46 protein-coding genes (1 of these 46 running past the window's edge) are annotated in these 57,671 nt (G+C 62.4%); 11 read left to right on the top strand and 35 right to left on the bottom strand.

Annotated elements, in window-relative coordinates; genetic code table 11:
• Window positions 1-841, top strand: the 3' portion of a protein-coding gene (locus F3H35_RS13615) for an efflux RND transporter periplasmic adaptor subunit (protein ID WP_149780112.1). 404 nt of this gene lie to the left of the window's left edge; only the last 841 of its 1,245 coding nucleotides appear in the window; its start codon lies beyond the left edge, outside the window; the stop codon is at window positions 839-841.
• Window positions 838-4,629 (top strand): efflux RND transporter permease subunit, encoded by a 3,792-nt coding sequence (locus tag F3H35_RS13610; RefSeq protein WP_149780111.1) that lies wholly within the window; start codon window positions 838-840, stop codon window positions 4,627-4,629. Before F3H35_RS13615 ends, F3H35_RS13610 begins: the two co-directional genes overlap by 4 nt.
• 3 nt (window positions 4,630-4,632) lie before the next feature.
• Here F3H35_RS13610 and F3H35_RS13605 read toward each other — a convergent pair whose 3' ends face one another.
• The 3 genes from F3H35_RS13605 to F3H35_RS13595 all read right to left on the bottom strand — a co-directional run bounded on the left by F3H35_RS13605 (window position 4,633) and on the right by F3H35_RS13595 (window position 8,430).
• Window positions 4,633-4,989, bottom strand: a complete 357-nt coding sequence (locus tag F3H35_RS13605; protein WP_149780110.1) for a hypothetical protein — start codon at window positions 4,987-4,989, stop codon at window positions 4,633-4,635.
• Window positions 4,986-6,797: an ABCB family ABC transporter ATP-binding protein/permease gene (locus F3H35_RS13600; protein ID WP_149780109.1), complete on the bottom strand. Its 1,812-nt coding sequence runs from the start codon at window positions 6,795-6,797 to the stop codon at window positions 4,986-4,988. The genes F3H35_RS13605 and F3H35_RS13600 overlap by 4 nt, the downstream gene beginning before the upstream one ends.
• A gap of 121 nt (window positions 6,798-6,918) precedes the next feature.
• Window positions 6,919-8,430, bottom strand: a complete 1,512-nt coding sequence (locus F3H35_RS13595) for a LysM peptidoglycan-binding domain-containing protein (protein ID WP_223228418.1) — start codon at window positions 8,428-8,430, stop codon at window positions 6,919-6,921.
• A gap of 102 nt (window positions 8,431-8,532) precedes the next feature.
• Between F3H35_RS13595 and F3H35_RS13590 the strand changes: the two genes are divergently transcribed.
• Window positions 8,533-9,084: an LOG family protein gene (locus tag F3H35_RS13590; RefSeq protein ID WP_149780108.1), complete on the top strand. Its 552-nt coding sequence runs from the start codon at window positions 8,533-8,535 to the stop codon at window positions 9,082-9,084.
• Here F3H35_RS13590 and rarD read toward each other — a convergent pair.
• The 7 genes from rarD to F3H35_RS13555 all read right to left on the bottom strand — a co-directional run bounded on the left by rarD (window position 9,045) and on the right by F3H35_RS13555 (window position 16,561).
• Window positions 9,045-9,941: an EamA family transporter RarD gene (rarD, locus tag F3H35_RS13585; protein ID WP_149780107.1), complete on the bottom strand. Its 897-nt coding sequence runs from the start codon at window positions 9,939-9,941 to the stop codon at window positions 9,045-9,047. The genes F3H35_RS13590 and rarD overlap by 40 nt on opposite strands.
• An 87-nt stretch (window positions 9,942-10,028) precedes the next feature.
• Complete coding sequence (locus F3H35_RS13580) at window positions 10,029-10,484, bottom strand: baeRF12 domain-containing protein (RefSeq protein ID WP_149780106.1); 456 nt, start codon at window positions 10,482-10,484, stop codon at window positions 10,029-10,031.
• Between the two features lie 145 nt (window positions 10,485-10,629).
• Window positions 10,630-11,229, bottom strand: a complete 600-nt coding sequence (locus F3H35_RS13575) for a superoxide dismutase (protein ID WP_149780105.1) — start codon at window positions 11,227-11,229, stop codon at window positions 10,630-10,632.
• A 99-nt stretch (window positions 11,230-11,328) separates the two neighbouring features.
• Window positions 11,329-11,901 (bottom strand): sarcosine oxidase subunit gamma, encoded by a 573-nt coding sequence (locus F3H35_RS13570; RefSeq protein WP_149780104.1) that lies wholly within the window; start codon window positions 11,899-11,901, stop codon window positions 11,329-11,331.
• Window positions 11,894-14,905 (bottom strand): sarcosine oxidase subunit alpha family protein, encoded by a 3,012-nt coding sequence (locus F3H35_RS13565; RefSeq protein WP_149780103.1) that lies wholly within the window; start codon window positions 14,903-14,905, stop codon window positions 11,894-11,896. The genes F3H35_RS13570 and F3H35_RS13565 overlap by 8 nt, the downstream gene beginning before the upstream one ends.
• Window positions 14,902-15,231, bottom strand: coding sequence for a sarcosine oxidase subunit delta (locus tag F3H35_RS13560; RefSeq protein ID WP_007813687.1), 330 nt, complete (start codon window positions 15,229-15,231; stop codon window positions 14,902-14,904). The genes F3H35_RS13565 and F3H35_RS13560 overlap by 4 nt, the downstream gene beginning before the upstream one ends.
• Before the next feature lie 85 nt (window positions 15,232-15,316).
• The gene (locus F3H35_RS13555) at window positions 15,317-16,561 is read right to left on the bottom strand and encodes a sarcosine oxidase subunit beta family protein (protein ID WP_149780102.1); all 1,245 of its coding nucleotides are present in this window, start codon (window positions 16,559-16,561) and stop codon (window positions 15,317-15,319) included.
• A 217-nt stretch (window positions 16,562-16,778) separates the two neighbouring features.
• Between F3H35_RS13555 and ccmI the strand changes: the two genes are divergently transcribed.
• From ccmI to F3H35_RS13540, 3 genes are read left to right on the top strand one after another with little or no spacing between them, the layout of a single operon-like run.
• Window positions 16,779-18,011 (top strand): c-type cytochrome biogenesis protein CcmI, encoded by a 1,233-nt coding sequence (gene ccmI / locus F3H35_RS13550; protein ID WP_149780101.1) that lies wholly within the window; start codon window positions 16,779-16,781, stop codon window positions 18,009-18,011.
• Window positions 18,008-18,484, top strand: coding sequence for a Holliday junction resolvase RuvX (gene ruvX, locus F3H35_RS13545; protein WP_149780100.1), 477 nt, complete (start codon window positions 18,008-18,010; stop codon window positions 18,482-18,484). Before ccmI ends, ruvX begins: the two co-directional genes overlap by 4 nt.
• Window positions 18,481-18,723, top strand: coding sequence for a DUF1289 domain-containing protein (locus F3H35_RS13540; RefSeq protein ID WP_149780099.1), 243 nt, complete (start codon window positions 18,481-18,483; stop codon window positions 18,721-18,723). Before ruvX ends, F3H35_RS13540 begins: the two co-directional genes overlap by 4 nt.
• 30 nt (window positions 18,724-18,753) lie before the next feature.
• Here F3H35_RS13540 and F3H35_RS13535 read toward each other — a convergent pair whose 3' ends face one another.
• The 3 genes from F3H35_RS13535 to dusA form a co-directional block, all read right to left on the bottom strand.
• Window positions 18,754-19,542, bottom strand: coding sequence for a hypothetical protein (locus tag F3H35_RS13535; RefSeq protein WP_149780098.1), 789 nt, complete (start codon window positions 19,540-19,542; stop codon window positions 18,754-18,756).
• On the bottom strand, window positions 19,536-20,360 hold the full coding sequence (locus F3H35_RS13530) for a sulfite exporter TauE/SafE family protein (protein WP_149780097.1): 825 nt from the start codon (window positions 20,358-20,360) through the stop codon (window positions 19,536-19,538). Before F3H35_RS13530 ends, F3H35_RS13535 begins: the two co-directional genes overlap by 7 nt.
• Window positions 20,361-20,482: 122 nt before the next feature.
• Window positions 20,483-21,508, bottom strand: coding sequence for a tRNA dihydrouridine(20/20a) synthase DusA (gene dusA, locus F3H35_RS13525; RefSeq protein WP_149780096.1), 1,026 nt, complete (start codon window positions 21,506-21,508; stop codon window positions 20,483-20,485).
• Between the two features lie 108 nt (window positions 21,509-21,616).
• Between dusA and F3H35_RS13520 the strand changes: the two genes are divergently transcribed.
• Window positions 21,617-22,801 carry a site-specific integrase gene (locus tag F3H35_RS13520; RefSeq protein ID WP_223228417.1) on the top strand — a complete coding sequence of 395 codons (1,185 nt, stop codon included), beginning with the start codon at window positions 21,617-21,619 and terminating at the stop codon, window positions 22,799-22,801.
• A gap of 28 nt (window positions 22,802-22,829) precedes the next feature.
• Here F3H35_RS13520 and F3H35_RS13515 read toward each other — a convergent pair whose 3' ends face one another.
• Window positions 22,830-24,194 carry a FliH/SctL family protein gene (locus F3H35_RS13515; RefSeq protein ID WP_149780095.1) on the bottom strand — a complete coding sequence of 455 codons (1,365 nt, stop codon included), beginning with the start codon at window positions 24,192-24,194 and terminating at the stop codon, window positions 22,830-22,832.
• 462 nt (window positions 24,195-24,656) lie between these two features.
• Here F3H35_RS13515 and F3H35_RS13500 point away from each other — a divergent pair, with 462 nt between their 5' ends.
• Window positions 24,657-27,167 (top strand): AAA family ATPase, encoded by a 2,511-nt coding sequence (locus tag F3H35_RS13500; RefSeq protein WP_223228416.1) that lies wholly within the window; start codon window positions 24,657-24,659, stop codon window positions 27,165-27,167.
• Window positions 27,164-28,468, top strand: a complete 1,305-nt coding sequence (locus tag F3H35_RS13495) for an McrC family protein (protein WP_149780093.1) — start codon at window positions 27,164-27,166, stop codon at window positions 28,466-28,468. The genes F3H35_RS13500 and F3H35_RS13495 overlap by 4 nt, the downstream gene beginning before the upstream one ends.
• A gap of 131 nt (window positions 28,469-28,599) precedes the next feature.
• Here F3H35_RS13495 and F3H35_RS13490 read toward each other — a convergent pair whose 3' ends face one another.
• The 13 genes from F3H35_RS13490 to trbB form a co-directional block, all read right to left on the bottom strand.
• A complete protein-coding gene (locus F3H35_RS13490) occupies window positions 28,600-29,907 on the bottom strand; it encodes a type II toxin-antitoxin system HipA family toxin (protein ID WP_149780092.1) in 1,308 nt (435 codons plus the stop codon).
• Window positions 29,904-30,188, bottom strand: a complete 285-nt coding sequence (locus tag F3H35_RS13485) for a helix-turn-helix domain-containing protein (protein ID WP_223228415.1) — start codon at window positions 30,186-30,188, stop codon at window positions 29,904-29,906. The genes F3H35_RS13490 and F3H35_RS13485 overlap by 4 nt, the downstream gene beginning before the upstream one ends.
• Before the next feature lie 148 nt (window positions 30,189-30,336).
• On the bottom strand, window positions 30,337-30,594 hold the full coding sequence (locus F3H35_RS13480; RefSeq protein ID WP_149780090.1) for a DUF2274 domain-containing protein: 258 nt from the start codon (window positions 30,592-30,594) through the stop codon (window positions 30,337-30,339).
• 1 nt (window position 30,595) lies between these two features.
• Entirely contained in the window at window positions 30,596-31,732 is a 1,137-nt protein-coding gene (locus tag F3H35_RS13475; protein WP_149780089.1) for a TrbI/VirB10 family protein, read from the bottom strand.
• A complete protein-coding gene (gene trbG, locus F3H35_RS13470) occupies window positions 31,729-32,703 on the bottom strand; it encodes a P-type conjugative transfer protein TrbG (protein WP_149780088.1) in 975 nt (324 codons plus the stop codon). Before trbG ends, F3H35_RS13475 begins: the two co-directional genes overlap by 4 nt.
• Window positions 32,700-33,389: a conjugal transfer protein TrbF gene (gene trbF, locus F3H35_RS13465; protein WP_149780087.1), complete on the bottom strand. Its 690-nt coding sequence runs from the start codon at window positions 33,387-33,389 to the stop codon at window positions 32,700-32,702. Before trbF ends, trbG begins: the two co-directional genes overlap by 4 nt.
• Window positions 33,386-34,735 (bottom strand): P-type conjugative transfer protein TrbL, encoded by a 1,350-nt coding sequence (gene trbL / locus F3H35_RS13460; RefSeq protein ID WP_149780086.1) that lies wholly within the window; start codon window positions 34,733-34,735, stop codon window positions 33,386-33,388. Before trbL ends, trbF begins: the two co-directional genes overlap by 4 nt.
• A 3-nt stretch (window positions 34,736-34,738) precedes the next feature.
• Entirely contained in the window at window positions 34,739-35,005 is a 267-nt protein-coding gene (trbK-alt, locus tag F3H35_RS13455) for a putative entry exclusion protein TrbK-alt (RefSeq protein ID WP_149780085.1), read from the bottom strand.
• 13 nt (window positions 35,006-35,018) lie between these two features.
• On the bottom strand, window positions 35,019-35,807 hold the full coding sequence (gene trbJ / locus F3H35_RS13450) for a P-type conjugative transfer protein TrbJ (protein WP_149780084.1): 789 nt from the start codon (window positions 35,805-35,807) through the stop codon (window positions 35,019-35,021).
• Complete coding sequence (trbE, locus tag F3H35_RS13445) at window positions 35,804-38,299, bottom strand: conjugal transfer protein TrbE (RefSeq protein WP_149780083.1); 2,496 nt, start codon at window positions 38,297-38,299, stop codon at window positions 35,804-35,806. Before trbE ends, trbJ begins: the two co-directional genes overlap by 4 nt.
• 9 nt (window positions 38,300-38,308) lie before the next feature.
• Window positions 38,309-38,590, bottom strand: coding sequence for a VirB3 family type IV secretion system protein (locus F3H35_RS13440; RefSeq protein ID WP_149780082.1), 282 nt, complete (start codon window positions 38,588-38,590; stop codon window positions 38,309-38,311).
• The gene (locus F3H35_RS13435) at window positions 38,590-38,922 is read right to left on the bottom strand and encodes a TrbC/VirB2 family protein (protein WP_149780081.1); all 333 of its coding nucleotides are present in this window, start codon (window positions 38,920-38,922) and stop codon (window positions 38,590-38,592) included. Before F3H35_RS13435 ends, F3H35_RS13440 begins: the two co-directional genes overlap by 1 nt.
• Window positions 38,919-39,869, bottom strand: coding sequence for a P-type conjugative transfer ATPase TrbB (gene trbB, locus F3H35_RS13430; RefSeq protein WP_449619071.1), 951 nt, complete (start codon window positions 39,867-39,869; stop codon window positions 38,919-38,921). Before trbB ends, F3H35_RS13435 begins: the two co-directional genes overlap by 4 nt.
• A gap of 262 nt (window positions 39,870-40,131) precedes the next feature.
• Between trbB and F3H35_RS13425 the strand changes: the two genes are divergently transcribed.
• Together F3H35_RS13425 and F3H35_RS13420 are read left to right on the top strand one after the other, a co-directional pair.
• The gene (locus F3H35_RS13425; RefSeq protein WP_149780079.1) at window positions 40,132-40,545 is read left to right on the top strand and encodes an MbcA/ParS/Xre antitoxin family protein; all 414 of its coding nucleotides are present in this window, start codon (window positions 40,132-40,134) and stop codon (window positions 40,543-40,545) included.
• Between the two features lie 17 nt (window positions 40,546-40,562).
• Window positions 40,563-41,231 carry an RES family NAD+ phosphorylase gene (locus F3H35_RS13420; RefSeq protein WP_394852316.1) on the top strand — a complete coding sequence of 223 codons (669 nt, stop codon included), beginning with the start codon at window positions 40,563-40,565 and terminating at the stop codon, window positions 41,229-41,231.
• 152 nt (window positions 41,232-41,383) lie between these two features.
• On the opposite strand, the gene F3H35_RS13415 is transcribed toward F3H35_RS13420, so the two are convergent.
• From F3H35_RS13415 to F3H35_RS13380, 8 genes are all read right to left on the bottom strand, one after another.
• Window positions 41,384-42,145, bottom strand: coding sequence for an HNH endonuclease (locus tag F3H35_RS13415; RefSeq protein ID WP_149780077.1), 762 nt, complete (start codon window positions 42,143-42,145; stop codon window positions 41,384-41,386).
• On the bottom strand, window positions 42,142-43,302 hold the full coding sequence (locus tag F3H35_RS13410) for an ImmA/IrrE family metallo-endopeptidase (RefSeq protein ID WP_149780076.1): 1,161 nt from the start codon (window positions 43,300-43,302) through the stop codon (window positions 42,142-42,144). Before F3H35_RS13410 ends, F3H35_RS13415 begins: the two co-directional genes overlap by 4 nt.
• Window positions 43,303-43,305: 3 nt before the next feature.
• Complete coding sequence (locus F3H35_RS13405; RefSeq protein ID WP_149780075.1) at window positions 43,306-47,286, bottom strand: Eco57I restriction-modification methylase domain-containing protein; 3,981 nt, start codon at window positions 47,284-47,286, stop codon at window positions 43,306-43,308.
• 2 nt (window positions 47,287-47,288) lie between these two features.
• The gene (locus F3H35_RS13400) at window positions 47,289-50,054 is read right to left on the bottom strand and encodes a DEAD/DEAH box helicase (RefSeq protein WP_149780074.1); all 2,766 of its coding nucleotides are present in this window, start codon (window positions 50,052-50,054) and stop codon (window positions 47,289-47,291) included.
• A gap of 3 nt (window positions 50,055-50,057) precedes the next feature.
• On the bottom strand, window positions 50,058-55,238 hold the full coding sequence (locus F3H35_RS13395; protein ID WP_149780073.1) for a DEAD/DEAH box helicase: 5,181 nt from the start codon (window positions 55,236-55,238) through the stop codon (window positions 50,058-50,060).
• An 8-nt stretch (window positions 55,239-55,246) separates the two neighbouring features.
• Window positions 55,247-56,122 (bottom strand): WYL domain-containing protein, encoded by an 876-nt coding sequence (locus tag F3H35_RS13390; protein WP_149780072.1) that lies wholly within the window; start codon window positions 56,120-56,122, stop codon window positions 55,247-55,249.
• A gap of 173 nt (window positions 56,123-56,295) precedes the next feature.
• Window positions 56,296-56,715, bottom strand: coding sequence for a ribbon-helix-helix protein, CopG family (locus F3H35_RS13385; RefSeq protein ID WP_149780071.1), 420 nt, complete (start codon window positions 56,713-56,715; stop codon window positions 56,296-56,298).
• A 10-nt stretch (window positions 56,716-56,725) separates the two neighbouring features.
• A partial coding sequence (locus F3H35_RS13380; protein ID WP_149780070.1) for a type IV secretory system conjugative DNA transfer family protein occupies window positions 56,726-57,671 on the bottom strand: 946 nt, incomplete at its 5' end.

Genomic DNA, 57,671 nt, shown 5'->3' with positions numbered 1-57,671 from the left:
GGCGGCGCGCGCCCGTGTGCCCGAAACGCAGGCCCGCGTGGCCGAGGCGCGATCGCGGCTGGATGAGGCGCGGATCAACGACAATGCCGCGCGGCAATTGCAGATCGAGGGCTTTGCCTCGCAGAGCCGGGCGGCCTCGACCAATGCGGCGCTGAGATCGGCGGAGGCGGCTGTCGAGTCGGCCACCAGCGGGCTGGAAACCGCCCGCGCCGAGATCGAATCGGCTCAAGCGGCGGTGGCGGCGGCGCAGAAGGAAATCGAGCGCCTGACGATCAGCGCGCCATTTGCGGGGTTGCTGGAAAGCGATACCGCCGAATTGGGCAGCCTGCTGCAGCCCGGTGCGCTGTGTGCGACGGTGATCCAGCTCGATCCGATCATGCTGGTGGGTTTCGTGCCCGAAACGGATGTCGAGCGTGTGCAGCCGGGGGCGCTGGCGGTGGCGAAGATGGCCTCGGGCGGGCAAGTTCAGGGCGAGGTGACGTTCCTGTCGCGGCGGGCCGATGAGACGACCCGTACCTTTCGCGTCGAGATACGGGTGGACAACCCGGACCTGACGTTGCGCGATGGCCAGACCGCCGAGATCGTGATTTCGGCCGATGGCAAGACGGCGCATCTTCTGCCGCAATCGGCACTGACCCTGAATGACGAGGGTACCTTGGGCGTGCGTCTGGTCACCGCCGAGAACACGGCCGAATTTGCCCCGGTCAGCCTGCTGCGCGACACGACGACCGGCGTCTGGCTGGCCGGATTGCCCGAGACTGCCAACGTCATCGTGATCGGACAGGAATATGTCACAGACGGCGTTCCGGTGGCCCCCAGCTATCAGGAGCTTGGTCAATGACCGGCATCGTCGACTGGGCCGCAGCACGGGCGCGGATGGTTCTGACATTCATCGTCGTGTCCATTCTTGCGGGGGCGGTGGCCTATGTCGGCCTGCCCAAGGAGGGCGAGCCGGATATCGAGATCCCGGCGCTCTTCGTATCGGTGGCGTTCCCGGGCATTTCCGCCGAAGACAGCGAAAAGCTGCTGGTCAAGGTCATGGAAACCGAGCTGAGCGATCTGGACGGGCTCAAGACGATGACCGGCACCGCCGCCGAGAATTACGCCGGCGTGGCGCTGGAGTTCGAATTCGGCTGGGACAAGACCAAGATCATGGCCGATGTGCGCGACGCGATGAGCGCCGCCGAGGCCAAATTTCCCGATGGCGCCGAGAAATACTCGATCAACGAGATCAATTTCAGCGAATTCCCCATCATCATCGTCAACCTGACGGGCGATGTACCCGAACGCATGATGGCGCAGCTGGCCAAGGACCTGCAGGACCGGCTGGAGTCGCTGGAGCCTATTCTGGAGGCGGGGATCGCGGGCAATCGCGACGAGATGGTGGAGGTGGTTCTCGATCCGCTGCGGCTTGAGGCCTATAACGTCACGGCTGGCGAGTTGATCAATGTGGTGCGCAACAACAACCTGCTGATCGCCGCAGGCGAGGTGGAAACCGCCAGCGGCACCTTCTCGGTCAAGATACCGTCTTCGTTCGATGAAACGCGCGACATCTATGATCTGCCGGTCAAGACAAACGGCGACCGGGTCATCACGCTTGGCGATCTGGCCGAGATCAACCTGACCTTCGAGGACCGGATCGGCACCGCGCGGTTCAACGGAGAGAAGACCGTCGCTTTGCAGGTCATCAAGCGCAAGGGCTACAACATCATCGAGACATCGGACCTTGTGCGCCAGACCGTCGCCGAGGCCGAGGCCGAATGGCCCGACCAGCTGCGGGCGGTTGTCGAAGTCGGCACCTCGAACGATCAGTCGAGCACGGTGGAATCGATGGTCAAGCAGCTGGAAGGCTCGGTTCTGACGGCCATCGCGCTGGTGATGATCGTGACGCTGGCCGCCCTAGGCATCCGCCCTGCCCTGCTGGTGGGATTTGCCATTCCCACATCCTTCCTGCTGTGTTTCGCGCTGCTGGCGATGATGGGGGTCGCGATTTCGAATATCGTGATGTTCGGTCTGATCCTCGCGGTGGGGATGCTGGTGGACGGCGCGATCGTGGTTGTGGAATACGCCGACAAGCGCATCGCTGAAGGCGAAGGGCCGATGCATGCCTATGTCGCCTCGGCAAAGCGGATGTTCTGGCCCGTGGTCAGTTCCACAGCGACAACGCTCTGCGCCTTTCTGCCGATGCTGTTCTGGCCGGGCGTGCCGGGGCAGTTCATGGGCATGTTGCCTGTCACACTGATTTTCGTGCTGTCGGCATCGCTGCTGGTTGCGCTGGTCTATCTGCCGGTGATGGGCGGTGTCACGGGGCGGACGGAACGCTGGTTCGACCAGCGTATCGCGCAGATTGCGGGAGGTTACTGGCTTTGGCACCTGCTGCTTTTCCCGGCGGCCCTTGCCGGGCTGGCTCTGGCGGGCTGGTTGGCGCCGGTGCTGCTGAACGATGTCAGCGCGCAATTCGCCATGATGGACTCGAGCCGCATCTTCGCCTCGGTCATTCCGGTTCTGGCCTCGGTCTTTGTGCTGTGCCTGGGCGTGGTTGTTCTGGCGGCGGTCGGCATCACGGGGATCATCGCCGCGATGCTTGGCGCCATGGCGATCATCCGGCGCCTCCGCAACGGCACCGGACGCCTGAAATCGCGGCTCTGGCTGCAGCGCGACAAGCCGATCAAGGCGGGATATCACAGATCGCCCTTTGGCCGGGTGATCCATTTCATCGCCGGCAACCCGATCATGCCGATCGTCAGTTTCGGGATGGTCTTCGTGCTCGTCGGCTCGGTGCTGATCTTTTATGTCAACAACAACAAGGGCACGGAATTCTTCGTCGAATCCGAGCCTGAACAGGCCATCGTCTATGTGCGGGCGCGCGGCAACCTGTCGATCGAGCAGAAAGATGAGCTGGTCGCGACTGTCGAGGACATCGTGCTGCAGCATCCCGGTGTGCAGACCGCCTTTGCCTTTGCCGGCGAAGGGGGGCTGAACAACAATACCGGCGGGGCCGAGGCGCCTTTGGACACGATCGGTCAGGTCCAGCTTGAGACGATCCCCTGGGACGAGCGGCCGCAAACCCGCGAGACGTGGTTCACCATTCCGCTGCTGGACATCGACGTGCACCGGTCGGTGAGTGCCGAGGCGTTCGACGGTGACACGATCATCGACGAGCTCACGGTCCAGTTGCAGCAGCTTCCCGGCATCCAGATCGAGATATTGGCGCAGGCGCGAGGGCCTGCGTCGGCCAAGCCGGTGCAGCTTCGTCTCAAGGGGGACAATTGGACCGACCTGCAGGAGGCGACGCGCCTCGCGCGGCAGAAATTCGAAGAGACCCAGGGCCTTCAGCAGATCGAGGATACGCTGCCGCTGCCGGGGATCGACTGGCAGATCGACGTCGATGTGGAAAAGGCGGGCCGTTATGGCGCGGATGTGGCCACGGTGGGTGCGATGGTGCAGCTGGTCACACGGGGTATCCTGCTGGATACGATGCGCGTGCCGTCGTCGGACGAGGAGATCGACATTCGTGTGCGGCTGCCCGAACAGGACCGGGTGCTGAGCACGCTCGACACGCTGAAAGTGCGCACCGAGGATGGGCTGGTGCCGCTGTCGAATTTCATCACGCGCAAGCCGGTGCAGAAACTGGCGCAGATCGACCGGGTCGATCAGACGCGGTATTTCGACATCAAGGCCGGTGTCGCAGATGGCCTCACCCGCACCGTGCGGGGTGAAGATGGCCGCGAAACCGTCGTTCCGATCACCGCCAACGAGCGGATCGCGGTGCTGACCGAGTGGCTGGACAGCGGCGTTCTGCCGAACAGCGTGGCGTATGAATGGACCGGCGATCAGGAGGATCAGGCTGAATCCGGTGCCTTCCTGCAAAAGGCCTTTGCGGGGGCGCTCGCGCTGATGTTCATCATCCTGCTGGCGCAGTTCAACAGCGTCTATAACGCCATTCTGGTGCTGCTGGCGGTGGTTCTGTCGACGACGGGCGTGCTGATCGGCATGCTGGTGATGAACCAGCCGTTTTCGATCATCATGACTGGCACCGGGATCGTCGCCTTGGCGGGGATCGTGGTGAACAACAATATCGTGCTGATCGACACCTATCAGGAATACAGCCGCTACATGCCCCGGATCGAGGCGATCACCCGCACCGCCGAGGCGCGCATCCGGCCCGTGCTGCTGACGACGATCACGACCATGGCGGGGCTTGCGCCGATGATGTTCGGGCTTAGCCTTGATTTCGTGAATGGCGGCTATGCGTTCAACTCGCCGACCGCGCTGTGGTGGAAACAGCTGGCCACGGCGGTGGTCTTCGGTCTGGGGATCGCGACGGTGCTGACACTGATCTTCACCCCCTCGATGCTGGCGCTGCGGATCTGGGCGGGCACCTATGTCAATTGGGGCGCACAGGGGCTGGCGGCGCTGTCATTGGGCCGCGCCAGCCGCGCGGCTAAGGATTGGGCGCTCGAGGCCAGCGCAGGGCAAGTGCGGGCGCCCGAGCTTCTTTGGCCCGAAGAGCATCCGGGCGATAAGGGCTATGTCGACGAGGACGCCGCACGCCCGGTGGTCGAGGATATCAAGCGGGTGATCGAGGCGCGGGACGCCGAGGGAAATCCGCTGCGGGCGGCGGAATAAGCCTCAGTTGCTGCGCGGATCATGCTCACCGCGCGCACGGGCCGCGGCATCGAGCGAGGCCCACCAATCTCGATAGCGGCTGTTGACGGGGTGCTGGCCGCTCTCGTCGGGGGCGCCATCGTCCCACCAGACGGGGCCGGCTTCGCCCAAACGGCATTTGGCCGCTTCGATCGCATCTCGCGCGGCGCGGCGTTCCGCGTCATCCTCGGCCCGCCGTTCGGCAAGGCGGGCCTGCATGAGCGCCTTGATCGCCGCCCGGCGGGTCGTGTCGCAGAGAGAGGGATCACCCTTGCGCCAGAGACGTCCGCGCGCCACGAAATAGCGCCCATCGGGTGTTTCGGGACCCGCCTTGCGGCTCATGCGGCCTCTTCGGATTGCTGGCGCTGCCACAGGCTGGCATAGCGGCCCTGCCGCGCCAGAAGCTCGGTATGGGTGCCCTCTTCGACGATCTGACCGTCTTCCAGCACCACGATCCGGTCGGCATCAGCCACGGTGGACAGACGATGCGCGATGGTGATGACCGTGCGCCCCTGCCCTGCCCGTTGCAACGCGCCCTGAATGTCGCGCTCGGTTTCGGTGTCGAGCGCGCTTGTCGCCTCATCGAGCAGAAGAATCGGCGGGTTCTTGAGCAAGGTGCGCGCGATGCCGACCCGCTGCTTTTCACCGCCCGAAAGTTTCAGACCGCGTTCGCCCACCTGCGTGTCATACCCATCAGGCAGGCTCATGATGAAATCGTGGATCTGCGCGGCCCGGGCGGCCTCTTCGATCTCGTCACGGGTGGCGCCATCGCGCCCATAGGCGATGTTGTAGCCCACCGTGTCGTTGAACAGCACCGTGTCCTGCGGCACGACGCCGATCGCCGCATGAAGGCTTTCCAGCGTCAGATCGCGCAGGTCCTGTCCGTCGATCCTCACCGCGCCCTTCTGCACGTCATAGAAGCGAAAGAGCAGCCGCCCGATCGTGGATTTGCCCGAGCCGGAGGGGCCGACAACGGCCAGAGTCTGACCGGGCTGCACATGCAGGCTGACGCCCTTGAGGATCGGTCGTGCCGGGTCGTAGCCGAAGAAAACCGCGTCGAAGGACACTTCGCCGCCTTGCACATTCAGAACCTTTGCGTTTGTTTTTTCGGTAATATCCGGCGCCTGCTCCAACAATCCGAACATTTCGCCCATGTCCACGAGGGACTGCCTGATCTCGCGATAGACGGTGCCGAGAAAGTTCAAAGGCATGGTGATCTGGATCATGTAGGCGTTGACCATCACGAAATCACCCACCGTCATGGCGCCGTTCTGCACGCCGATCGCGGCCATCACCATGACCGCCACCAACCCGCCCGTGATCAGCAGCGACTGCCCGAAATTCAGGAAGGCCAATGAATAGGAAGTCTGCAGCGCGGCCTTTTCATAGCCGGCCATCGCCGCGTCGTAGCGGGCCGCCTCGCGGCGTTCGGCGCCGAAATACTTGACCGTCTCGAAATTCAACAGGCTGTCGATCGCCTTCTGGTTGGCGTCGGTGTCCTGATCGTTCATTTCCTTGCGCAGCTTCACCCGCCATTCGGTGACCTTGAAGGTGAAGGCGACATAGGCCGCGATGACCCCAACCACCACGACGAGATACCAGAAATCGAAAAGCGTCCAGAGCACCAGCCCGATCATCACAAGTTCCAGCACCAGCGGCCCAATGGAGAACAGCAGGAAGCGGAGCAGGAATTCGACGCCCTTGACCCCGCGTTCGATGATCCGGCTCAGGCCACCTGTCTTGCGGGTGATGTGATAGCGCAGCGACATCTGGTGGATATGGGTGAAGGTCTCAAGCGCAAGCTGGCGCAGGGCGCGCTGTGCGACACGTGCGAAGATCACGTCGCGCAGCTGTTGAAAGCCCACATTCATCAGCCGTGCCATGCCATAGGCCACGGTCAGGCCCACCGCGCCGTACCCCAGCATCCAGGCGGCATTGTCGCTTTCGCCCGCCAGCGCATCGACCGCCGCCTTGTAGAAGAACGGCGTACCCACCGCGACCAGCTTGGCCACGAAGAGCGCGATCAGCGCAAAGACGACCCGGCGTTTGACCCATCCCTGCCCCTCGGGCCAGAGATAAGGCGCGACACGGCGGATCGTGGACCAGCCGTCGGCAGGAATCTCGGTTGAGGTGTGGGTGGAGTGGCGCATCTGGCAAGCAGTCCTTTGTTCTGTCCGGCAAACTAGAGCGACGCGCAACCGAAGGCCAGCCGCTGTTGCACGGCGGCAGGAAAAACGAGATGGGAGGCTCGGGACGCGGCTGCCTGTCGCGTCACTGGTCCACAGGCACGGTGAAGACCTGTCCGGGATAGATCAGATCGGGGTCGCGGATGCGGTCACGGTTGGCTTCGAAGATGCGAACATACATCGTGCCCTCGCCGTAATTGCTTCGCGAGATCGCCCATAGCGTATTGCCGGGCTGCACCGTTACGGCGCGCACGGTGGGGCGATCATTCTCGGGTTCGGCGACCAATTGCCGTTCTTCACGCTGGAACGGGGTTTCGAGCCGCGAGGTGACGTTTCCTTCGGCGTCGGTTTCGTCGATCCGCAGCGTGTAGACGCCGCTTGCCACCCGAGGCAATCCGGTGCGCCAAGTGCCATCCGAGGCGATGCGAGACGATGTCACCGGCTGGTTGTCGATATAGATCCTCACAAAGCCATCCATGCGGCCACGACCGGACAGCGACACCTCGCCCGCATCGGAATAGGTGATCGCATCCAGCGCCACGCTGGACATGACCTCGGGCGCGGTGCTGGCGGGTTCTGGAGGCTGCAGGACACGCACGCCGCTTTCGTCTGACAGGAGCACGGCCTGAGGTGTGGGCGCGTCTTGGGTCGTCTGGTCGGCTTGGGTCGAGGCGGTTTGCGGCGCAACAGGCTCGGGTGCCGGGGCTTCCGGGAGGGGCGTTTCGGATGCACCGGTCGTGTCGGATGCGCTGGTCGTGTCGGCAGCGGCGGTCGGGTCGCTGGAAGCTTCAGGCGTGTTGGCAGAAACTTCCGGCGTGTTGGCAGAGGCTTCTGGCGTGTCAACAGAGGCGCCGGGCGTGTCGGCAGAGGCGATCGCGGTCTCGGCAAGGGCCTGGACCGTCGTCTCGGGTGCGGCCTCCGGAGCTGGCGTCGGTTCGGCAACCGGGGCGGTCGCGGTCGTCTCGGGTTCGGCACGCTCGGAAAGGGGCTGATCCTGCGGCGCGGTTTGGTTTTCGGCCAGCGCTTCGGGTTGCGGCTCGGGGCGCTGCATCGGCGCGATGATGATTTCATCGCGCGAGGCGATCTGATCGCCGGTTTCGGGCGAGCGCATGGCCAGCGACAGAACGCGGGGCTGGTCACTGCTTTCGACCGACAGGAATTCGACGAAATCTCCACGGCCTTCGGGGCGCAGAACGCGCAGCGGCTCTCCATCCAGCAGGATAGACGTCTCCCAGCCCGGCTCCGCGCGGCCTGCGACGAGCATTGTGCCATCGGGCTCGAGCCGGAAGGTGCTGATGCGCGGCGGGTCCGGTGTGACAGCGGGTGTGTCGGGCTGCTGATCTTCGGTGGCGGTGACGGTTTCTGCCGTCGTTTCAGGGGCTTGCGCCGGCTCGGGCGGTGTCTGTACCTCGGGCGCCTGAGCGGTGTCCTCGGCTGCGGGGGCCGGGGTGGCGGGCTGCGGAGCCTGGGCCACAGGCTGCGGCGCCTCTTCGGGGGTATCGGCATCGGACAGGACGAGCGCGACACCGGCAATCACCACGGCCACGACCGCACCGGCGATGAAGGACGTCTTCGTTGTCCCCAGTGAACTGCTCATGCCATCTCCTTTTGGCGGAACACCGCCTTGAGGCGGTTGTGGGACAATAGCAACACCGGTATCACTGGTCAAAGCAACCCTTTGATGAGCGGGGATAAAGTGATGTCGGCAAGATCCGTGTGTGTCTTTTGCGGCTCACGCAAGGGCGCGCGCCCGGCCTATGAGGCGGCAGCGACGGAATTGGGGCAGGCCCTGGCCGAGGGCGGGTGGCGGCTGGTCTATGGGGCGGGCGATGTGGGGCTGATGGGCGCCACGGCGCGCGCCGCCCAAGCCGCAGGCGGCGACACCTTCGGCGTGATCCCGGTGCATCTGATGCAGCTTGAGGTCGGCAAGACCGATCTCACGCGCTTTGTGGTGACCGAGACCATGCATGAGCGCAAGAAGGTGATGTTCATGAATTGCGACGCGATCGTCGTGCTGCCGGGCGGGGCGGGATCGCTGGACGAGTTCTTCGAGGTGCTGACATGGCGTCAGCTCGGTCTGCATGGCAAGCCGATTTACCTTTTGAACACCGAAGGCTACTGGGATCCGCTGACCGGGCTGATCGAACATGTGATCGCCGAGGGTTTCGCCGATGCCAGCCTGCGCGGCTTCATCGAGGTCGTGGCCGATGTTCAGGAGCTTTCGAGCGCCCTGCGGGCGGCCCTGTCCTGACGCCACGCGGCAGTGGTATAGAGTGCAAGCGCCGTCCAGATCATTGCGAAGGCGATGGCATGCCAGAAGCTGAACGCCTCGCGGAAAACAAACGTAGCGACAAGGAATTGCAGTGTCGGGTTGAGATACTGCACCAGACCCACCGTGGCATAGGTGATGCGGCGCGTGGCGTAGCTGAAAAGGATCAGTGGCGTCGCGGTCAGCGGGCCTGAAAAGGCCAGAAGCGCAGAGTCACGCCAGTTCACGCCGAACGCCCCCTGCCCGGCTGAATGCACCACCCAGAGCACCACCAGAGCGATCGGCGACAGGATCAGCACCTCGGTCGTCACTGAGACCACAGGGCCGACGCTGAGACCTTTCTTGGCCAATCCGTAAAGACCGAACGAGCTTGCAAGGACCAAGGCGATCCACGGCGCCACGCCAAGCCCCACGGTCAGGGTGATCACCGCCGCAGCCGCCAGAGCGACCGCAAGCTGCTGCGCCCGCACAAGGCGTTCGCGAAACACGATGCCCCCCAGAAGAACCGCGACCAGAGGAAAGGTGTAATAGCCAAGCGAGGCCTCCATCGCCTTTTCGATCTGGATCGAGGTGATGAAAACGAACCAGTTGAGCGATATCATGAAAGCCGCAAAGACGATGACCGACGCGGAACGGCGATTGCCGAGGGCTTGACCGACGAGCGCAATCCGTCCCTGAAGCAACAGCACTGCCGCGAAGAAGATCAGTGACCAAACTGTGCGGTGCGCAAGGATTTCGATGGGCGGGATATGCGACAAGAGCTTGTAGTAAATGCCCGACAGCCCCCAGACCGTACAGACGGCCACCATTGCCGCCACGCCCTTCACTGCCTCGCTCATGCCTGCCTCTTCCTGCTGGTTTGGGCACAAGTGCTGGCGCAGCCTGCGCGGGAAGGCAAGCAGGAAATCCCGCGCGCCGGGCAGGCATCAAGCCTTGGCCAGTTCGGCCTTGAGCAGGGTTTCGATCCGGTCGACGGGATGGTTGGTCATGTCCTTGGGCACCTCGGCCACGACGCGCGCCGCGACCTGCTTGTGTAACTTGTCACGCAATGTGCCAAGCGTGCGCGGGGGCGCCACCAGAACGATCTGTTCGAACGCGTTGCGATGAGCCAGCCGATAGAGAATGTCGGACATGTCCGAGGCGAAGCGCTCCTTGGCGATCATATGCCAGTCCACCTCTTCCATCGCCGAGCGTTGCCCCACACTGTCGTCCGGCATCCGACCGGGCCTGTCGCTGACCTGTTGGCCATGCGGCGGGTTGTCCTGACTTTCGATGCGAACGACCTTGAGAAAAGGGTCCTGCCCATCTGTCACGTTTTCCAAAAAAAGGGCTTTTTCACCATCGGCCACCAAGACCCAAGCGCCATGTGCCAGTTCCGTCATTCTGCAACTCCTTTTCTTATGGTCCATCCCGGACCTAAGCATGACCTCTGCCATGGAAAAGGCGATGACCGGCATCAATCAGCGCAAAGGAAAACCCCGCGCCGGAGACCGGCACGGGGTTGAAGCGGTTCGGGGTCGGCGCGATTTACATGCGCGACGCGACGTTTTCCCAGTTCACCAGATTGTCGAGGAAGTTCTGCAGATAGGCAGGACGCTTGTTGCGGAAGTCGATGTAGTAGGAATGTTCCCAGACATCGCAACCCAGCAAGGCGGTCTGTCCGAAGCACAGCGGGTTCACGCCGTTTTCGGTCTTGGTGACCTTGAGGCTGCCATCGGTATCCTTGACCAGCCACGCCCAGCCCGAGCCGAACTGACCTGCACCCGCGGCGGCGAACTGTTCTTTGAACGTGTCGACCGAGCCGAAGCTTTCGACCAATGCCTTTTCCAGCTCACCCGGCATGCCCGTGCCGCCCGGCGCCATCATTTCCCAAAACTGGTTGTGGTTCCAGAACTGAGAGGCGTTGTTGAAGATGCCGTTCTGGGCAACGGCCTTGGGGTCGTAGGTGCCCTTGATGATCTCTTCGACGGATTTGCCTTCCCACTCGGTGCCGGCAACAGCCTTGTTGCCGTTGTCGACATAGGCCTTGTGGTGGATGTCGTGGTGGTATTCCAGCGTTTCGCGCGACATGCCATGATCGGCCAGCGCGTCATGCGAATAGGGAAGATCGGGAAGTTCAAAAGCCATTTCGGGCCCCCTGTTCGTTATCAGAAGTCATACGGCACTACATGGTAACCTCTGCGCCGCGAGGTCAAGGGGCAGGAGGGCTTTTTCCCGGCAAAACGCTCAGGAAAAGAGGCCCACCTCACTGCCAGGCGTTGCGGCGTTTTTCAGCAGATCGAACGCATATTGCGCCACCGAGCGGAAACAGACGATCTGCATCACCCCCTCTTCGGGCATCCAGATCGCCGCCGGAATTTGCGCCAGCCGAGTGCGCCGGAACTGACCGGGACCGAATGCGGAGGCGGTCATGTCGACCGGACAGAGCTTGGCGATCACCTCGCGGACAGCGTCACCGCCCGAGAGGCGGAACACGGCCCGGGCATCCGAGACATTGACCGCAAGGGCGTGTTCGCCCGCCAGCGCCTGATCGAGCTGGGCACAAAGCTCATCGGCCTGCGCATAAGGCACCATCAGCAGAAATTCGTCCGGCGACATCCACGCGACCGCGGTGTGATCCGCCATGGCGACATGCCCACGGGCCGGCGGCTCGACCCCGCACAGCGCCTTGACGGCCTTCTTGAGCTTGGCCGCGCCAAGATCGCCGCGCAGCGTGATCATTCCGGTCAGGCCGCATTCCGCGATCCGCACGAAGCCTTCATCGGTTGCGCCATTGAGCGCGCTGACTGCTTCAGACATTCTGCTTTTCCCCGTCCTTGTCATAGAAGATGGGATCGACGATCTTCGCCTTGATCACCGTGCCGTCCACCTTTGGAAAATCCAGCACATCGCCCATCCGAGCCGGTCCGTTCAGGACCAGCCCCATTGCGATGCCCCGGCCAAGCGTGGGCGAATGATAGCTCGAGGTGACGCGCCCCTGCACATTGCGCTGGCCATTGGCATTGGTGCCATCGGCCGTGGCATATGCCCCGTCCGGCAGCGTGCTGCCATCCAGCGTCTGCAAGCCGACCAGCTTCCAACGGGTGGGATCGGTCATGTGGCTGCGCTCTTGGGCGCGCTTGCCCAGGTAATCCTCTTTCTTCTTCGAGATCGCCCAGTCGAGACCCAGATCTTGCGGGATCACCGTCCCGTCGGTCTCGTCCCCGATCATGATGAAGCCTTTTTCGGCGCGCATGATGTGCAACGCCTCGGTTCCATAGGGGGTCACGCCGAACTCTTTTCCTGCGGCCAGCAGCGCATCCCAAAGGGCGCGCCCCTGACTGGCGGGCACCGCGACTTCGTAGCTCAACTCACCCGAGAACGAAATGCGATAGGCTCGCGCCGTGATGCCAGCAAGGGTGATATCCTTCCACCCCATGAAACTGAGCGCATCGGCACTGACATCGTCATCGGTCAGCTTTTCGAGAACCTTGCGCGCCTTGGGGCCGACCACGGCGATCTGGGCATATTGCTCGGTCACATTGGCGGTATAGACCTTCCAGTCCCACCATTCGGTCTGCAGCCATTCTTCCATATGGGCATGGATCGAGTCCGCGCCGCCGGTCGTGGTGTGACACAGGAATGTATCGTCATCCAGACGCGCAACGACACCGTCATCCATCAGGAAGCCGTTTTCATTGCACATCAGACCGTAGCGGCAGCGCCCGGGCTTCAGATTGGACATCATGTTGGTGTAGAGCATGTCCAGAAAACGCCCGGCATCCGGCCCCTTGACGATGATCTTGCCAAGGGTGGAGGCGTCCAGAAGCCCAAGACTGTCACGGGTGGCCTTTACCTCGCGCTGGACGGCATCGGTGATGGATTCGCCCGCTTTTTGGAAACAATAGGGTCTTCGCCAGGCGCCCACCGGCTCGAAATAAGCGCCGTTGGCCTCGTGCCAGCCATGCATCGGCGTCCGGCGCAAAGGCTGGAACGTCGCGTCCCGTGCAGGGCCCGCAATCGACGCAAGCGAGATCGGCGTATAGGGCGGGCGGAACGTGGTGGTGCCGGTCTGCGGGATCGCCTGACCAAGCGTGTCCGACAGGATCGCAAGCCCGTTGATGTTGCTCAACTTGCCCTGATCGGTCGCCATGCCGAGCGTGGTGTAGCGTTTGGCATGCTCCACCGATTCGAAGCCTTCACGCGCGGCAAGCTGCACATCGCTGACCTTGACGTCATTCTGGTAATCCAGCCACGCCTTCATGCGCAGCTTGATGCCGGCACCCTGGGGCATCATCCAGACCGGGGTGATGGGCGCCTCGTCCTGCGTCTCACCGACGGGCAACGTGCCGGGTTTGGACGCATGGCCCGCCGCCTGTGCCGCCGCACGTCCCGCGGCATTGGCATTTTCCAGAACGCGGGGCAGATGCATCTCGCCATCGGCCGCACCCGCGGGCAGCACGAAGCGTGCCCCATCGGCGCCTGTCGGCGGGTTGTCCACATCCGGACGGAACATCGCTTTTTCGTCGTCCCACAACAGCTTACCGCCACAATGCGACCACAGATGAACCACCGGTGACCAGCCGCCCGACATAGCGATCGCGTCACATTTGACTTCTTCCAGAACGGCACCTTCACCGGCCTGCAGACAGATCGCGACACCTTCGACACGCTTGCCGCCCTTGACCTTGGCGATCGCCTTGCCGTTTTCGATCCGAATGCCAAGCGCGCGCGCCTCGTCAGCCAGCGCCCCACCGCCCGACGCGCGGGCATCGAGGATCACCGGCACTTCCAGACCCTGTTTTTTCAGGGTGATCGCCGTCCGGTAAGCATCGTCGTTATTGGTGACGATCACGGTGCGGTCGCCGATGGACACGCCGTAATTCACCACGTAATCGCGCACCGCCGAGGCCAGCATGACACCGGGGATGTCGTTTCCGGCAAAGCTCAGCGGGCGTTCGATCGCGCCCGTGGCGGTCACGATCTGGGCCGCGCGGATGCGCCACAGACGGTGACGCGGACCGGCCGCATCGGGCCGATGATCGTTGAGACGCTCATAACCCAGCATGTAGCCGTGATCATAGACGCCTGCGCCCATCATCCGGGTCCGCAGCGTGACATTGGCCATTGTTTCAAGTTCGGAAACAATTTCATCCACGAACTTGTCCACAGGCTGACCATCGACCGTGCCGCCATCGACAGGGGCGCGCCCCCCCCAATGCGGCGTCTGCTCCATCAGGAGCACCTTGGCGCCAGCGGCCCCCGCCGCGCGGGCAGCCTGCAGCCCGGCCACGCCACCGCCGATCACGACCACATCATAGAAGGCGTAGAAATGCTCGTAGCTGTCCTGATCGCGGTCGCGCGGCGCCTTGCCGAGGCCAGCCGACTGGCGGATGATCGGCTCATAGATGTGTTTCCAGAACGGGCGCGGATGGATGAACATCTTGTAGTAGAAGCCCGCCGGCAGGAAGCGCGACAGCTTGGCGTTGACCGCGCCGACGTCGAATTCCAGGCTGGGCCAGTGGTTCTGGCTTGCACAGGTGAGACCATCGAAAAGCTCAGTGGTGGTGACCCGCTGGTTCGGCTCGAACCGGCCGTTTTCGCCCAGACCGACCAGCGCATTCGGCTCTTCCCCGCCCGAAGCGACGATACCGCGCGGACGGTGATACTTGAAGGACCGGCCCACCAGCATCTGATCATTGGCCAGCAGCGCCGAGGCGAGCGTGTCGCCCTCGACCCCGCGCAGATGTTTGCCATTGAAAGTGAACTCGAGCGGCTTGCCCCGATTGAGAAGGCGGCCGCCATTGGCCAGACGTGTGCTCATGCGAACTCTCTCCAGCTCCAGCCCGGCCGCTTGGCCGAGATCTTGTCCTTGATGTCTTGCGGCGGCTCGGTGGTCTGCGCGGAATATGTCCCGAACACCTCGAGGGTCACGGTGCAGCGCGCCGCGTTGAACCACTTGCCGCAGCCATTGGCATGGCGCCAGCGTTCGAAATGCACGCCCTTCGGGTTCACCTTTTCGAACAGATAGCTGTGAAACTCGTCATCGTTCGATCCGGGGCCGAAGCGCTTCACATGGGCTTCGCCACCTGGGTGGAACTCGGTTTCCTCGGCGGTCACGCCGCAGCAGGGGCAGGTCAGGATCAGCATGTCGTGCCTCCGGTGATCTGGGTGCCAAGGCTTTTCGAAAAGCCTTGGCGAAATTCGTCGAAGAATTTTGCGCGTGGGGCCGTCATTAGTGCGCCACCCCCGCGGCCACGCTTTCGTCGATGAAGCGGCCCTCGCGGAACCGGTTCAGGCTGAACTCATCGCAGAGCGGCGCATGGCCCTTGGCCATCAGCTCGGCAAAGCCCCAGCCCGATCCGGGAATCGCCTTGAAGCCCCCTGTTCCCCAGCCACAATTGATGAACACGCCTTCGACCGGGGTGCGCGACAGGATCGGCGAGCGGTCGCCGGTCATGTCCACGATCCCGCCCCATTGGCGCAGCATCTTGAGGCGGGAGATCATCGGGAAGGTCTCGATCAGGGCGCGCACGGTTTCCTCGATGTGATGGAAACTGCCGCGCTGCGTGAAGTTGTTGTAGCCATCCGCGCCGCCGCCGATCACCATCTCGCCCTTGTCGGACTGGCTCATGTAGCCATGCACGGTATTGGCCATCACGACCACATCCATGCAGGGCTTAATCGGTTCGCTGACCAGCGCCTGAAGGGCCACAGATTCCACCGGCAGGCGGAAGCCCGCCATGTCGGCCAGATGCCCCGAATGGCCCGCAACCACGATGCCCAGCTTGTCACAGGCGATATCGCCGCGATTTGTGGTTACGCCGGTCACCTTGCCACCCTCGCGGCTGATGCCGGTCACTTCGCATTTCTGGATGATGTGCATCCCCATGGCACTGCAGGCCCGCGCATAACCCCAGGCCACCGCGTCATGACGTGCCGTGCCTGCACGCGGCTGCCAGAGCGCCCCGAGAACAGGATAGCGCGGCCCGTCGATATTGATGATCGGCACCAGTTCCTTCACGCGCGAGGGCGAGATGAACTCGGTCGAGACACCCTGCAGCGCATTGGCATGTGCAGTGCGCTCGTAGCCACGGATCTCGTGCTGGGTCTGGGCCAGCATCATCACCCCACGGGGGCTGTACATGACGTTGTAGTTCAGATCCTGACTCAGCGTCTCGTAGAGGCTGCGCGACTTTTCATAGATCGCCGCCGACGGATCCTGGAGATAGTTCGAGCGGATGATCGTGGTGTTGCGGCCCGTATTGCCGCCGCCGAGCCAGCCCTTCTCGAGAACGGCCACATTGGTGATTCCGAAATTCCGGCCCAGGTAATAGGCCGTGGCCAGACCATGCCCGCCTGCACCAACGATGATGACATCGTATTTCTTCTTCGGCTCGGGCGAGGCCCAGGCCCGTTCCCAGCCCATATGGTAGCGCAGGGCTTCGCGGGCGACGGCAAAGGCGGAATAACGTTTCATGCGCGCTCTCTGAACAAGGTTGGAATCGCAGGCGAATTACCCTGTCAGGGTAATGCGCCACAAGCGTCGCTTAAAGGATACTCCGCGCGGCATAAAACACCCGAATAGCGACATTGCGACATCAACGCGCAAGGCGCGGGTCGCCCTGCGCCTCTTTGCCCCTTTTTTCCGCGGGCCGGCGTCGTTAACTAGGGCGCAGATTTACCGGAGAGGACGCATGGTTTTCTGGATCGTCAGTGGCGCGCTTGCGCTCGTGGTCAGTGTCATAATCGGCCTGACCCTGATGCGTGGACGCGTGGGCGACAAGCCTCCGGCCGCATATGACTTGCAGGTCTATCGCGACCAGCTCAAGGAAGTGGATCGTGATCTGGCCCGCGGCGTGATCGGCACCGAGGATGCCGAGCGGATGCGCGCTGAAATCTCGCGACGCGTGCTGGCGGCGGATGCGCAATTGCAGGACGGCGGCGAGACCGGGGGACAGCCGGGCCGTGGCGGGCTCATCGTGGCGGTGGCGCTTGGCGCGGTACTCGCGGCGGGATCGGTCTGGGTCTATACCGAGATCGGCGCGCCGGGCTATCGCGATCTGCCGCTGAAGACACGAATCGCGGAATCCGACGCGGCGCGGGCCAACCGCCTGAGCCAGTCCGAGGCGGAAAGCCGGGTCCCCCCTGCCCCCATGAACCCCAACGCCACGGAAGAATTCCTGACCTTGATGGCGCAATTGCGCGAGACCGTGAAGAACCGCCCCGACGATCTGCGCGGCCTGACGCTTCTGGCGCGCAACGAGGCCGGTCTTGGCGACTACATCGCGGCCTATAACGCACAGAGCCGCATCATAGAGGTCAAGGGCGACGAGGCGAGCGCCTCGGATTACGCCTATCTGGCGGAATTGATGATTTCCGCCACCGGCGGCTATGTCTCGAGCGAAGCCGAATCGGCGCTGCGCTCAGCGCTTGAGCGTGATCCGCGCAACCCGCCCGCGCGCTATTACCTGGGTCTCTACCTCATGCAGGTGGACCGGCCGGATGCCGCCTTCCGCACATGGGATGCCTTGCTGCGCGAGAGCAGACCCGATGCGCCTTGGGTGGCGCCGATCCGCGAGCGGATCGAGGAAGTGGCCTGGCGCGCAGGCGAAACGGAATACACCCTGCCGCCGCTGGAAGGCACCGCCCCCGGCCCGACCGCCGAGGAGATGGCCGCAGCCCAGGACATGTCCCCCGAGGAGCGTCAGCAGATGATCCGCGGCATGGTCACGGGCCTGTCCGAACGGCTGGCGACCGAAGGCGGCACCGCCGAGGAATGGGCGCGGCTGATCCGGGCGCTTGGGGTTCTGGGCGATACCGATCAGGCGCGCGCCATCTGGTCCGAGGCCCAGACCCTGTTCTCCGAAACGCCGGAAGATATGGCGATCGTGCAGGAAGCCGCCGAAGCCGCAGGTGTCGCGCAATGATCTGTGAGACGATCGATGCCTTCGCCACGACCCTGCCCAAAGGCCATCCGATCATGGGGCTAGATCTGGGCACCAAGACCATTGGCGTGGCGATATCCGACAGGCTATTGTCGGTGGCCACTCCGACCGAGACGATCAAGCGCAAGAAATTCTCCGTCGATGCCGCCCGCCTGCTGGAGATCGCGACACAGCGCGAGGTTGCCGGACTCGTTCTGGGCCTGCCGCGCAACATGGACGGATCGGAAGGCCCCCGCTGTCAGTCGACACGGGCCTTTGCCCGCAATCTCGAGCCATTGACGGAATTGCCGATCACCTTCTGGGACGAGCGTTTGTCGACGGTCGCGGCGGAACGCGCTCTGCTTGAGGCGGATACGTCACGAAAGCGTCGCGCCGAAATCATCGACAATGTCGCCGCGTCCTATATCCTGCAAGGCGTGTTGGATCGGTTGACGCATATGAGGGCCGCGCAGTGAAAGACGACAAGATCTGGACCCGGAACGAGATCGAAAGCCCTTGCGTCCGCATCTGCGTGGTGCATCCCGAGGCGCGGATATGCACCGGTTGCTATCGCACCATGGATGAAATCGCCCGCTGGTCCCGAATGGAGAGTGCCGAACGGCGCGAGATCATGGCCGCCCTGCCCGACCGCGCCCCAAGCCTGGCCAAGCGGCGTGGCGGCCGCGCCGCCCGCGTGAAACCTACGCAACACTGACGGCAACGGCCTGTCGCAGTCGCAGCTCGTCTATGGAAGTTCGAGCCAGTCGCGATTTCCAGAGGGCAGTTCCGGCCTGAAATAGGCGATCATCCGGCCTTCCGGCGGTGCGCTGGCCCCTTCGGCCCATGGCGCCACGCCATGCAGCGCGAAACGGTGCACCAGATAGGCTTCGCCCGGAGACGCGACGATTTCCACGCGCGTGCAGGTCTCGAACACCTGGCGGCGGCAGGCCTGATAGATCTCCGTCAGGTCAATGTCGGCCCAATCGGTCTCGGGCCGCTCGGCAAGTGCTTTGGTGAACATGTCGCGCATGATGTGATGGCTGCCCTCCCAGACCACCATCGGGCTTGCGCCGGGGCCGGTTTCGGTCAGCGGCAGGCCAAGGATATAGGCGTGGCGCTCTTTCAGCATCCGGCGGCGCTCAGCGCCCACGGCCAAAAGCCCGTCCACATGCGCGGCATCGCGATTGCGCCTGTAGCGAAACGCCGCCTCACTTTCGTCCGGTGATGGGCGCGGATAGCCGGGATAGGTGACCGAAACCTGCCCGCGATGCAGCGCCAGATCCCCATAGAGACCACGCGCCGCTTCCAGCGCGCGGCCCTGCACCGGCCCACTTTGCGCGACTGCGCCATCCGGGCCATTCGGCAAAGTGTCGACACCGACGAACCATGTCCCGCCACAGCGCAGCCAACGGGCCTGCTCGGCGGGGTCGCGCATCGCGTCTTGGGCGATGACACGGGCTGCGGCGGCCCATTGGGCAACCGCCCGTTCGGCTGGAAACCGGCTCCAGCCATTCTGCAACAGCGCCTCTACCATCCCAGGGATTTACGCAGCATGTTTAGCGCCACAAGCGTCAGGAATACCGCAAAAATGCGTTTAAGGGGTTTGGCATCCATCGCATGTGCCAGGCGCACCCCCCAAGGGGTCGTGATCAGCGTCATCGCGATCACCGTGACGAACGCCACCAGATTGACAGCGCCGAAGGTCAATGGGGGGCGGTTCTCGGGAGCGATGTCCAGAAACAGGAAGGCCGCGACCGAGGGAACTGCAATGGTGATCCCGAACCCCGCAGCCGTGGCCACCGCGCGGTGTATCGCAACACCATAAAGGCTCATGATCGGCACCCCGAAACTGCCCCCGCCGATGCCCATAAGGACCGACAGGAAACCGAGCACAGGCGACATGAGCGCCCTTGTGAGGCCGGAGGGCATCTGGGCGCCCAAACGCCAATGGGCACGGCCCAGACCCAGGTAAAGGCCCACAATGATCCCCAGAACGCCGAAAACCCCCTGCAGCGTGGTGGATTTGAGGCTGGCTGCCACCAGCACTCCGACAACCGCACCAATCGCGATCCCGGGCGCCCAGGTCTTGAGAATATCCCAATCCACGGCGCCTTTCTTGTGATGGCTCAGGACCGAGCGCAGCGATGTCACGATGATCGTCGCCAGAGAGGTGGCGAGACAGATCTGCATCAATTGCGGACCACCATAACCAAGTGTCTGAAACGCATAGAAAAAAGACGGGACAAGAACGATACCGCCGCCCACGCCCAGAAGCCCGGCCAGCACTCCGGCGAAAGCCCCGATTACCATCAGCATGACAAGCATCTGTATCAACAGCATTGTATCGGGCATGAACTGTGGCCTTTTTGATTATGGTCAGCCCCGCCTTACACCTCTGCGCCGGGCAGGAAAAGCCGGATACGAGCGATGCCGGGCGAACTTAGCCTGCGCACTCGCGGCGATCTCAGAGCATGTCAGCCCATGGCTTCGGCAGGCGGCGATTGCGACACCTCGGCCAACGCATCGAGAACCAGATCCGGCCCGGCATCGGGTCTTGTCGCACCCTCGGACAGAATACGACGCCACGCCCGCGCCCCTGGACGCCCGGCAAAAAGGCCAAGCATATGGCGGGTGATCTGATGCAGTCGTCCGCCTTGCGCCAGATGCGCCTCGATATATGGCAGCATCTTCAGAACGGCGTCATCTGGCGTCGTATCCGGCCCTTCCTCGCCAAAGATCAGGCGGTCGGCCGCGCACAGGATATCGGCTGGCTGGTGATAGGCCGCGCGCCCTACCATGACGCCATCAAGACCCGCCTCCAGAAAATCGCTCACTTGATCAAGGGTGGTGATCCCACCATTGATCGACAGGTGAAGCCCCGGGAAAAGCGCCTTCATCCGCAGAACCAGGTCATATTCCAGCGGCGGGATGTCCCTGTTCTGCTTCGGAGAAAGCCCCTGCAGCCACGCCTTGCGCGCATGGATGGTAAAGCGCTGCACGCCGGCTGCACCGACGCGGGCCAGAAATTCCGGAAGCACCGTTTCGGGGTCTTGGTCGTCTACGCCGATCCGACACTTGACCGTCACCTCGACAGGGCTTACCTCGATCATCGCGGCACAGCATTCCGCAACCAGCCCCGGATCCTTCATCAGGACGGCACCGAACGTGCCCGATTGCACCCGGTCGCTCGGGCAACCTACATTGAGGTTGATCTCATCATAGCCCGCCTCGCCCCCCATCCGGGCGGCCTGCGCCAACTCTTGCGGATCGGATCCCCCGAGTTGCAGCGCCACAGGATGCTCTTGCGGCGAATAGTCCAGCAGCTGCAATGCACCGCCCCGCACCAGAGCCGGTGCCGTGACCATTTCAGTATATAGCAAGGCCCTACGGGACAAAAGCCGATGCAGATATCGGCAATGACGGTCTGTCCAATCCATCATCGGCGCGACAGCAAAGATCGGCATATTGAAATTATTGGAATTTTTATTTTTATCAGCCATTTATCGCTCAGCCTCGAAGCCTGTTCTTGTCTCATTTGTTGTAAATCGCGCCCATTTCGGGTAGGATTTACAACAAATGTTGTAACTTGGGTCAAATGTTGTAACCCCATGGGTACCATCATCAAGCGAAAACGCAAAGACGGCACTGCCTCCTGGCTTGCCCAGATCGCCGTTCGGCGGGCCGGAAAAACTGTCTGGCGTGAAAACCGGACCTTCGAGCTGCGCTCGACCGCCGCGGCCTGGATCGAGAAGCGCGAGAAGGACCTCGCCAAGCCCGGCGCCCTCGAAAACTTGCCCATCGGAGAGACACGCCGCCGCGAAGTGACCCTAGGCGACGCAATCGACAAATATGTCGAAGACAGCGCGAAGGCAATCGGGCGGACCAAGGCGCAGGTGCTGAAAAGCATCAAGGAGTTCGACATCGCGAACAAGCTTTGCGCCCAGATCGACAGCGCCGACATCGTGGCGTTCGCGAAGGAGAAGCTGAATACCGGTGTCTCGCCGCAAACCGTGTCGAATTACCTCTCTCATCTCAGCGCGGTCTTCACGGTGGCCGGTCCGGCCTGGAACTATCCGCTGGACGAGCGCGCGATGCGCAATGCGATGATCGTCGCGAAAAAGCTAGGGCTGACCCAGAAGAGCCGCCACCGAGACCGGCGGCCAACGCTGGACGAGCTCGATAAGTTGATGGCGCATTTCCTCGATCGCTCGATCCGCCGCCCCTCCTCTGTCCCCATGCATCGCGTCATCGCCTTTGCGATCTTCTCGACGCGACGGCAGGAGGAGATCACCCGGATCAAATGGGCGGACCTCGACAAGGAGGGCAAACGCGTCCTTGTGCGCGACATGAAGAACCCCGGCGAGAAGATTGGCAACGACGTCTGGTGCGACCTGCCCGATCCGGCGCTGGCAATCATCGAGGCGATGCCCAAACACGCGAGCCAGATCTTCCCCTACTCCACCGATGCAATCAGCGCTGCGTTCACTCGGGCAACGCAATTTCTGGGGATCGAGGATCTGCGCTTCCATGACCTGAGGCACGAGGGCGTCTCGCGCCTGTTCGAGATCGGCTACAACGTTCCGCACGCGGCCGCTGTTTCCGGCCACCGATCCTGGACGTCGCTCAAGCGCTACACCCACCTGCGCCAAACCGGCGACAAGTTCGAGGATTGGAGCTGGATCGCGGAAGTCACGACGCGGGATCCAAGGCAGCGCAAGAGAAGTTCAGTGCGGCGAGAAGATGCCGCCAAGCTTCGGAGAAAACAGGTTCGGAACCATAGTGAAGAAACATGAGAAACACCCTTCAAGTATCTGATATAAATTAATCTTGATCGTCTTGATAGAGACGCGTGTAACGCTCATCCGGTGCCACCCACTGTTCCAGAAACTCCAGCGGATCGAGCGTTCCCATCATGGACCGCGCAAGATCAAGTCGAGAGGACAAGGCCTGGCGCCTGTCGGCCTCAACGCCGGCAAGTCGCTCTTCCGCCTCGCGGAAAAAGCTTTCGATCGACATCGCGGCGGACCATTTCCGGATCACTTCGGAAAGCTGTTCGCGGCTTTGGGCAAGGGCCTTGTCCGCGTTGCGTCGATCCTCTTCGCGCTTCCAGCGTTCCTGCTGTTCCTCCCATTCGCGTTGCTTTCGGATCGCCGCCGCCTCTGCCTCGGCAGTCTTGGACTTGAGGTCTGGCACGACGGCTTCCAGCTCTTTCACGATCCTCGGGAACATGGACGACAAGCCGTGCTTTGGAGTTTCTTGCCATATCGCCGACCACTCCACGTCCCGGCGCGGTGCGTAGGCGACAAGCCGGAAGCGCCCGGACGGCACATCGTTCTCGGTCGTCCAGGAATGGACCAGCTGGTGCGGCCTGGCGGCCTTCACGACCGGACTGTCGTCCCGCACATACTTGCCCTTGAAGTATCTGAGCGCGACCCGTTCGGACATTTCGACGAGCGCGAGGCCGATGGGAACCTCGCCGATATAAGTTACGGTCGGGCGATGGGGCTCCCAGATCTTCCCACAGGAATAGCGCCCGTACTTGCGATCCTTCCCCGGCACTTCGCGCTCGTCGATCTGCGCCCGAAACAGTGATTGATCAGGCGGCGCGAAGGTCACGCGATACCCTTTTCGCTCGAACGCATCGTAGAGTACATTGGCGAGGTCCAATGCACGCGGCAGCTGCGTCTCGGACGTTACGATGTCCGGCAGGAGGAGCTTGTAGGGGCGGAGAAACTCATACTCGTCGATCTCGCGCGTCTTGCGGTAATGCGGCTCGACGCCGCGAAGGATCGGATGCCGGGCATCCTTGCGTTGCCTGCCACGACCAGGTGACGACACCGAATATCTGGCGGCGGGCGTCACGGGACGCGCGAGCGGCGTATCCGCCGACCAGACAAGCTGATCGCCCGGCTTTGCAGGGAGAAGTATAGGTCTTGGAGAGGCCTTTCCGACCGCCTTCTTTTGCCAGTAGCCGGCGGGAGGCCGGGGCACAGCCAGAGACGTACAGACCCGCGCGAGATAAGAGCCAGAGACACCGTACTCGGCCGCCAGGTGGCTGATCGGTATCGACCAGACCTTCTCGTAAAGCTCTTCTCTCGTGACATGTCTGGAGCGGGACACATTGGTGGTGGTGTCGTCGGGCAACTCTTTGTTCTCGTAATTTCGACCCAATGGGATGTTCGCCAATCAGCCCCATGCGGTGCCGCCAACTCAGGTTACATCTGTCTGAAATACCGTGTATAATTCCGATATCCGAAGCTCAAGACGCGAAACCAAATGATCACGATCGCAGATAAAATCATGAAGCGCATCCGCGCACAGGGTCGTGGCAAATTGGTGCGCACTGCCCGGGACTTCCCTGATCTTGGCGGCCGGGCTGCGGTCGATCAGGCAATCTCGCGCCGCGCCGAGGCTGCAGGCCTGCGACGTGCCTTGCGAGATGGGATCAGGAAGGATCTTGCCCGCAACAGTGCAAGCTTACTTGGCTTAGCCGTTCCCACAGCCCGTAGCCTTGCGGATCGCGGAGAGGTGGCACGGTCATGACTGGGAGCTTCGAATGTTTTTTTCAGCCCCTGAATCTTGAGAATTTTGCCGACCAGCACAGCCCCGTAGGAGGCTGCACACAGATGGACAGTGAAGGGCTCTAATTTGAAGGATGAGAACGAATTCAAGGCGTGGCTGGAACAAGGCGGCGCACAAACCGAAGCGGGGCGAAACTCGAGGACCTATGCCGTTCGAACGATAGAGCGAAATCTTGCTGCACTTGGCATGCCCTATCAGAATCTCGCGGAGGCTTGGGAGGCCGATCAATTCGCGGGGCTCAGAGACCGTCTCAAAGCCATACGTGACGATGCTCGTTCAGGGGGCGAGGACTATCGAATCCTGATGCCGGATTCCGAGAAGCCGTATAATCGGCTGTCGAGTTGGAGCAGTTGGTTGGCGCAATACGGTCGGTTCATAGCGGGAGAACCGCCGGGCGCAGCGAAGGATGCAGATCGTATTCGCCAGCACGTGCTGGAACAGTATATCGAGCCAGCCCGTGAAGAAGGTGCATCCCATGTCGACGTGCTCGTTCGTGACGTGAATACGGCACTCAATCTGAATGAAGCCTGGCCGAACATTTGTCAGGCTTTAGCGGGCAAGATTTTCCAGGATCTCGCACAGGTCAGCGCTCCGGAACGGATTGGCGCTGACCAAAGCTCGGCCACTGTATTTCGCTTTGGACTCGACGAGCCGATGGCGTCACAGAACGAACGACCATTCACGCTATTTGATAGCGCTGGAAATCCTTACCAACCAGTGAAGAATTTCAATCGGTCCAACGGAGTTTCAGCCTATCGGATCAAGCCCAAGGGTGCGGGCAACAAAGCTGACGAAGCGATCGAAACCAAAGACATGGTCGACGTCGCGCGGGCAATGCTCGTGGACGGGCTTGCTTCGAGAGTCAAAGCCATTGCTGGCGGCACGGTCAACTATTTGACCTACGGTGGAGAAAAGCTCGTTCGATACCAACTTGATGCCGACATTGCGAAGAAAATTGGTGTGCCTGCCAGTGGCAGCGTTCAAGAACCGACAAAGCAGGTAGAGAATACTATGGCCATTGCCCAACAGGATGAGCGTCCCACAGCTACCAGTCTTATTCTCTATGGTCCGCCAGGCACAGGGAAGACGTTCAGCACAGCGGCTGAGGCCGTCAAATTGTGTGGGGAGCCTGTGCCAGAAGATCGCGACGAGCTGATGGCAGCCTATCAGGGACTGCTCGCCGCGGGGCGGATCGAGTTCGTCACTTTTCATCAGTCGATGGCTTATGAAGAGTTCGTCGAGGGACGACAGCCGATGACAGGCGCGGACGATGGCGAGGACACATCTTCGGGTGGCTTCCGGCTGGAAACCGTGCCGGGCATTTTCCGCCGCATCGCACGGCGTGCGGAGGTTAGCCGAGGAACGGTCAGTGCTGAAACAAAGCTTTCGCTCGAAGGTCGACGTGTTTTCAAAATGTCGATAGGCGCAAAGTATCTGCCCGAAGACGCACCTCTTTTTGAGGAAGCTATTGAGAAGAACTGCGCGATCTTTGGGTTCTACGAGTTTGATCTCTCCGATCCCCGCTTTGGCACCCGAGAGGCAATCCACGCGGCTGCGGAGGCCCGGCGTAAGGAAGACCCAGAGGCCTTTGTTTCTCAGCCGGCCTCAATGATGACCAACCTTTTTCGGAACAGCCTGAAAGTCGGCGACGTACTAATCGTGACCAAGGGAAATCTGCTTGTCCGCGCAATCGGTATCGTCGAAGGAGACTACGAGTTTAGTCCGATAGAGGGGCGTGCTGGGGACTATGCCCATCGCCGCGCCGTGAATTGGCTGTGGGTTGATCGGGATGGCATAGAAGCGAGCGATATTGCCAAAGTAGGCCTCGTTCAGCGAACGATCTATGAAATCGACAAGTCCTCGCTCAACGTGCCAGCCCTTGAGCGCTACATGAACAGCCAGCAGAACGAGGGGCCATCCGAACCCGAACCTTTCGTTCTGATCATCGACGAGATCAACCGCGCCAATATTTCCAAAGTGTTCGGCGAATTGATCACTCTCTTGGAACCGGACAAACGGCTCGGCCAACCGAACCAACTGAAGGTACGCCTTCCATATTCCGGGGACGAGTTCGGTGTTCCGTCGAACCTGCATATTGTCGGGACGATGAACACGGCAGACCGCTCCATCGCTCTGCTCGACACGGCGCTGCGGCGGCGGTTCACATTCCGCGAAATCATGCCCAATCCGGCCGTTCTGAAAGAGGCTGCGGCCCGCACGGGGATCGATCTGCCGACCCTTTTGACGATCTTCAATGAACGGATCGAGTATCTCTATGACCGTGACCACCAGATCGGTCATGCCTATTTCACCGGCTGCGACACCCGAGCGGATGTGGACCAGGTCATGCGGCACAAGGTGATCCCGCTACTCGCCGAGTACTTCTTCGAAGACTGGGGCAAGATCGCCGCGGTGCTGGGCGATTTGGATACGCATGACGGGCCGATAGAGGGCGGCTTTCTGAACAGGTCCGTCCTGAAGGCACCGCCGGGGCTCGACAATGGTGAGGCGATGCAGCGGTTTCGGTGGGACGTGCGCGACGACGGCTTCGATTACGCGCGGCTGCTCGGCTCATGATCCGCCGCACGCTCCGCGAATGGCAGCGCATCGGCTACGGCGATGACGACACGACCATCCCGCCCGCCGAGGCTGATCGGATTGCCGCCGTTGCGGAGCGCTCGAGCTTCGCGGGGCGTGGCGGTGAAGGTGTTCTTGAACATGGCCGCAAAGGGTTGCGGGCGCGCGGCGTGGTCGGTGTGATTGCAGCGCCGGGCTGTCAGCTGGAGATCCTCCCGAAGATCGAGGGCCTGGGAGAACACGAGACCACGGACGAAGCCCTTCGCCGCCGCCTGATCCACATGCTGGCAGTTGTCCACGATCTGCGGATTGATGCAGGATCGCTGGCGCAGCTGGGATGGCAGAAGGACACCATTCTGGAATTGTTGATCCGGCTGTTTTGTGCGCGCCTGATGGAAGCTGTACGCATGGGACTGCCGCGCCGGTATGTGGATCACGCAGACGACCTCCCTGCCCTGCGCGGCAGCCTCGACGTCACCCGGCAGTTTTCACGCCATGCGGTGGCGCCACAAAAGCTGGCCTGTCGGTACGACGATCTGTCCTCTGACATCGCGCTCAACCAGGTGATGCGCGCCGCCGTCACCCGTTTGCAGCGTGTGGCTCAGGCCCCTGACAATCAGCGTATCCTGCGCGAGTTGGGCTTCGCCTATGCGGACGTGACCGAGGTTCCCGTCCCTGCGCTGCGATGGGACCAAATCATACTGGATCGGACCAATCAGCGGTGGCGCGAGCTTCTTTCCTTCGCGCGGCTCCTGCTTGGGGATCGGCATCAGCAGACCAGTGCCGGGGCTACAGATGGTCATGCGCTCTTGTTCGAGATGAATGCCTTGTTCGAGCAATACGTCGCCAGACTGGTCACCCGTGCTCTGGCGGGAAGCGGTTACCGTGTTGCAGCGCAAGGCGGGCACCGTGACTGCCTGTTCGAAGCGGGTACGGGACGGTTTCGGACCAAACCGGACCTCATCATCCGGCAGGGGGATCGAACCGTCCTCGTCATCGACACCAAATGGAAACGGATGGCGCCGCGCATCGACGACCCGAAGCAGGGTGTCAGTCAGGCCGATGTGTATCAATTGATGGCCTATAGCCAGCTCTACCGCTGCCCGGAGGTCATGCTGCTCTATCCACACCATGGTGATCTGCCGCCCGAGCCGATTTCGACCCGCTACGCGATCGGCAGCGACGGCGCCGAAGAGACCCTCCAAGTCGCGACTCTGGATGTCACCGGCCCAGCACATGCGCATATCGAAGCCCTGAAACGCCTGTTGACGCAGACCTTGCCTGCGGCGGTCGCCGCCTGAGCTCTTCTGAGGCAAGATACTCGCGCGGCGGCGACGTCTGGTGTGACCCGTCCGTTCCGAGAAAAACAAGAGCGCCGCTCGGAAGACACCGGTCCGTCAGAAAAACTTATCGTCAATGGTGAGCCCGCACCCTAAAGGCGCCCGGCGATCCGGAGCGCATTGGCCTCGACAAGCTCTGCAGTCTGCGCGACATATCCGGCCGTTGCACCCGGCAAGGCTGCGACCTCTTCGGTGAGCTCGACGCGGTTGGCCACCAGACGATCGACAAGCTCCTGCACACGGTTCCGGACATCGGTCGGGCGATAGCCGATCTCGGTGGCGATCGCCTCCCAATGCCGGCCCGCGATGCCATCGGCCGTACGCTTCTTGCCCGCGATGTTCTGGGCGAAGGCCTGCACCACATGGGGCCAGGCCAGCACCGAGGAGACATCGTAGAGGGGCGCGAGACGGGGTGGCTCGGCAAGCGGCAGCATCAGCGAATAGTTCTTCGCGTGCGCGTCGGTGTTCGCGACGAGGATGTTGAAGATGACCTGATCGAGCAAGGCCAGCGCATCGCGCGCGCTGACATGCCGCCCGGTCTCGAGAAGAGATTTCAGATCGAGCCCGGGCAGCGTACCGCGCTCGTATTTCCGGCCCGGGGGGAGGCCGTTCGCTTGCGCGAAATCCTCCTGGTGGAGGCGTACCAGCTGGCCCTGGCGACCGAGCTTTCGGTCATAGCGCAGGACAGCGATCGCGCTGCGACCTTCGGCTTGCAGGATGGTCGCCTGCGCGGCCTCCAGCCCCAGGGCCGCGGCCATCCGAAGGCACCAGACCTCATTCTCGGTGATGCCGGGCAGGTTGGGGTTGTCCGGCTTCACGATCAGGGTCGAGGGCGCGCCGTGCAGGGGGACGGCCAGGACATCGCCCGGTTCGGGCAGGCGCAGCACCGGCCTGCCATCGGAATCGAGCACCGCCAGCGCAGATTTCTTCTGGCCGCCGGCCAGCGATTGCCGGACGCCCTCCTCCCCGACAAGGAACGGGCGGCTGCCGAGATCCTCGAAATGGCGATCGAGTGCCACGGCGGGGGTGTCGATGCCGTAGAGATCGGTGAGCGGGCGATAGGCCCAACGGCTGCGGTCGGAGGCCAGCCCGAAGGAAAGCGCGCCGGCCGTATCGCCGCCGATCCGTTCGAGCATGGCCAGCGCATCCGCCTGATCGAGGCCAAGGGAGCGGGTGAGGCTGCGGAGTTGTTCCTCTTCCGGCAAGAGGTTCGCGAGCCAGGGCGAGATGATTTCAGACGTGTACGGGGCCGCGCGCAGAGGCATCGTGACCGACAGCGGAAACGCGCCCCTCGTCTGCCGCCAGCGGTCCGCGTAGCGCAGCGAGAGCGCGCCATCTGAGGCGACCTCGACATCGGCCACGTGCAGCGCATCAAACCAGACCGGCACGGATCGCGTCACAGGTAGTCCCCGAGATCGTAGCCTTCCGCGGGGACGTCGCCACCGGTGCTGGCGGCATCTGCGGGATCCTCCAGCAAGGTCCTGATCGGCACCCGAAGCGCCGCCGCGATCTTCGCCAGCGTCGTCAGCCGGGCATCGCGCTTGCCCGTCTCGATCAGCGACAACGCGGGCGCGCTGATCCCGGTGAGGCGGGCAAGCTGCTCGAGCGTGAGGTCCTGATCCGCACGCAGCGCCCGGAGGCGTCGCCCGACATCGGTGAGCAGGTTCGGTTCGATCTCCATGGTCATCGCGATATGGCTTACCCTTTACAGTAAATATACCGGTGGATGTCCGGGATTTCAAGTCATCTTATCTTTATCGGTAAAATGTCGTCAGTCTTGCCAAAAACAGATGGGTTATTACCGATTTCGATAAGAAAGATGGTGCCATTCAGGCCTCCCCACGGCCCAATGGCGCCTTCGTCGTCCCGCGCGGTGCGCGCCGCGCCTTCGCAAATCCGCGATCCGTTGCGATGAAGCGCTCGAGCATCGGAACCACCAGCTTCTTCGGTTCGATCGGCCCCTGCCCCGCCTCCTGGCCGAGGATCTCACCATAGGCGATCAGGTCGCGATGCAGCTCGGCCGGCACTTCCACGGTCAGTTTCACAGGCTTGTTATCCAGGATCGGTCCGAGTTTCAGCTTGGTCATCTCAGCCTCCAGGTGGCGCGAAGACGAGATCGCGCGTGACGATCACCCGGACGGGGAAGCCCGGGCGAATGGTGAGGGTCGCCGGGACCTCCAGCTGGCGTTGAACGATGCGCTGGCCGGCCTCGTTGATCGTATCCAAGGCCCCGTCGCGGAGGGCCCGGGCGAGGCGGTCCTCCTCGTCGAGGGAAGTCTCCGCGCCGACAGCCAGCAAGGTCGAAAGCCCCGCGGCGCGCAGGACGCTGGCCCAGTGATTGTCGACGCGGTCCTCGAGACCCGCATAGCCCGCGGCATCGGCACCGGGCTGGCGTTCGAGCACCAGGGATCGTCCATCGGGGAAGATCAGCCTGGTCCAGACCAGGAGCACGCGGCGCTGGCCGACGGTTACGCTGTCGTCATAGGCGCCGATCAGGCGGGTGCCCTGTGGGATCAGAAGAAGGCTGCCGGTCGGGCTGTCATAGACGTTCTGGGTGACTTGCGCGGTGATCTGGCCCGGCAGGTCGGAACGGATACCGGTGATCAGCGCGGCCGGGATGATGGAGCCGGCCTGCAGGAGGTAAGGAGACGCTGGCGGCTGCACGCGGTCGGGAGCGACCGTGCGGCGATCAGTGGGCCCGGTCAGGAAGGCCTGTCGGGGATCGGTTTCTTGGGTGGCCACCATCCCGCCCCCGGGTGCCGTCGGCGGAATCTGGAACCCCGGGGACGCGGGCGCCCCGAGCCGTGTCTGGAAGAACAGGTCGCTGACACGGGCGGCCTCCAGTTCCGCGAGGCGCTGCTGTTCCGCAGGGTCCATTGTCGGCGGCGCGAGGCTTGGAGCCGCGATGGGCTGGCCACGTTGCTGCGCGTCGAGGATGCCACCACCGAGATCGCCCGGCAGGGGCGGCCCGAGCCGGGGAATGGCGTCGTAGCTGCCCGGCAGATCGCGGAGGCCATCGGCAGGCTGGCGGCGGTCGGTGGTGATCAGCTCTTCCGGGGCCGCGGTCCGGTCCGGGCGTTGCAGGCCATAGATCAGCGCGGCACCGATGCCGAGGCCCGCAACGACGCCGAGCCCGACAATCACCTTGCGGGAAATCCGCGTGACGCGCGGTGGATCGGCGCGCAGGCGCATGGCGGCAGCGGTGTCGGTCGATGTCTTGCTCATGTCCCCTGCCCCGCGTCCTGCCGCACCACGCCCGCTTCGGTCTGGGCTGCGATCCGTAGAATCCGGACCACCTCCTGCCGGGGACCGCGGCCGAGGCGCAGTTCTGCCGCACCGAAGAGCCGGTCAACGATGAGCACGTTGCCGTGGATCCGGGAGTTGACGATCTCCAACTCGCCATCGGAGCCCAGCACGAAGAGCGGCGGCATCTCACCCTGGGCGATACCGCGCGGGAAGACGACATAGACCCTGCGCCCGTCATCGAAGACCGAGACCGGCCGCCAGGGCGGGCTGTCTCCCTGCAGTCCGTAGCGGTGATTGCGGGCATGCACCGGTGGGATGCGCGGCGTGGCCGGCGCGACGCGTGGAGCGTCGGACGCGCGCGGATAGGCCCAGGAAATGGCAGGCATCCAGGTCTCTTCGCTGGCGTTGAGCTCGATCAGGTAGGTCCGCCGGTCGGTCGAGATCACCAGGTTCGTTCTGATATCGGGCCGCGTGGGTTTCACGAGAACGAGGACGCGAGTGTCCCGGCCCGCGCCGCTTTCGGTGTCGCCGATGATCCAGCGCGCCGTATCGCCCGCCGCGATTGGACCGGTCCCGGCCAGGCGTTCGCCGGGTTCGAGCGCGATGGTCGTGATCTGGCCCGGGGCGGCGTAGACCTGATAGAGCGCGCCCTCGGACCAGGGGTAAATCTGGATCGCGTTGAAATACCCGGCCTGACGCGGTTCGACGCGCGCGGCGGCGTTGGCATTGCCGACCTGGGCGACGGGGGTGGTGGCGGCCTCCCCGCCCCGGCTCGGGGTCCAGGCGGGCGGGACATGGAGCGGGCGCGGAGGGTCATCGGGTGCGATCACGGGAGGTGACGGCAAGGGCGGAACCGCGTCGTCATAGGCGAAGTCGGGCGGACGGTCGCTGGCGCAGCCGGCCAGAAGTGTGGTCGACAAAAGGACGGCGGGCAGGATCGGTCGGGTCATTGGCTTATCTCCCGCGACCAGTTGATCGCGTTCACATAGATTCCGAGGGGATTGGCGCGCAGGCGCTCGGCAGTGCGCGGCGGGTCGATCACGATGGTCAGGATCGCAGTCCAGCGTTCGGTACGAGCCAACTGACCGTTCTCGTAGTGCCGCTCGGACCAGGCCACCCGGAAACTGTCCGGCGACGCGCGGATGACGCTCGAGACCTCGACCGAGACCTGGTCCTCGCCCACCCGCGTGAAGGGATCGTTGGCGCGGGCATGGTCGTTCAGCGCCAACGCGCCGCGGTCGGTGGTGAACTCGTAGGCGCGGAGCCAGTTCTGTCGGACGACAATGGGATCGGCGGGCAGGCCCCGGACCTCTTCGATGAACCGCGCGAGGTGCCAGGCGATTTGCGGATCGCTTGGGCGGTACCCGGCGCTGGCCGCCTCGACGGCGCGCGCCTCGCCGTGGCGGTCGATTTCGACGACGTACGGCACGACGGTGCCGCGCGCCGATTGCCAGACCAGAGCAGTCGCGAAGCCGCCGGCGAGGATCAGGCAGCCGAAGGCCATGAGGCGCCAGTTCTTCGCCTGCACCCGGGCGGAACCGATACGCTCGTCCCAGACCTGGGCGGCCTTCTGGTAGGGGGTCTCTGGGGTTGGGGTCTTGCCGTAATGCGCGGCGGCGCGTTTGAAGAGGCTCATGGGCGGTCACTTTCGGAGAGGGGAACGGAGGCACCGGAGCCGGGGCTGTCCCCGGCCCGCAGCGCATGGGTGGCGGCGGAAACGCCATGGCTCATGGCCTGGCTGCGGCGCATCGAGCGCGCCCAGGCCGGCGGGCTACCCGCGGGGGCGGACATGGCGGTCGACGCACCAGCCATGCTGCCAAGCGAGGAGGCGCCGCCGGTGGCGGCAAATCCAGCGCGTGCGCCGCCAGCATGGCTTGCCTTGACCGCTTCGGAAACCGAGGCAGCGGCCCGCCGCAGGGGCGACGCAGCGGCGGATCCCGCGGCCTTTGCTACTCCGCCGAGACCGGAAGCGACTCCAGAAGCTCCGGTCTGGCCCATCGATCCGAGACTGTAGGCGGTGGACGCGGCCCCCTTGGCGGCAGCGGCTCCGCGCGTGGCGGCGGCCCCGCCCGAGGCGAGCGCGCCTGTACCGCGGGCGACGAGCATGGCCCCGCCACCGGCCGCGACGGTGGCGCCGCCCACGGCAAGCCCGGTGCCGACGGCCGCGCCCGCGCCCAGTTGCGGCCCACCGGAGACGAGGCCCGTCGCGATGCCGGGGCCGAAGATGCCGAGACCGAGAAGCGAGAGCGCGGCGAGAACGATCGCCATGGCCTCGTCGATGGTGGGCGTCACGCCCCCGAACCCGGCGGTGAACTGGCCGAAGAGCGTCGAGCCGATACCGATGATCACGGCAAGCACCAGCACCTTGATGCCGGAGGAGACGACATTGCCCAGCACCCGCTCGGCCATGAAGGCGGTCTTGCCGAAAAGGCCGAAGGGGATCAGCACGAAGCCCGCAAGCGTCGTCAGCTTGAACTCGATCAGCGTCACGAAGAGCTGCACGGCGAGCAGGAAGAAGGCCAAGAGCACCAGCGCCCAGGCGAAGAGCAGGCAGGCGATCTGGATGAAGTTCTCGAAGAAGGCGACGAAGCCCATGAGATCGGAGGTCGACTCCAGAAGCGGCCGTCCGGCATCGAGCCCGGTCTGCGCCACGCGTCCGGGACGCAGGAGATCGGCGGCCGAAAACCCGGTGCCGGAGGCCAAGAGACCCAACCCCGCGAAACTGTCGAAGACGATGGCGGCGAGGCTGTTCCAGTTGGAGATGAGCCAGGCGAACACGCCGACGAAGAGGGTCTTTTTCACGAGGCGGGCGATGATGTCGTCATCGGCACCCCAGGCCCAGAAGAGTGCTGCCAGCGTCACGTCAATCACGATCAGCGTGCTGGCGATGAAGGCGACCTCGCCGCCCAGAAGCCCGAAACCGCTGTCGATATAGGAGGTGAAGACCCCGAGGAAGGTGTCGATGACGCCGGTGCCGCCCATGGCTCACTCGCCCCCGGTCCGGTCACGCCCGAGGAAGCGGTCGCGGGTTTCGGCCCAGACGGCGAGGCAGTCCGGATCGGAGGCCGCGGCCTCACCCAGTTCCTGGCAGCGCCGTTGTTCGGCCCGCAAGGGATCGGTCTCGGGCATGAGGGGAGCCGCCGGACGCGCTGCCTGCCCCGCCTCGTCCCGGCCCATCTCCACCAGAGCCGCGGTGACCGCGATGGCGACGAAGACGATGGCGGCGATGCGCGCGAGAACCGATCCCTCCATGGCCCTGCCCCTTTCAGTTGTTGAACATCCGGGCATTGCCGGGCTGGTAGCCCGCGCCCGGGGTGAGAAACCGCTCGCGCTGGACCCGGCCCTGTTCGGCCGCCGCGGACCGCTCGGCCTCGACCAGCGCGGTGGCGCGGCCGTTGGCGGCGACGACGGCGATCAGGTCGGCGATCTGCTGGGACTGCAGCGCCAGAAGCTGGTTTCCGGCTTGCGTGGCCTGCAGGGCGCCGACGGAGGACTGGCTTTCGCCGACAAGCGCGGAGAGTTCGGCGCGCTGGCCGTCGAGATTGCCGACAACACCGGCCTGCACGCGCAGTGCGTCCTGCAGCCCGCCGACGGTGTTTTGCCAGCGGGAGCGCGCATCGGCCAGAAGCTGCGCTTCGGGCGCGGCCATCGGGATATTGGCATAGTCCTGCTGAAAGACCTGGTCGATCTGGGCGACGTCGAAGGCGATGTTCTGCGCCTGGGACAGAAGCTGCCGCGTCCGGTCCACGTTCTGCTGCAGCGCCTGCAGCGAGGAATGGGGCAGGCTCGCGAGGTTGCGGGCCTGGTTCATCAGCATCTGCGCCTCGTTCTGCAGCTGGGTGATCTGGTTGTTGATCTGCTCGAGCGCCCGGGCGGCGGAGAGGATATTTTCAGCGTGATTGCGCGGATCGTAGACGATGCGCCCGCCTCCGCCGAAGAGGAAGGCCTGGGCGGGCGTCGCGAAGATCGGCGCGAGACCGAGCGGCGCGGCAAGCGTGAGGGCGAGCGCGGAGGCGCTGGCGAAACGGGACAGGCGATGGGCGGTGTGGGTCATGGGGTGGTCTCCTTTGCGGGTTCGGGGGCTTGGGGGATGGGGGCGCCCGACGCCTCGGGCTCCGGCGCGAGATTGGTGAGGTCCGGGATCAGCTCAGCCGCCCAGCCGACCCCGCGGGCGTCGAGCCAGGCCGCGAGAAACCCGTCGCGCCCATGCTCTGCGACGATCTCCGAGAGCAGCGCCTGGTCGGATTTGGACGAGGCCGCGCAGAGCGCAAGGCCGACTTCCGAGAGACCGAGCTCGAAGAGCCGGTTGCCGCGCCGCGACTGGCAGTAGTAGTCGCGCTTGGGCGTGGCGCGCGCGAGGATCTCGATCTGCCGGTCGTTGAGGCCGAAACGGCGGTAGATCGCGGTGATCTGGGGCTCGATGGCCCGTTCGTTGGGCAGAAGCAGCCGGGTCGGGCAGCTTTCGATGATCGCGGGCGCGATGGCCGAGGCGTCGATATCCGAGAGCGACTGGGTCGCGAAGATGACCGAGGCGTTCTTCTTGCGCAGTGTCTTCAGCCATTCGCGGAGCTGTCCTGCGAAGCCCTCGTCGTCCAGTGCCAACCAGCCCTCGTCGATGATCAGGAGCGTCGGCCTTCCGTCGAGCCGGTCGCCGATGCGGTGGAAGAGATAGGAGAGAACCGCGGGCGCCGCGGCGGTGCCGACCAGCCCTTCGATCTCGAAGGCCTGGACAGAGGCCGCGCCAAGCTCTTCGGTTTCGGCATCGAGGAGTCGCCCATGGGCACCGCCGAGGCAATAGGGCCGCAGGGCCTGTTTCAGGTTGGTGGATTGCAGCAGTACCGCGAGACCGGTGATCGTGCGCTCGCCCACCGGGGCGGAGGCCAGCGAGGTCAGGGCGGACCAGAGATGTTCCTTCACCTCCGGCGTGATCGCGATGCCTTCGCGAGCGAGGAGCGCACCGATCCAGCCTGCGGCCCAAGAGCGGTCGGCGGGATCGTCGATCCGGGCGAGTGGCTGGAGGGAGACCGCAGTTTCCGCACCCTCGGTCAGCTCGCCTCCGAGATCGTGCCAGTCGCCGCCCATGGCGAGGGTGGCGGCGCGGATCGAGCCCCCGAAATCGAAGGCGAAGACCTGGCTCTGCCGATAGCGGCGGAACTGCAGCGCCATGAGCGCGAGCAGCACGGATTTACCGGCCCCGGTGGGACCCACGACCAGCGTATGGCCAACATCGCCGACATGGAGCGACAGCCGGAACGGCGTCGCACCCTCGGTCTTGCCGTAGAGCAGCGGCGGACCGTCGAAATGCGCATCCCGCTCCTCCCCGGCCCAAACAGCAGAGAGCGGGATCATATGGGCCAGGTTCAGGGTGGAGATCGGCGGCTGGCGGACATTGGCGTAAGCCTGCCCGGGCAGCGAGCCGAGCCAGGCATCGACGGCGTTGACCGTCTCGACCATGGCGGCGAAGTCCCTGCCCTGCACGACCTTCTCGACCAGGCGCAGTTTCTCGTCGGCGCGGCGCGGATCGTCGTCCCAGACGATGAGCGTCGCCGTGACATAGGCCTCCCCTGCGATATCGGCACCGAGCTCCTGCAGCGCCAAGTCGGCATCGGCGGCCTTGTTGGCGGCGTCCGTGTCGACCAGCGCCGATTGCTCGTTGGTCATCACCTCCTTCAGGATCGCGGCGATGGATTTGCGCTTGGCGAACCATTGGCGTCGGATGCGCGCGACCATCCGCGCGGCCTCCATCTTGTCCATCAGGATCGCGCGGGTCGCCCAGCGATAGGGAAAGGCCAGCCGGTTGAGGTCGTCGAGGATCCCCGGCGTGGTGGCGGTCGGGAAGCCCGAGAGGGTCAGGATTCGCAGATGGGCGGTCCCCAGCCGCGGCTCGAGCCCGCCGGTCAGCGGCTGATCGGCCAGAAGCGCGTCGAGATAGACCGGGGTTTCCGGCACGCGGATGCGGTGCGCCTGCGTCGAGATGGTGGAGTGCAGGTAGGTCAGCGTCTCGCTGTCACCCATCCAGCGGCATTCGGGCATGATGCCGTCGAAAAGCGCCAGAACGCGGTCGGTGCGGTCGATGAAGCCTCGCAGCACCTCGCCTGCATCGATGCCGGTCTTGTCGCGGCCTTCGTAAAGCCAGGTCTCGGCCCGCGTGGACTCCTCGGCGGGCGGCAGGTAAAGGAAGGTCATTAGATAGTCCGACTGGAAATGCGCCCCCTGCTCGGCGAAGCCCGCGCGCCGTTCGGCATCGAGCAGCGCCGAGGCCGGATCGGGAAAGCAGCTGTCGGGATAGTCCGCCGCCGCCACCCGTTGCGCCTCGACGAAGATCGCCCAGCCGGACCCGAGACGGCGAAAGGCATTGTTGATGCGCCCCGCCACTGCGACGAGTTCTGCCGCGACCGCGTTGTCGAGATCGGGGCCGCGGAAGCGGGCCGAGCGCTGCAGGCTGCCATCCTTGTTCAGCACCACGCCGGGGGCCACCAGCGCCGCCCAGGGCAGGTAATCCGCCAGCCGCGTCCCTTTTCGGCGATACTCCGCGAGGTTCATCATGGGGCTGCCTCAGACCTCGAGATGACCGGGGAGGCGCAGATGCCGGCGCCCGACCTCGACGAAGAGCGGATCGCGCCGTGCGGCCCAGACCGCCACCACGTGGCCCAGAAGGCCGATGACGATGCCCGCGATCCAGATCTGCAGCCCGAGCCCGATGGCCCCGGCCAGCGTCCCGTTCAGGATCGCGAAGGCCCGCGGCGCACCGGCCAGCAGGATCGGCTCGGTCAACGCGCGGTGCACCGTCACGGTGAAGCCCGACACGTCCGCCAACTGCTCAAACGCGCCGTCCATCAGATCAATGCCCCGCCGCCGAAGCTGAAGAAGCTCAGGAAGAAGGAACTGGCCGCGAAGGCGATGGAGATGCCGAAGACGATCTGGATCAGGCGGCGAAAGCCCCCGGAGGTGTCGCCGAAGGCCAGTGTCAGGCCGGTGACGATGATGATGATGACCGCGATGATCTTGGCGACCGGCCCCTCGATCGACTCGAGGATCGATTGCAGCGGCGCTTCCCAAGGCATGGAGGAGCCTGCCGCCCGGGCAGGCCCGGCCAGCATCAGGGTGACGGTGGCGTAGGTGACGGCATGGGCGGCCTGCACGCGCAGCCGGTGAAGGGATCGGGTCATGAGGGTTCTCCTGTGTCGGTTTCCGTCCCGGTCGGCAGCGCCGCCGGGGTGATGCGGTAGTCGCCGTCCGGTCCCAGCCCGTCGACGCGGGCGAGTTCGGCGAGATGCCGATTGGCGCCGCGCCCGGAGAGGACGGCGATGAGATCGATGGTCTTGGCGATGAGGGCGCGCGGTACGGTGACCACGGCTTCCTGGATGAGCTGCTCCATCCGGCGCAGGGCGCCGAGGGCCGAGCCCGCATGAATGGTGCCGATGCCGCCCGGATGGCCGGTGCCCCAGGCCTTCAAGAGGTCCAGCGCTTCGGCCCCGCGCACCTCGCCGATGGGAATGCGGTCGGGGCGCAGGCGGAGCGAGGAGCGGACGAGATCGGAGAGCGAGGCGACACCATCCTTGGTGCGCAGCGCGACGAGGTTCGGGGCTGTGCATTGCAGCTCGCGCGTGTCCTCGATGATCACGACGCGGTCGGACGATCCGGCCACTTCGGCCAGAAGCGCATTGGTCAGCGTCGTCTTTCCGGTGGAGGTCCCGCCCGCCACGAGGATATTGGCCCGCGCGGCAACGCCCTCGCGCAACAGTGTCGCCTGGGTCTCGGTCATGATCCCGGCAGCGACGTAGTCGGCGAGCGTGAAGACCGCGACGGCGGGCTTGCGGATCGCGAAACAGGGCGCGGTGACCACGGGCGGCAGGAGCCCTTCGAAGCGCTCGCCGGTATCGGGCAGTTCGGCCGAAACGCGCGGGCGCGCGGCATGCACCTCGGCTCCGACGTGATGGGCGACGAGCCGCACGATCCGCTCGCCATCGGCGGGTGACAACGTGGCGCCGGTATCGGAGAGCCCCTCGGACAGCCGGTCGATCCAGAGCCGCCCGTCGGGATTGAGCATGACCTCGACAATCATCGGGTCTTCCATAAACCCGGCGATGGCGGGCCCGAGCGCCGTGCGCAGCATCCGCGCGCCGCGTGCCATCGCCTCTGGTTTCCGAGCTGCCTCTGCCATGCTGTCCCCGTTCCGTGAGGGACCGCCAACGGGCGGCCCTGGATCGGGTCCATCAAGAAAACCGGAAACCGGCTTTGCTCAACAGCTCTTCAAGGGGCGTAGGGCTCTGGCGTGCAAAGACAGGGAAATGGGTGGGAGACCATTGCAGCTGCACCGCACGGCCCGTCTTGCCTTTTGGCACACATTCTCTATATTGATGCCAAAGGAGACAGCCATGCAGTTCGCCACGATCCAGCCCGTCACCGCCCGCACCGATCTTCCCGTCATCACCGACGAGGAGGCCGCCGCGCTGGCGCGCACCACCGTCAACCTGTTCCGGGCCTGGGAGCTGACGGATGCGGAAGCCCGCACATTGCTGGGCGACATGGCGCAGCGGACGTGGGCCCGCTGGAAGACCGGCGATATCGGCCGGATCGACCGCGACCTGCGCGCGCGCATGGCGATCCTGATGGGGATCCACAAGGCGCTGCGCTATCTCTTCACCGACCCGGCCCGGGGCTATGCCTGGATCCGCAAGCCGAACGCCGCCTTCGCGGGCCGGAGCGCGCTTGACGTCATGCTCCGGGGAGAGATCACCGACCTGATCGATCTACGCGCCTATCTCGATGCCGAACGGGGTGCCTGGTGAATGTCGCTGTCCGGCGCGTGACCTGGCCGCGCACGGTCCGCATCATCCGCTCGATCCATCCGCCCATCGACCTCTTCGAGGACATCGCCGATCCGGCCGACTGGGAGGCGCTGGCCTCGGCCGAGGCCAAGTTCAACCCGCGCATCCGCGAGAGCATCGGTGATCTCTCCAAGGTGCCCGTCGCTCGCCGCGTGACCGGGCCCGGCGCAAGCTGGGTCATGGCGCCTTTCGTGCATTGCTCGCCGCTCAGGCCCGGACGGTTCTCGGATGGCAGCTTCGGCCTCTACTACGCAGGCGACCGTACCGAGGTGGCGATCGCCGAGACCGTCCATCACCACGCCCGCTTCATGCGCGCTACGGACGAAGCGCCGGGCTGGACCTCGCAGTTCCGCGAGCTGATCGGATCGATCGACGCCGATCTCGACGACGCCACGGGCCGCGCCGATCTGCTGGATCCTGACGACTACCGTCCGTCGCAACTCTTCGGAGCCGAACGCCGTGCGGCCGGCTCGAACGGCATCACCTGGCCCAGCGTGCGCTTTCCCGAGGGCGAGTGCATCGCCGTCTTCTGGCCCGACGTGATCCCGATCCCGGCCCAAGGGGCGCATTTCGCTTATCACTGGAACGGCGCGGCAGTCGATTATGTGAAGCGTCTGGATGATGGGGAGGTGTTGCGAGTCTTGTGACGTTGGAAACCGAAGTCCGATGGGATGACCGTTCGACGCATACCGGACCTTCCAGAAATCCGGCGAAGGTCAAGACCTTGCGCAGAATTGGGTCCCCCCGCGCAAGCCCCTATGTTTTCTGAGTTCAGCAGAAATCTTTGTTGGCCTATTACTTAGCCGCCGTATCCTTTTTCGAACACTTCGCTGCGGTGCCATTCCAAGTGGGCACGGTGCTTGTCTGTCAGGCGAATTGGCGCCTGCCATCTCAATTCGGCAGCAGCCGTTTCACTCAGCTGAGTTGAAAACTGCGGGTGGCCGCCGTCATCGAAGGTAACGAGGCCGCGGTCGAACGCGGCATCCCAGAGCGCCGACAGAAGGAAGCCGTTGTGCACGTCCAGTCGATCCTCGTCGCTTTCGCAATCCTTCCAAGGCTTGATGTGGGAGGCCCGCAGCAAGGCGTGGTCGGAAATGCCCGTCAGCGGGCAACTGCCCTGCCAGTAGGTGATCAGACGGTCGCGGAATATGCCCTGTCCAACGCGCTGAACCACCAGACGCTCCGCTTCGGTCGCCTTTGGCATCCCCTTCGTTTGGTGCAGGAACTCTTGCAGGGGGGCGTCGGGGAGACTGACGGCGAGTTCGTAAAGGCGAGGCATGATAGCGTAGAGCGAAGTTAGCGATGCGAACCGAAAGCGGGCCACTCCAGGCCCAACGGAGTCAGACATCTCGAGACCGATTTCTCCCAACACACCGGCATGGTCGATCGCGAGCAGCCAATTACCGTTCTCCTCTGCCGCCAGCCAGATCGAACCTTGCGCTGTGGTCGAGCTGTATCGCCGCCAGCCTTCAGTTTCGCCATGAGTCCGGCGAAATCCGTTCTGGAACGCGATCTTGTCGCACTCCTGTCGAATGACGAAAGGCTGGGGCGCTTCGATCATGACTTCTCGTTCCACAGCTTGTGCGAGGCAATTCCCATGGCAGTTTCAACAGCATTGGCGGCCCGCGTCACAGCATACAGATTCAGGTCCTCAAACGCGCCTTTGTAATTTGCGAGGTAGCTCTCGCTCCTTGGCGTTAACCCATTTCGCATGGCAACAAGGTAGGCAACCATCTCGGCCTCCACTTCCATCAACGCATGCGGTGTATCCCGCCGATCAGGAACCCGTCGTCCGGCATCAGACCCGAGGTGTCCAAGATAGAGGTGTGCCAACTCGTGTGCCACGGTTACAAAGCGCGTCGGCGCGGCGTGGTTTCGATTGTAGGCGAGTTGATAAACGTTCTTGCCGGTCTTGGCCTTGGATTCAGCCAGAAGACGTATCCAGCCTGCCTGTCCATCACCGGAGTCCAGGACAACGAGATCGATCCGCTCCTTGGCGACTGCGCGCATAAACTCGGAAAACCGGTTGTCACTCAGGTCTCCAAAAGTCGGGAACGCGAACGCATCAACCGGCACATCGCGGCCTTCCGTATCTAGAATATCGAAGACGAAATCGACTGGACCTTTGGTGCGCAAGACCAGCAAGGGGCGCGTGCCCTTTTTCGGGACACGCCCAAAGCGATGCCACCAGTCATGCGCAGTCGCGGCATGGGTCAGGCCCGGCTTCTGGATGTGGAGCAGCATTGCATTGAACGGGGCGAACTCCCGCAAGTTGATCGTGAAGGAGAACAGCGCCTCGATTGCCTCGCTCGAGTCATATAGCTTTGTTGCAGCGATGAGTTGTTCTATCAAAGCGCGTTCCTGGGGGTCTTGCGCTTGCGTTGCACCAAACAGATCGGCCTGCTCGGCCAACCCGGCGATCTGAACACCATCAAAGAGGCCGCCAAGTTTATCGGACGCGAACAGGGAGGCAGGATCATCAGCCTGCCGACCTCTGGCAAACGGATCGAGGCCGCTTTGAGGAAGCGTGTCGATGAAGGCATAAAGATGATCCAGCATTCTGCGCCGTCCCCGCTTTGTAAGACCCGCCATCTTCCCGGCCATGGTGATCTCTTGGGCGATACGCACCAAGTCGTCGCCCCGAGATCCGAACGTCACAAAGGCGTCGCAGAAATGCTGCTCTGCCCGCTCCATCAGTGACGAGTCGAGCGCCACCATCCCCTACATCCCCATCGTCGTGAATTCGCCGTTCGCTTCCATGCGGTCCCAAGCGGCGAGGACGAGGCGGCGGGTCCGGTATTCGCCGAGGTGGCGGATTTCCTTTTCCTTGAGGACGCGGAAGGTTTCCGAGGGGTAGTCGGGGCCCTTCACGTCGGCGGGGTCGAGGATGTAGCGCAGCTCGTCGCGGGTCAGGCCGTAGGCGCGGGCGTAGAAGGCGTCGAGCTCGGCGCGGAGGAGCGCGCGGCGGTCCTCGTCCCAGGCGAAGGGCGAAACGTCATGGCCCAGATTGCGGGCGAAGGGGGCGAGGCTGTGCGAGGTGTACGTGAGTTCCAGCACCCTCGGCGTGATGAAGGTAAGGCGAGAATCCGTGTAGAAATCAGGCGGCAGGACAGGGAATTGGTTCACGTGGAAGAAGTTGATATTTACGCCGCCGACCTTTCTGCGCACAGCGAAGTCAAGAATGACGCTGGAGAGGTTTGCATAAAGCGCAGCATACTTTTCGGCGCGCTCTGCGATCTTCAACAAATTAAGGCTATCTCCGAAGCCAACCGGGGGAATGAGGGTTGGGAAGAGTGTCCTCTCATTTCCGATTCCAGTGACCTTGTTGAAAACAAGGAGGGCGGGAATTTTCCAATCCGCAAGCCTTGCAGACACATCTCCTTGCGAAACCCAGTAAAACGGCTCTACTTCATAGTTTGGATCTTTATGTTGAGCTGGTTCGGTGGGCGGGAGAACCCGATATCCTCTCGAGTCCCCCCGTTCGCCATAGGACGCCGCACGATGATCATAGTGAGAGAGCATTTTCGCTTCGTAGAGTGGCACGTACCGATGTGGTCGTCGCGGCGCGCCTCCCACGAGAGGCAGAGATCTGGCGTCATGACCTTCAACTGCCAACTCCCCCTGCGCGGGACTGGTACCAGCCGCAATCCAATCGACACCATCACGCACGAAGCCAGCCTGCTTCAACTGCGATCCTGTCATGAACAAGGCGCTGTCATTCGACATATGGAACATTGCCATATAGCTGACGCCCCATGGGTTTCCCGCTGCCCCCGCAGCTTCGTTCATAAGCACCACCGTATTCCGGTACATCTTTGCAGTGAGTTCTGCGTCCCATTGCGATCTGAAGACCGGGGCAGTCTTTGTGTTAGGATTGATAGTGGCTATTTGCTCCGGGCTTAGGGTGAAGTTGCGTTCAGCCTCAGCCAGCTGGGCTGGCTCAGTGAGGAAGAAGGCAAAGCGCGCTTCTGGTTCGTCTTTTCCCAATGTAAGAAGGCTGAACTTAAAGCTCCGATGTACGGATGTGAAAACCGGCGCAGAATTTTCAAAGTCAAAAAAACTCGCCAGCCGCTTTTCATCGACTAGATGAGCAAAGAAGGGAGCTGTGGTTGCGTCGGTTGCTACGCCAGTTGGAACGATGACGCCAGCTCGCCCTTTGGGGCCAACAAGGCATGAAAAGAGCTCTGCAAAAAGCGCGTAAGTGTTTACATCACCAGTACCTGTGTATTGGAATCGGCCTCCTTCCTCCGATTTTATCCTTACAAACGCTGATATTGCCTCACTGAGCCTCTTCTCCCTCTCGAAATCCTCATGAAGTTTTCGCTTGCTGGAGCCGGGCTCCGCATAACGCAGCGCTTTGATCAGGCGATCACGAGCAGCCTTATTTTGCGCTGTGGCAATCTCCGAATCGCGCGACGCAAAGAACTCTTTTTCCTGAAGCTTTATCTTCTCCCAAGGCGGATTTCCGAGGACAACGTCGAAGCCACCACGTCCTAAGATGTCCGGAAACTCCAGCGGCCAGTGCAACGCCCGCGCCTCCGTCGCTGCCTTCGCGTTCTCCATGATGGGCTTGCGGCCTTTGCCCTGGCCAACCGCCAGCCAGACATCCTGAGAGATCGGCACGGTGCGTTCGGAATCGCCGCTCGGCACCTCTACCGTTTTCGGTAGAAGGAAGGCCGCGGTGTAGAGGTTGCAGCCCATGCGCGCTCGCAGGAAAGCGTCCTGCTTGCGGAGCGAGCGGTAGGCCTTCGCCTTGGCCTCCACGTCCGCGACAGTGTCCTCTGGCAGGTCGCGCAGGTCGGAGAACTCGGCAGAGAGCGGCGCGGTGGGCAGGTCGGACCGGCCACCTGTGAAGTCGAACGTGCCCTGGCCCTTCTTCGCGTCCTTGTTGGCGCGCTCGTAGAATTTGGCGACGTCCTTGTCGTCGCCGGTCAGCGGCTTGTAGGCGGCATCGGGGATGCCGTCCTCCAGCACCTTCAGGTCGAAGACGCCGAGCAGCGCATCGCCGCAACGGATCTGCGCGTCAAAGAAGCCGAGGGGAAGGCCGGGGTCCACCGTTTCGATCCAGAGCGCGACCTTGGTCAGCTCCACCGCCATCGGGTTGCGGTCCACCCCGTGCAGGCAGGACCGCGCAACATCACGCAGGGCATGGCGGAAGTCGGACAGCGCGGGTGTGCCCTCGGCCCTATGCCGGGCGAGGCGCGTGGCGATGCGGCGGGCGGCGGCCAGCAGGAAGTGGCCCGAGCCGCAGGCGGGGTCGATCACGGTCAGTTTCAGCAGCTTGTCCGGCTCGGTCTTGTCCAGCACCGGGTCGAGCGCAGTGTCGAGAAGCGCCTGCACGAGGCTGTCGGGCGTGTAGTAGGAGCCGGTGGTCTTGCGTTGGTTGCCCTTCTGCTCGGCCGCCTCGGAGGCGAAGACGAGCGTCTTGCCGTCGTCGCCCAGCTGAGGCTGCAGTTCTAGGAGGGATTCGTAGACCGAGCCCAGCTCCTCCGTCTCCATTGCGCGCCAGTTCACTGGGACCATGCCGGTTTTGTCCGAGAGCCAAGAGAGGCGGTAGAGCGCCTCCATGAAGGCCTTGTTGCGCAGGCGGGCGGTCTCCAAGTGTGGCAGACGGTCGTCGGCAAAGAGGCCGCCGAGTGCCGGGAGAGCAAGTGCTGGCTGGCCATTGGCCAGCGCCTTGAAGACGATCTTGACGCCTTCGTAGCGGTCATGGTGCTTGTCCCAGGTCGCGGCGCGGTAGCATTGCTTGCGCAGCGCCGCGAGGGAGTAGCCTTGGGCGTAAAGAGCGCGAGCGTCGGTCTTGGCGTTGGTGGGGTGCAGGAGGTTCCGGTCCTCGGCCACCATGAGGAAGATCAGCCGGTACACGAGCCGCAGGAGTTCATTGAACCACTCGGTGAGGTTCACTTCACCTGATTTCAGTTTTGTCGAAAGGTCGGGGTTGGCTTCGAGGAAACCCGAACCGAGCACCTTGAGCGCGATCTGGACCTGGTCGGCAAGGCGATCCCGGGCAACCTCACCTTCCTTGGAGCCGGTCTCTCGCCACCGCTCAAGCGGGCAGTCTGTGGCGGGTGCACCTTCGTTGCCGAAACGGGACCGGTGGATCAGCAGCCAGATGACGGCGAAGGAGGCGATGTCTTCGTTCAGGAAGATCTGGGCGAGGTCAGCTTCGATATAAGCCGGGCGGGTCAGCGAGGCGTTGTCCCGCATCAGGCGCAGATGGGTGCCGTTGGTGACAATGCCCCAAAGCGCTTCGTCCTTGTCATTGAGGTAGTCCTGAAGGGCGAACGCAGGTGAGCGAGACCGGTCGACGGAGAGGGTCGGGCTGCGACGGTCCAGCGTTTCGGACGTGGGCACCACGACGAACGGCACGCGCCCGCTTGCGATCAGGGCGATGGGTGCTTCAGCAGCCGCCAGATCATCGTATCCGAAGGTTTCCTTGAAGAGGCCCGAAACAAAGCGACGTGTGGCATTCTGAGTTGGTGTCTCGATCTTGGCGAATGCATCGAAATGAGACTGCCCGACGCGGAAAGCTGTCGAGATTTCTTCGCGGATCGTCAGGCCCTTTCGAACGGAGTAGTCCTCCGGGGCCTGTTCAGGTGCGGCCCGCTGATCGATCTTTGCGATCATGGCTGGCGCGATGAGATTGCCTTCGAGGCTAAGTGAGGGCCAGGCTGACATATCGGTAATGGGCTTGCGGGCCATGCTTAAACCTCGCCCGGCATCAGGACGAACATTCCAATGACGTCAGGTGGAAGGACGGCCTCCACGCTGACACGCGAGGCCGATCCAGCCGCAGCACGCAGTCGTGCATGATCTTCGACGAGCTCCTCCGCCCGCTTTTTCACGAATGCCGCCAGCGGTCCTTCAATGAGCGTGGGCAACTCCGACTTTGCGTTGTTCACCAGCCGGTCTCGCGCAATTTGCGCAAGATCAGCAGTTGCTGGCGTGTTCAGCATTTCACGTGCGGTGTCTGCGATCGCTACAATGCTGTTCCCTTGAAGGGCAACCAGTGCGGCCTCTTCCGCGAGTAGCAGTCTTTCCTTGCGAGAATGGATGGTGAGCTTGTAGCGGATACGTAGAAGCACGAGACGGGTCATTGCTGAGACTGCCGGTGTAGGCCAAGCGCCAACGCGCCCGATGCCGAGATCTGGTAGGGCTTCGTGGTCCAGGGAAGCCTCCACAAGGCTTTCTGCAAGAGCGGCTGTGAGAGGATGGGTGCGCGTCAATAGAGACGTGCCCGAAGGCGCGGGTTCCGCAGTGGCAAGCTTGACGGATTTCTCGACTCCTCTTTGCCCCAGCTTTTCTCTCAGGCTCTCCTGCAGTGCATGAACATGCGCAATGTAGAGCGACCGCTTCTTCTCTAGAGGCACGCCAAAGCGAGACATCGCGCGTTCGACAAACTGCCGCGCATCATCCGGCGAACCGAGCAGGTCTTTGACCTTGTTCCATTCCGGTGCAACCTCGGCCGGTTTCATTGCATTCTGTGCAAAGCGCGCACGGGATTTCTTCTCGTTCTCGCTTGCATCACGCCAACGGGCATCCATCGCGTGCGTGCCGTCGTCCAGACGCAAATCAAGTGTCAGCTGTTTATGACCACCGCGACGAAGCATCATCGCGGCCATGAGTGCATCGGTGACGGGGCCGCGTTCATCGGGCAGCGGAACGGTTACACCTGTTGCTTTCCGGATTTCCTCCGCTTTGCGTAAGATGACGTCGAGGACGGCGCCATCGATAGCGCTGTCTGGCGAAAACATCATGATGGATCGAACCAGTTCGGCGGGTTGACCAAAACGGTCTACCCGGCCCTCGCGTTGTTGGTGTCGGGTCGGGTTCCACGAGAGGTCGTAGTGCACGACAGTGTCAAAAAGCTGCTGAAGGTTAATCCCCTCAGACAGGCAATCCGTCGCGACCAAGATCCGCTGAGTATCCTTTTCGCCATCTTCAATCGTCATCTCCGAAACACGATCTCGTCTCTCGTCCGGCGTGAGTTCACCGGTGACGGCCTCAATGGTCAGTTTTGGAAAAGCCTTTCGGAGGCCTTCCTTCACGTGTTCCGCCGTTGCCAGGTATCGACAAAACACGACCGGATTGGCTCCTGCTTTGATCAGCGGCTTCAGCACACTGACAAGCGCGTCAAGTTTGGGATCCTTTGCGACCGAAAGACTGGACGCTTTATCCAGCAGACCTTGGAGTGCCGGATCGTTCGCGAAGATTGTATTGGGCTCGACATCAACAGCGTCTTCGTCGTCGCCATCTTCGTCGTAGATTTGTGGCTCCAAACGCTCCGCTTCGTTCGAGGCACGATTTCTGAGAGCGCTGAGCGCTGCGGCTGGAGAGGACCCCACGCATCGCATCAAGGCGAGGGTGCCCCAAAAAGCGAGCCGCTGATCTTTTTTCTGATCACCAGCTTTCGAGACGACTTCAAGGCAGTAGTCGATAGCGGACTCTTGAAAGGCCAAGTGGTCGGCTGAAAGGCGATAAGGGAACTCGGTTGTTTCGTGCTTTGGGAAAGAGCGATCTTCGTCCCAATCGCCTTCGATGAGATCGACCCGGCGCCGCTGAACCAAGTGCCGCGCCAACCGCTCGCGGTAACGCGCATTGTCGAAATCGACTGAGGCAAACTCTTGATCAATCAGCGACAGCAAGCGCGCGAATGCTTCTTCATCTCCGGAGTGCGGTGTGGCCGTGAGCATGACGATCCTGCGTTCTGGATCCTTTGCGAGCCCCTGGAGCAAGTCGAAGCGTTGCTGCTTCCCTTTATGTGTTCCAACGCAAGCATGTGCTTCATCTACAATGACAAAGTCGGGACAGGCACGCGCAAACCCCTCCCGGCGCTTCTCTGCCTTTATGTAGTCAAGGCTGACGACCGTGAATGGGTAGGCGTCAAATAGCGTTTGGGCGAGTGGTAGGTTGCGTTCAAGGCGGGCCGCAGTGCCAGACGTCACCGGGACCGCATCAATACCGAAACGATCCTTGAGTTCTATGATCCACTGATCGACCAGGTGAGGTGGACAGAGGACTGAAAAGGCATCGACTTCACCGCGATCCATCAGTTCGCGAAGGATCAGACCCGCTTCAATGGTCTTACCGATGCCTACGTCGTCAGCGATCAGCAAACGGGGCACATGCAGTCGCAGGGCCATAAGTAGCGGAACAAGCTGATAGGTTCGCGGCTCAAAGGCGAGCTGAGCGGCAGACCGAAATGGTCCTGCACCGCGACGCAAAGTCAGTCTAAGCGCATCTGCAAGGAGTGCCGCTTTGGCTTGTACCGTGGATCGCGCGTCGTCTGGCAGATCAAATCTCGCCGCCGCGACGCTCGCGATTTCCAGCTCAGGATCTAGGATGACTACGTCGTTCTCGTTTCCCGAGAGTGGGCGAAGCGCAAGAATACCCGGCCGCGGCGCTGGAAGAGCAACCCACTCTCGACCGCGGGCAAGGACAAGATCGCCGGGAGAAAAGCTAAGCGTCATGGCCTATCCTTTAAGTAGATCGGTGAGTTGTTCGGGCACACCGGCGTCCGGACGACTTGGCAGCGAAACCAGCTCCCAACCTTTGCTCGAAGCATCTTGAGACATTTCAGACGACACGGAGTTGGCTGTTGCGGCCACGCCGTGACCTCGCCACGCGAACTCTACGTCGGTTCCGCCAAATTTGACCGGCATGGTATCCACATGTGGAAGTCCCGCTTCTTCGAAAGCCTTTACCCAGGGTGAGGCGGAGCCGTCGAAGGACGCGCGTGCCTCCAAAAGCGTCTGTCCCCGCGCCAGATCAATCAGAAGCTGCGCTACTTCTGTGCTGCTTCGATCTATCTGTTCGTGATCAGGTTGGTTGAAGTAGGAAAGGAGACAACGATAACAGCCACGCACACATGCATCGTCGGCTTTCTCAGTCAGAAGCTGCGCGTCACCCGCTTCGATTGAAGCTTCAATGTTCTCGTAGTGCATCAGTTCGAGTGCTGTCCGCGCAACTTCGCTGATCGCCTTCGGGTCATCGACCAGGCGGTTCAGGACCCCGGCTCCGCCCTCAGTCGCCTCGTAGGCAAGAATTGCTCTGCGATTGTCGCGCGCCGGAAGGGGTTCACCTAGGATTTCTCCTTCCTCAAGCTGATAAACCACTTCAATGCCCCGCATAAGTGCATGCTGAACAGTGGTGATCGTTTCAGGATCAAAGCTTTCCGGCTTCTTGAAGCGGAAGAGCAGCGCGTTCTTCCTATCCCGGACGATTGGAACGATTTTTACAGGTCTTACAACATCGGGCGGCGTGTCGGTGTCTGCGTCTTCATCTTCCGCTTTTGCCCAATACCCGGTTCGAGGATCGATGTTGAAGCCAAAGACAGTCTGATCCTTCCGGCGCTTCAGGCCTTTGTTGAGGCGGCTGATCTCTGCGCTGTTGGCATATTGAAGCGCGAGTAACGAGGTATCGCCGCACTTGAACTCGGCGTTCGTGACCTGAAGTTGCCCGTCTTTCGTGGGCCAAGCGAAAACAGTCTGAATATCGAAGCCTTGGCGTACCCGCTCTTCATCGTTGGCAGTAATACGCTCGATTGGCGCTGCCTCGACATTGTCGATACGAAGCGTGCGTTTGACTGGCACTTCTCCAGCCATGTGAGTGTCACAGCCGTGGCAGCGTTCGACCTCGCCTTCATGACATGCGCCGCAGTTCGGGCAGATGTAGATGTCTTTCGTAGCCAGTTCCGACCCGTCGCCTTCGCGCGCCTCGGGGGGAAGCTTGGCTTTCATGACACGGTATGCGCGGCCCTCATGGTAGATGAGGCTCCGAGGTCCGAATTCTGAGATCGCCAAGAAGCGTGCGCGCGACAGAAACGAGCCGCCTTTCCCTTCCCCCGGCACAAATGCATAAAGTGGCAGACGCGGAAAGTTATACCCCGGAAGAAAACCTTCTGTGGCCAAGTATCGGTAGGAGTAAAAGTCCGAGCCGTTTGACGCTTTGCCCTGTTCAAGGATCGCCAACTGGTCGCTCGCCTGCATTTGCGCAGCCTTGATCTTGCGACGATCGGAGCCGGACAGCCCCGTGATTTCGGATCGCGCGTTAGCCTCTGCGAGTTGCGTGCGCGCAGAGTTGTAAAGTTCGCGCCAGCGATCGAACGCGCGATCGAACTCCTTCGGCGCGTTCATTGCGACATGAAGTACAAATTCTTCAGGTTCGCCCATCCAAACTGGTGCTGAACCGTCGTCCGCCGCCAAGATGTGATCCAGCACCCGCTTCATCGGAGAACGGGCCCGTGCGACCAGATCAGACTTTGAGATTACGGACAGAACCTCCTCTTTGAGCGGATAGCCTGCTCCTGTGAGATCAAGGATATCTGGAATATCTGGCTTAAGGGCCAGTTTTGCCTCGGCGAGCCAAACAGCGTGCAGATGCGAGCGCACCAATTCTTCGTTGGTAATGTCCAACGCTGGAGGGCGGACAACGCCTGCCACCATATCGTTGCGGCGATCAAAGAAATACTGGTCATGTGGTGAGCCGGATGCGCAGTAAGTTACGACCACTGCCGCCTGACCCGAGCGTCCTGCGCGACCAGCGCGTTGTGCATAATTTGCTGGAGTCGGTGGGACATTGCGGAGATAGACGGCGTTCAGAGCCGAGATATCAACGCCGAGTTCCATGGTAGGCGAGCAGAACAATGCGGGCAGAAATTGGTCGGACTCACCTGAAGCGCGTATCTCGGCCCGATATTCTGACGTGCTGAGGTTGGCGCGGTCATCGTCTTCGAACCTGAAGCGCCACTCCCGCCACTCGCGTTGCTTTTGGGATACCTGCGCGGTGTGTTCGCGGCCCTCCAACCCCCAGTATGCGCTCTGGCCGGAAGCAAGATCGTTTGCGATGGAAGAGTACAGATCGTGGAAATAGCGGTTTCCACGCTTGCCTTCATCCGAAAGAGCCGCGCCTGGAACGAGCCTGACAGCCGATGGTGTCAACCGCCATCCGACCAGATCCGCATCCAGTTCGACTGGGGCGACCACGCCTTCGTCTGCAAGCAGCTCGAGAAGACGCGAGAAGAACTCGAGATAGTCTTCTTTCCCGAGTTTTGTGCCGATGACGCTCTTTTTGTTGATCAATCGAGCGATGCGCGAGTTGTGGCCCGCACGCAAAAGAGTCTGCTCTTCACGTAGGCCGATGACACCCTTCCCGGGAGCCCGCAAAAGCAAGGATGAGCGCCCACGTGGATTTTCTTTCGCATCAATAGCCCAAGGCGACCGCAGCAGAGATCGCGATTTCTGAGCGACACCGTCAAGAACGGTCAGGTCCAGCGCTTCAGTGTTGACCGCTAGACCCTCCAGCATTGCGCCGAGGACTCTTTTCAACACTTCGGCTCGTTGTTCCTCGTCAAGTTCGCCCATCTCTGGCAGCACGGTCATCAGGCGTTCGCGGTCCGAAGCAATGTCTCTGAGGCCAACGAACTCAACATCCAACAGGTTCAAGACGAACAAGCTTGGATTGGTATATCGCCAACCGCGCCGAAGATCCGTCCAGACCCGGTGCGCCAGAACCTTTGCGAGCGCTCGTTGTGCGTCTTCTCGAATAACGGCACCTGAGGAAGGATCGAGCATCCAGTGGGCACGCGCGTCTTTATTGGCGGAGGTAAAACCAAGAGCCTTGACGACTCTCAGGCCAAATTCATCCTCAGTGAGCCCTTCGTCTCCGGCAGCAATAATCGCGCGGAGAATTGCTCCACGCAGCAAGCTAACGAAAAGAAAGTCGTTGAAGTTTCCAGACTGTAGCGCCGCGTCTTGGCGATTATCGGTGAATCCAAGAAGCTTTCTCTTCGTCTCTGGAACGCCACTTTCCGGATGGTTCATCCATTCAAGTGCACTCGAAATCAGCAGGGTCGTTGCCGAACTGCGTCCCTCGCCAGACAGGCCAGCCAGCTTGCTTCGTTCCCGCATGCCTTGGTTCGGTTCATCTTGGCAGCATAGGCAAAACGCAAACTTTCCCGGTATGAACCAGAAATCCTTTCCTCCTGCGCCGTGTCGACCATCCGAGCCGACGACATAGGACACTGGAGCCCGCTTTTTTCGGTAAGACCTAAGACGTTCAATGCCATTGCGTTCTTCCCTCCAACTCTCCGGGTAACTGTCTAGATCACCGTTGAAAGCAAACTCCGGATCAGTTTCCGGGATCGGGCAAAGGTATCCTGCGACGTCATCGTCTTCATCAGCTTCGAGCGGCGTGTCATCAATGTTTCGGGGCAAAAATTTGATTTGACCGTCGTTGTCGCTCTTGGTGACAACGTGATACTCGTGTCCGCAACTTCGGCAAAAACGTGTTGGGTAAAGGCGGTCTCCGGGCGAATCCGGATCCTCGAGCTGGCCTTCGAATAGAACAGTTCGAGGCCGCGAAGCCAAAGTCGTGAAAACCTCACCTGCTCCAGAAATGAACCTGTGTAACTTGAACGCGAGAAACGCGACCTCGCCTGGTCCTCCACGCTCCTGTTCGGGAAGGCTGACGCGGGTCAGGAAACCCTCAAGCGCGGTTCTACACTGACCTGTCTCAACGCCGCTATCTTCGGCGAGCCGGAGGACCGCGTCCTCGAAGGGGATAGGTTTTTTCCTCTTGAGTTCCAAACCGTCATCAAGGCCGAGCGCAAGCTCCGCCCAAACTGCCAACGGGTGCCGCTTTAAAACTTCATCACTCAAATTGTCCGGCAACGGTTGGTTCAGGACCGCTGCGAGTCCAGCCTTGGCTTGAGCGAGATCAATGGAGTCATCTGTTGCACGCTGCAGGGATTCATCGATGACAGCGTCCGGCCCGATATCAGAACCGAACAGGCGGGTCGCCACCTTGGCCACAGCCAGCGCTCTGCTTTCATCGGAGCCTTCAGATGCCATGGTCGCGGATGTGCCGATGCAGATCGGGGCCTTGTCTGGTGCGCAGCGATTGCGCAGCCTGCGAACAAGTACGGCAACGTCGGCGCCTTGGCGGCCTCGGTACGTGTGAAGCTCGTCAAGGATGATGAATTCTAGGCCGGAAGCGTTGTTGATAACCTGGGAGTCGAGTTCATCCTGCCGGGTAAGAAGTAGCTCAGCCATCATGTAGTTGGTCAGCAGAATGTCTGGCGGGTTGGCTGCGATCTTCAAGCGTTCTTCGCGGCTCTCCTGACCCGTATAGCGTTTGACGATCGGCTTCAGAGCATCTGGCAGCCCAGATTGGCCGATGAACTTGTCAATTTCCTTGAGCTGGCTGTTGGCAAGCGCGTTCATTGGGTAGACGATTATCGCGCGGGTCTTGCGCGGCTTGCCGGCTCTGAGCGCGCGAATGATCGTGTCGACGATGGGTACAAAGAAGCAAAGAGATTTACCGGAACCTGTCCCAGTGGTCACGACAAAGCTTTTTCCAGTCTTTGCCTTTGCAATTGCTTCTGCCTGATGGCGGTGAAAGCGGAGCGGGGTTTCTCCAAACCGAAAGACCTGTCCTGTGCCTTCATCCAGATCGCCGGAGGTGACCAGATTGTCCACCGTTGGCCCTGAAAGGAATCGAGGATTAAGGGACAGCAAAGCATCAGGCCAAAAGCGCCCGGCATCGTATTGCGCATCAATTTCAGCCCGAAGATCGTCAGAGCGAATTGAACTGAACGACCGGGAAAACCGTTCGTAAGAGCTGATAAGATGATGGTCGAATTCAAACGCTTTCATGAAAATTCCTACAAAACCTGACCGGCGCTGCGCTCGCCAAGAACGACGTCTCGATTGATCAAAACAATTTGCTGTTCGTGGGGTTTTCGCGCTGAGGGGTCAGTGTCCAGCCCGAGACGCTTGAGCGCGTAGTAGAGTAGCGCGCGGCGAACCTTGATCTTCGCCTTGCCGCCACGCATCCCATAGTCCAGCGCGATCACCTTTTTCTGGTCCTCGGAGAGTTTAGGGTGGGGGCAAATCTCAAGCGTGACGTGCTCTTGCCAGTCCGCATCGGCAGCATCCGTGACCTCACTGCCTTCAACACTGCGCGTCGAGATGATGCGAGAGAGCAGGAAGTCCTTGAATACATCGTCCGTTCTACAGAACGCCCGAGTGTGCCATCGGAAACCGTCGAACCCGATGGCGTGAGGTGCGATCCATCGCCAACTCGGCTCGGGGCGCGAAAGGGACTGATACTTCACCTCGATGGCCTCGGATCGGCGGATGGCACCTACAACGGACCGCAGAGTGACAGGGTTCACGCCACGGGCCGGGGTTGGCGCAGCATCATAGGATGGCAGTTCAGCGATCCAGGTATCGTCGCTGTCCATGATGCCGTCGGCCAAGGACCGTAGCTGTGCGAGGTACCGGCTGGCGTCAGGTTTCAAGAACTGTGCGGCATAGTCGGGTCCACGGACATACGTCCGCGCGCTCTTGTCATAGACCATGTTGTCCGGGGCGAAGCCAATGTAGCGGTTCAGATCGGCGGATGCCTGGTTCACCGATAGCCCGAACTGTTCCATCAAATCGCTACGGTTCACATGCCCTTCCCAAAACAATCGAAATTCGATGAACTCGAGTCGCTGTGCAACCCCCCATCGAAGATCTGACTTGCCGCTTTCCACCACGTTCCCCGTAATTGTCGGCGCGCACGAAAATCATACGCACCCATTTTTTGTGCTGTCTTTTTTGTAGGTGTGATTCCTGAGGAACGCAACGAAAGCTTGCGCTGAAAAGAAAACATATTGCGGAATTTTAATAACTTAAAGGCCTTTTGGCAAAAGCACATGCGGTCGCTTTATGTGTTCCCATGTCCCTTATCCTGGTCCCCAACCACCTCATCCGCAAACCACCGCCCCTTCTGCACCCGCTTGCCCAGCGTCTCGACGAAGCCATCAAACCGTTCGCGCCCTTTGGCCTGTGCAGCAGCCTGCTGCTCAGGTGCGATCGGCGGGGTGATGGTGAGCCAGAAGCGGACGAAGAGTGCGAGCGTCTCGGTCGTGATCCGCTGGTCGCGTTCCAGCCGCGCGACCTGGCGCGAGAGGCGATCGAGGCGGCGCGTTAGGGCGGCCTCCTGCATGTCGGCATGATCAGGCGAGAGGAAGGACTCGACCGCCGCCTCGACGACTGCCGAGCGGGTCACGCGTTTCCGGTCAGCGATGTCGTTGATCCGACCGATCAACTCGGCTGGCAGAGAAAGGTTGAGGCGGTCGCGCATGGGTCAGTCCTCAAAGATCGATACCTTCATTGCGGTCCATCGAGGCCTGACGGGCCACCTGCCCCATCCGCTTGCGAAGGGCTTGCCTTTGCCGCGCGGCCTCCTCCGGTTCGTCCTCGAGCATCATCTCGAATTCGCGCGCCGGACCGGCAGACTTTTCTGGAGCTGCAGCCACATGGTCGGGCAAGTCTGGTTCCCGACGCAGGCCCGCGTTGGCCTCATCGGCATTGGTCGATGGCGCGGACGCGCCCCCCGGTGTATCGGCTTCTATGGTCGGAAGTGATGACCATGGATCATCCTGCATCATCGGCGTGCCTTGCTTCGGATCTGGGGGCGGCACCACGCGATCGACGAACCGCCTGTCCTCGAAATACCGAGCCTTCTTCGCCCGGATCGGCGGAGAGCCTGCGACCATGACGATCTCGTCGTCAGGCGGCAGCTGCATGATCTCACCCGGCGTCAGCAGCTGGCGTGCCGTCTCGGAGCGCGAGACCATGAGGTGACCCAGCCAGGGCGCCAGCCGGTGCCCGGCGTAGTTGCGCATTGCCTTCATCTCGGTTGCCGTGCCAAGGGCATCCGAGACGCGCTTGGCTGTTCGTTCGTCGTTTGTGGCGAAGCTCACCCGGACATGGCAATTGTCGAGGATGGCGTTGTTTTGGCCGTAGGCCTTCTCGATCTGATTGAGTGACTGTGCGATCAAGAAGCTCTTGATCCCGTAACCCGCCATGAAGGCCAGCGCGCTTTCAAAGAAGTCGAGCCGTCCGAGCGCGGGGAATTCGTCGAGCATCATCAGGACACGATGGCGACGGCGTGTGTCCTTCAGATCCTCGGTCAGACGTCGACCGATCTGGTTCAGCACAATGAGCTGCCCCCAGTGAAGTGGTCCACCAACCGGGATAGGATTATCCTGCAATTTGGAGGACCAGAGAATGGCTGGGAAACGAGAGACGCCAGAA

It is taken from the genome of Roseovarius litoreus (assembly GCF_900142765.1).
GTDB classification, from domain to species: Bacteria; Pseudomonadota; Alphaproteobacteria; order Rhodobacterales; family Rhodobacteraceae; genus Roseovarius; species Roseovarius litoreus.
The sequence above is the reverse complement of the archived record's forward strand: the minus strand, read 5'-3'. Positions and strand labels throughout refer to the sequence as shown.

Coding starts and splice junctions, on each gene's coding strand:
- F3H35_RS13610 (WP_149780111.1), top strand. CDS start 838: ATGACCGGCATCGTCGACTGGGCCGCAGCACGGGCGCGGATGGTTCTG.
- F3H35_RS13605 (WP_149780110.1), bottom strand. CDS start 4,989: ATGAGCCGCAAGGCGGGTCCCGAAACACCCGATGGGCGCTATTTCGTG.
- F3H35_RS13600 (WP_149780109.1), bottom strand. CDS start 6,797: ATGCGCCACTCCACCCACACCTCAACCGAGATTCCTGCCGACGGCTGG.
- F3H35_RS13595 (WP_223228418.1), bottom strand. CDS start 8,430: ATGAGCAGTTCACTGGGGACAACGAAGACGTCCTTCATCGCCGGTGCG.
- F3H35_RS13590 (WP_149780108.1), top strand. CDS start 8,533: ATGTCGGCAAGATCCGTGTGTGTCTTTTGCGGCTCACGCAAGGGCGCG.
- rarD (WP_149780107.1), bottom strand. CDS start 9,941: ATGAGCGAGGCAGTGAAGGGCGTGGCGGCAATGGTGGCCGTCTGTACG.
- F3H35_RS13580 (WP_149780106.1), bottom strand. CDS start 10,484: ATGACGGAACTGGCACATGGCGCTTGGGTCTTGGTGGCCGATGGTGAA.
- F3H35_RS13575 (WP_149780105.1), bottom strand. CDS start 11,229: ATGGCTTTTGAACTTCCCGATCTTCCCTATTCGCATGACGCGCTGGCC.
- F3H35_RS13570 (WP_149780104.1), bottom strand. CDS start 11,901: ATGTCTGAAGCAGTCAGCGCGCTCAATGGCGCAACCGATGAAGGCTTC.
- F3H35_RS13565 (WP_149780103.1), bottom strand. CDS start 14,905: ATGAGCACACGTCTGGCCAATGGCGGCCGCCTTCTCAATCGGGGCAAG.
- F3H35_RS13560 (WP_007813687.1), bottom strand. CDS start 15,231: ATGCTGATCCTGACCTGCCCCTGCTGCGGCGTGACCGCCGAGGAAACC.
- F3H35_RS13555 (WP_149780102.1), bottom strand. CDS start 16,561: ATGAAACGTTATTCCGCCTTTGCCGTCGCCCGCGAAGCCCTGCGCTAC.
- ccmI (WP_149780101.1), top strand. CDS start 16,779: ATGGTTTTCTGGATCGTCAGTGGCGCGCTTGCGCTCGTGGTCAGTGTC.
- ruvX (WP_149780100.1), top strand. CDS start 18,008: ATGATCTGTGAGACGATCGATGCCTTCGCCACGACCCTGCCCAAAGGC.
- F3H35_RS13535 (WP_149780098.1), bottom strand. CDS start 19,542: ATGGTAGAGGCGCTGTTGCAGAATGGCTGGAGCCGGTTTCCAGCCGAA.
- F3H35_RS13530 (WP_149780097.1), bottom strand. CDS start 20,360: ATGCCCGATACAATGCTGTTGATACAGATGCTTGTCATGCTGATGGTA.
- dusA (WP_149780096.1), bottom strand. CDS start 21,508: ATGGCTGATAAAAATAAAAATTCCAATAATTTCAATATGCCGATCTTT.
- F3H35_RS13520 (WP_223228417.1), top strand. CDS start 21,617: ATGGGTACCATCATCAAGCGAAAACGCAAAGACGGCACTGCCTCCTGG.
- F3H35_RS13495 (WP_149780093.1), top strand. CDS start 27,164: ATGATCCGCCGCACGCTCCGCGAATGGCAGCGCATCGGCTACGGCGAT.
- F3H35_RS13485 (WP_223228415.1), bottom strand. CDS start 30,188: ATGGAGATCGAACCGAACCTGCTCACCGATGTCGGGCGACGCCTCCGG.
- F3H35_RS13480 (WP_149780090.1), bottom strand. CDS start 30,594: ATGACCAAGCTGAAACTCGGACCGATCCTGGATAACAAGCCTGTGAAA.
- F3H35_RS13475 (WP_149780089.1), bottom strand. CDS start 31,732: ATGAGCAAGACATCGACCGACACCGCTGCCGCCATGCGCCTGCGCGCC.
- trbG (WP_149780088.1), bottom strand. CDS start 32,703: ATGACCCGACCGATCCTGCCCGCCGTCCTTTTGTCGACCACACTTCTG.
- trbF (WP_149780087.1), bottom strand. CDS start 33,389: ATGAGCCTCTTCAAACGCGCCGCCGCGCATTACGGCAAGACCCCAACC.
- trbL (WP_149780086.1), bottom strand. CDS start 34,735: ATGGGCGGCACCGGCGTCATCGACACCTTCCTCGGGGTCTTCACCTCC.
- trbK-alt (WP_149780085.1), bottom strand. CDS start 35,005: ATGGAGGGATCGGTTCTCGCGCGCATCGCCGCCATCGTCTTCGTCGCC.
- trbJ (WP_149780084.1), bottom strand. CDS start 35,807: ATGACCCACACCGCCCATCGCCTGTCCCGTTTCGCCAGCGCCTCCGCG.
- trbE (WP_149780083.1), bottom strand. CDS start 38,299: ATGATGAACCTCGCGGAGTATCGCCGAAAAGGGACGCGGCTGGCGGAT.
- F3H35_RS13440 (WP_149780082.1), bottom strand. CDS start 38,590: ATGGACGGCGCGTTTGAGCAGTTGGCGGACGTGTCGGGCTTCACCGTG.
- F3H35_RS13435 (WP_149780081.1), bottom strand. CDS start 38,922: ATGACCCGATCCCTTCACCGGCTGCGCGTGCAGGCCGCCCATGCCGTC.
- trbB (WP_449619071.1), bottom strand. CDS start 39,869: ATGCTGCGCACGGCGCTCGGGCCCGCCATCGCCGGGTTTATGGAAGAC.
- F3H35_RS13425 (WP_149780079.1), top strand. CDS start 40,132: ATGCAGTTCGCCACGATCCAGCCCGTCACCGCCCGCACCGATCTTCCC.
- F3H35_RS13415 (WP_149780077.1), bottom strand. CDS start 42,145: ATGATCGAAGCGCCCCAGCCTTTCGTCATTCGACAGGAGTGCGACAAG.
- F3H35_RS13410 (WP_149780076.1), bottom strand. CDS start 43,302: ATGGTGGCGCTCGACTCGTCACTGATGGAGCGGGCAGAGCAGCATTTC.
- F3H35_RS13405 (WP_149780075.1), bottom strand. CDS start 47,286: ATGGCCCGCAAGCCCATTACCGATATGTCAGCCTGGCCCTCACTTAGC.
- F3H35_RS13400 (WP_149780074.1), bottom strand. CDS start 50,054: ATGACGCTTAGCTTTTCTCCCGGCGATCTTGTCCTTGCCCGCGGTCGA.
- F3H35_RS13395 (WP_149780073.1), bottom strand. CDS start 55,238: ATGAAAGCGTTTGAATTCGACCATCATCTTATCAGCTCTTACGAACGG.
- F3H35_RS13385 (WP_149780071.1), bottom strand. CDS start 56,715: ATGCGCGACCGCCTCAACCTTTCTCTGCCAGCCGAGTTGATCGGTCGG.